The 54,735-nt window shown below is 67.0% G+C and carries 57 protein-coding genes and 1 tRNA gene (2 of these 58 running past the window's edge); 19 read left to right on the forward strand and 39 right to left on the reverse strand.

Features of this window, described 5'->3' with window-relative positions; genetic code table 11:
- From ACSFBM_RS12010 to argG, 3 genes are all read left to right on the forward strand, one after another.
- Positions 1-199 carry the end of a hypothetical protein gene (locus ACSFBM_RS12010; protein ID WP_435436321.1) on the forward strand. 389 nt of this gene lie to the left of the window's left edge, so the window shows 199 of its 588 coding nt (coding positions 390-588); the start codon falls outside the window, past its left edge; the stop codon is at positions 197-199.
- A gap of 125 nt (positions 200-324) precedes the next feature.
- Entirely contained in the window at positions 325-651 is a 327-nt protein-coding gene (gene ppnP, locus ACSFBM_RS12015) for a pyrimidine/purine nucleoside phosphorylase (protein WP_435436320.1), read from the forward strand.
- A 165-nt stretch (positions 652-816) separates the two neighbouring features.
- Positions 817-2,157 carry an argininosuccinate synthase gene (gene argG / locus ACSFBM_RS12020; protein ID WP_435436319.1) on the forward strand — a complete coding sequence of 447 codons (1,341 nt, stop codon included), beginning with the start codon at positions 817-819 and terminating at the stop codon, positions 2,155-2,157.
- A gap of 69 nt (positions 2,158-2,226) precedes the next feature.
- Here the strand turns inward: argG and ACSFBM_RS12025 are convergent, their stop codons facing one another.
- Positions 2,227-3,072 (reverse strand): glycine-rich domain-containing protein, encoded by an 846-nt coding sequence (locus tag ACSFBM_RS12025; RefSeq protein ID WP_435484542.1) that lies wholly within the window; start codon positions 3,070-3,072, stop codon positions 2,227-2,229.
- An 18-nt stretch (positions 3,073-3,090) separates the two neighbouring features.
- Entirely contained in the window at positions 3,091-4,143 is a 1,053-nt protein-coding gene (gene murB, locus ACSFBM_RS12030; RefSeq protein ID WP_435484543.1) for a UDP-N-acetylmuramate dehydrogenase, read from the reverse strand.
- Between the two features lie 45 nt (positions 4,144-4,188).
- Between murB and ACSFBM_RS12035 the strand changes: the two genes are divergently transcribed.
- Positions 4,189-4,674, forward strand: a complete 486-nt coding sequence (locus tag ACSFBM_RS12035; protein WP_435436316.1) for a YajQ family cyclic di-GMP-binding protein — start codon at positions 4,189-4,191, stop codon at positions 4,672-4,674.
- 10 nt (positions 4,675-4,684) lie between these two features.
- Positions 4,685-5,356, forward strand: coding sequence for a retropepsin-like aspartic protease family protein (locus tag ACSFBM_RS12040; protein ID WP_435484544.1), 672 nt, complete (start codon positions 4,685-4,687; stop codon positions 5,354-5,356).
- Between the two features lie 30 nt (positions 5,357-5,386).
- On the opposite strand, the gene ACSFBM_RS12045 is transcribed toward ACSFBM_RS12040, so the two are convergent.
- Genes ACSFBM_RS12045 through ACSFBM_RS12065 form a run of 5 tightly spaced genes read right to left on the reverse strand, consistent with a single transcriptional unit; the run spans position 5,387 to position 8,783 of the window.
- Positions 5,387-5,740: a RidA family protein gene (locus ACSFBM_RS12045; RefSeq protein WP_435436314.1), complete on the reverse strand. Its 354-nt coding sequence runs from the start codon at positions 5,738-5,740 to the stop codon at positions 5,387-5,389.
- An 11-nt stretch (positions 5,741-5,751) separates the two neighbouring features.
- A complete protein-coding gene (gene plsY, locus ACSFBM_RS12050) occupies positions 5,752-6,390 on the reverse strand; it encodes a glycerol-3-phosphate 1-O-acyltransferase PlsY (RefSeq protein ID WP_435484545.1) in 639 nt (212 codons plus the stop codon).
- A gap of 28 nt (positions 6,391-6,418) precedes the next feature.
- On the reverse strand, positions 6,419-7,225 hold the full coding sequence (locus ACSFBM_RS12055) for a DUF6348 family protein (protein ID WP_435484546.1): 807 nt from the start codon (positions 7,223-7,225) through the stop codon (positions 6,419-6,421).
- A gap of 8 nt (positions 7,226-7,233) precedes the next feature.
- A complete protein-coding gene (locus tag ACSFBM_RS12060) occupies positions 7,234-7,725 on the reverse strand; it encodes an aminoacyl-tRNA deacylase (RefSeq protein ID WP_435484547.1) in 492 nt (163 codons plus the stop codon).
- A complete protein-coding gene (locus tag ACSFBM_RS12065) occupies positions 7,722-8,783 on the reverse strand; it encodes an aldo/keto reductase (protein WP_435484548.1) in 1,062 nt (353 codons plus the stop codon). Before ACSFBM_RS12065 ends, ACSFBM_RS12060 begins: the two co-directional genes overlap by 4 nt.
- Positions 8,784-8,909: 126 nt before the next feature.
- On the opposite strand from ACSFBM_RS12065, the gene ACSFBM_RS12070 reads away from it, so the two are divergent.
- The 3 genes from ACSFBM_RS12070 (at position 8,910) to ACSFBM_RS12080 (ending at position 12,202) form a co-directional block, all read left to right on the forward strand.
- Positions 8,910-9,839, forward strand: coding sequence for an alpha/beta fold hydrolase (locus ACSFBM_RS12070; RefSeq protein ID WP_435484549.1), 930 nt, complete (start codon positions 8,910-8,912; stop codon positions 9,837-9,839).
- 165 nt (positions 9,840-10,004) lie between these two features.
- Positions 10,005-10,838: a MetQ/NlpA family ABC transporter substrate-binding protein gene (locus tag ACSFBM_RS12075; RefSeq protein ID WP_435484550.1), complete on the forward strand. Its 834-nt coding sequence runs from the start codon at positions 10,005-10,007 to the stop codon at positions 10,836-10,838.
- Positions 10,835-12,202 (forward strand): LLM class flavin-dependent oxidoreductase, encoded by a 1,368-nt coding sequence (locus tag ACSFBM_RS12080; RefSeq protein ID WP_435484551.1) that lies wholly within the window; start codon positions 10,835-10,837, stop codon positions 12,200-12,202. Before ACSFBM_RS12075 ends, ACSFBM_RS12080 begins: the two co-directional genes overlap by 4 nt.
- A 432-nt stretch (positions 12,203-12,634) precedes the next feature.
- On the opposite strand, the gene ACSFBM_RS12085 is transcribed toward ACSFBM_RS12080, so the two are convergent.
- Genes ACSFBM_RS12085 through ACSFBM_RS12100 form a run of 4 tightly spaced genes read right to left on the reverse strand, consistent with a single transcriptional unit; the run spans position 12,635 to position 15,409 of the window.
- Positions 12,635-12,985 carry a hypothetical protein gene (locus ACSFBM_RS12085; RefSeq protein WP_435484552.1) on the reverse strand — a complete coding sequence of 117 codons (351 nt, stop codon included), beginning with the start codon at positions 12,983-12,985 and terminating at the stop codon, positions 12,635-12,637.
- Positions 12,986-13,022: 37 nt separating this feature from the next.
- Complete coding sequence (locus ACSFBM_RS12090) at positions 13,023-13,850, reverse strand: MetQ/NlpA family ABC transporter substrate-binding protein (protein ID WP_435484553.1); 828 nt, start codon at positions 13,848-13,850, stop codon at positions 13,023-13,025.
- A 34-nt stretch (positions 13,851-13,884) separates the two neighbouring features.
- On the reverse strand, positions 13,885-14,547 hold the full coding sequence (locus tag ACSFBM_RS12095; RefSeq protein ID WP_124459837.1) for a methionine ABC transporter permease: 663 nt from the start codon (positions 14,545-14,547) through the stop codon (positions 13,885-13,887).
- Complete coding sequence (locus ACSFBM_RS12100) at positions 14,540-15,409, reverse strand: methionine ABC transporter ATP-binding protein (RefSeq protein WP_435484554.1); 870 nt, start codon at positions 15,407-15,409, stop codon at positions 14,540-14,542. Before ACSFBM_RS12100 ends, ACSFBM_RS12095 begins: the two co-directional genes overlap by 8 nt.
- A gap of 247 nt (positions 15,410-15,656) precedes the next feature.
- On the opposite strand from ACSFBM_RS12100, the gene ACSFBM_RS12105 reads away from it, so the two are divergent.
- From ACSFBM_RS12105 to ACSFBM_RS12130, 6 genes are all read left to right on the forward strand, one after another.
- Entirely contained in the window at positions 15,657-16,469 is an 813-nt protein-coding gene (locus tag ACSFBM_RS12105) for a MetQ/NlpA family ABC transporter substrate-binding protein (RefSeq protein ID WP_435484555.1), read from the forward strand.
- Positions 16,470-16,699: 230 nt separating this feature from the next.
- Positions 16,700-17,804 (forward strand): peptide chain release factor 2 gene (gene prfB / locus ACSFBM_RS12110; protein WP_187111328.1). Its coding sequence is split into 2 segments (ribosomal slippage): positions 16,700-16,780 and positions 16,782-17,804, totalling 1,104 coding nucleotides; the frame shifts between segments, so codons are not numbered across the junction.
- Positions 17,805-17,809: 5 nt separating this feature from the next.
- Entirely contained in the window at positions 17,810-18,505 is a 696-nt protein-coding gene (locus ACSFBM_RS12115) for an HAD family hydrolase (RefSeq protein WP_435484556.1), read from the forward strand.
- On the forward strand, positions 18,492-21,185 hold the full coding sequence (pepN, locus tag ACSFBM_RS12120; RefSeq protein WP_435484557.1) for an aminopeptidase N: 2,694 nt from the start codon (positions 18,492-18,494) through the stop codon (positions 21,183-21,185). Before ACSFBM_RS12115 ends, pepN begins: the two co-directional genes overlap by 14 nt.
- 26 nt (positions 21,186-21,211) lie before the next feature.
- Positions 21,212-22,225 carry a class 1 fructose-bisphosphatase gene (locus ACSFBM_RS12125; protein ID WP_435484558.1) on the forward strand — a complete coding sequence of 338 codons (1,014 nt, stop codon included), beginning with the start codon at positions 21,212-21,214 and terminating at the stop codon, positions 22,223-22,225.
- 25 nt (positions 22,226-22,250) lie between these two features.
- A tRNA-Thr gene (locus ACSFBM_RS12130) sits at positions 22,251-22,326 on the forward strand.
- Positions 22,327-22,400: 74 nt separating this feature from the next.
- Here ACSFBM_RS12130 and ACSFBM_RS12135 read toward each other — a convergent pair.
- A complete protein-coding gene (locus ACSFBM_RS12135) occupies positions 22,401-23,261 on the reverse strand; it encodes an HNH endonuclease (RefSeq protein ID WP_475544800.1) in 861 nt (286 codons plus the stop codon).
- Positions 23,262-23,516: 255 nt separating this feature from the next.
- Between ACSFBM_RS12135 and ACSFBM_RS12140 the strand changes: the two genes are divergently transcribed.
- Positions 23,517-23,735, forward strand: a complete 219-nt coding sequence (locus ACSFBM_RS12140) for a hypothetical protein (protein ID WP_435484560.1) — start codon at positions 23,517-23,519, stop codon at positions 23,733-23,735.
- A gap of 70 nt (positions 23,736-23,805) precedes the next feature.
- Here the strand turns inward: ACSFBM_RS12140 and ACSFBM_RS12145 are convergent, their stop codons facing one another.
- Genes ACSFBM_RS12145 through ACSFBM_RS12160 form a run of 4 tightly spaced genes read right to left on the reverse strand, consistent with a single transcriptional unit; the run spans position 23,806 to position 28,542 of the window.
- Entirely contained in the window at positions 23,806-25,338 is a 1,533-nt protein-coding gene (locus ACSFBM_RS12145) for an MFS transporter (protein WP_435484561.1), read from the reverse strand.
- 11 nt (positions 25,339-25,349) lie between these two features.
- Complete coding sequence (locus ACSFBM_RS12150; protein WP_435484562.1) at positions 25,350-26,573, reverse strand: efflux RND transporter periplasmic adaptor subunit; 1,224 nt, start codon at positions 26,571-26,573, stop codon at positions 25,350-25,352.
- A 28-nt stretch (positions 26,574-26,601) separates the two neighbouring features.
- Positions 26,602-28,059, reverse strand: coding sequence for an efflux transporter outer membrane subunit (locus ACSFBM_RS12155; RefSeq protein WP_435484563.1), 1,458 nt, complete (start codon positions 28,057-28,059; stop codon positions 26,602-26,604).
- 45 nt (positions 28,060-28,104) lie between these two features.
- The gene (locus ACSFBM_RS12160; protein WP_435484564.1) at positions 28,105-28,542 is read right to left on the reverse strand and encodes a carboxymuconolactone decarboxylase family protein; all 438 of its coding nucleotides are present in this window, start codon (positions 28,540-28,542) and stop codon (positions 28,105-28,107) included.
- A gap of 139 nt (positions 28,543-28,681) precedes the next feature.
- Here ACSFBM_RS12160 and ACSFBM_RS12165 point away from each other — a divergent pair, with 139 nt between their 5' ends.
- Entirely contained in the window at positions 28,682-29,581 is a 900-nt protein-coding gene (locus tag ACSFBM_RS12165) for a LysR substrate-binding domain-containing protein (RefSeq protein WP_435484565.1), read from the forward strand.
- 49 nt (positions 29,582-29,630) lie between these two features.
- Here the strand turns inward: ACSFBM_RS12165 and ACSFBM_RS12170 are convergent, their stop codons facing one another.
- From ACSFBM_RS12170 to ACSFBM_RS12270, 21 genes are all read right to left on the reverse strand, one after another.
- A complete protein-coding gene (locus ACSFBM_RS12170) occupies positions 29,631-29,903 on the reverse strand; it encodes a hypothetical protein (protein WP_435484566.1) in 273 nt (90 codons plus the stop codon).
- Between the two features lie 249 nt (positions 29,904-30,152).
- Positions 30,153-30,521 carry a hypothetical protein gene (locus tag ACSFBM_RS12175; RefSeq protein WP_435484567.1) on the reverse strand — a complete coding sequence of 123 codons (369 nt, stop codon included), beginning with the start codon at positions 30,519-30,521 and terminating at the stop codon, positions 30,153-30,155.
- A gap of 69 nt (positions 30,522-30,590) precedes the next feature.
- A complete protein-coding gene (locus ACSFBM_RS12180) occupies positions 30,591-31,037 on the reverse strand; it encodes a hypothetical protein (RefSeq protein WP_435484568.1) in 447 nt (148 codons plus the stop codon).
- 18 nt (positions 31,038-31,055) lie between these two features.
- Entirely contained in the window at positions 31,056-31,637 is a 582-nt protein-coding gene (locus ACSFBM_RS12185) for a hypothetical protein (RefSeq protein WP_435484569.1), read from the reverse strand.
- Positions 31,588-31,914, reverse strand: coding sequence for a hypothetical protein (locus ACSFBM_RS12190; RefSeq protein ID WP_435484570.1), 327 nt, complete (start codon positions 31,912-31,914; stop codon positions 31,588-31,590). Before ACSFBM_RS12190 ends, ACSFBM_RS12185 begins: the two co-directional genes overlap by 50 nt.
- Positions 31,915-31,923: 9 nt before the next feature.
- Positions 31,924-32,259, reverse strand: coding sequence for a hypothetical protein (locus tag ACSFBM_RS12195; RefSeq protein ID WP_435484571.1), 336 nt, complete (start codon positions 32,257-32,259; stop codon positions 31,924-31,926).
- Positions 32,260-32,282: 23 nt separating this feature from the next.
- Positions 32,283-32,750, reverse strand: a complete 468-nt coding sequence (locus ACSFBM_RS12200) for a hypothetical protein (protein WP_435484572.1) — start codon at positions 32,748-32,750, stop codon at positions 32,283-32,285.
- Between the two features lie 4 nt (positions 32,751-32,754).
- A complete protein-coding gene (locus ACSFBM_RS12205; protein WP_435484573.1) occupies positions 32,755-33,297 on the reverse strand; it encodes a hypothetical protein in 543 nt (180 codons plus the stop codon).
- Positions 33,298-33,331: 34 nt separating this feature from the next.
- On the reverse strand, positions 33,332-33,829 hold the full coding sequence (locus ACSFBM_RS12210; protein WP_435484574.1) for a hypothetical protein: 498 nt from the start codon (positions 33,827-33,829) through the stop codon (positions 33,332-33,334).
- Positions 33,830-33,886: 57 nt separating this feature from the next.
- A complete protein-coding gene (locus ACSFBM_RS12215; RefSeq protein WP_435484575.1) occupies positions 33,887-34,351 on the reverse strand; it encodes a hypothetical protein in 465 nt (154 codons plus the stop codon).
- Positions 34,352-34,358: 7 nt separating this feature from the next.
- On the reverse strand, positions 34,359-38,846 hold the full coding sequence (locus ACSFBM_RS12220) for an RHS repeat-associated core domain-containing protein (protein WP_435484576.1): 4,488 nt from the start codon (positions 38,844-38,846) through the stop codon (positions 34,359-34,361).
- A gap of 14 nt (positions 38,847-38,860) precedes the next feature.
- Entirely contained in the window at positions 38,861-39,304 is a 444-nt protein-coding gene (locus tag ACSFBM_RS12225; protein WP_435484577.1) for a DcrB-related protein, read from the reverse strand.
- Between the two features lie 23 nt (positions 39,305-39,327).
- Positions 39,328-39,765 carry a hypothetical protein gene (locus ACSFBM_RS12230; protein WP_435484578.1) on the reverse strand — a complete coding sequence of 146 codons (438 nt, stop codon included), beginning with the start codon at positions 39,763-39,765 and terminating at the stop codon, positions 39,328-39,330.
- A 27-nt stretch (positions 39,766-39,792) separates the two neighbouring features.
- The gene (locus ACSFBM_RS12235; RefSeq protein WP_435484579.1) at positions 39,793-42,966 is read right to left on the reverse strand and encodes a type VI secretion system Vgr family protein; all 3,174 of its coding nucleotides are present in this window, start codon (positions 42,964-42,966) and stop codon (positions 39,793-39,795) included.
- Positions 42,967-43,079: 113 nt separating this feature from the next.
- The gene (locus ACSFBM_RS12240; protein ID WP_435436280.1) at positions 43,080-43,562 is read right to left on the reverse strand and encodes an Hcp family type VI secretion system effector; all 483 of its coding nucleotides are present in this window, start codon (positions 43,560-43,562) and stop codon (positions 43,080-43,082) included.
- A 519-nt stretch (positions 43,563-44,081) separates the two neighbouring features.
- Entirely contained in the window at positions 44,082-45,110 is a 1,029-nt protein-coding gene (locus ACSFBM_RS12245; RefSeq protein WP_435484580.1) for a hypothetical protein, read from the reverse strand.
- A 25-nt stretch (positions 45,111-45,135) separates the two neighbouring features.
- Complete coding sequence (locus ACSFBM_RS12250) at positions 45,136-45,618, reverse strand: hypothetical protein (RefSeq protein WP_435484581.1); 483 nt, start codon at positions 45,616-45,618, stop codon at positions 45,136-45,138.
- Between the two features lie 25 nt (positions 45,619-45,643).
- The gene (locus ACSFBM_RS12255; RefSeq protein ID WP_435484582.1) at positions 45,644-46,906 is read right to left on the reverse strand and encodes a hypothetical protein; all 1,263 of its coding nucleotides are present in this window, start codon (positions 46,904-46,906) and stop codon (positions 45,644-45,646) included.
- Between the two features lie 36 nt (positions 46,907-46,942).
- Positions 46,943-47,299: a DUF4150 domain-containing protein gene (locus ACSFBM_RS12260; protein WP_435436276.1), complete on the reverse strand. Its 357-nt coding sequence runs from the start codon at positions 47,297-47,299 to the stop codon at positions 46,943-46,945.
- Positions 47,296-48,630 (reverse strand): DUF2169 family type VI secretion system accessory protein, encoded by a 1,335-nt coding sequence (locus ACSFBM_RS12265; RefSeq protein WP_435484583.1) that lies wholly within the window; start codon positions 48,628-48,630, stop codon positions 47,296-47,298. Before ACSFBM_RS12265 ends, ACSFBM_RS12260 begins: the two co-directional genes overlap by 4 nt.
- A gap of 19 nt (positions 48,631-48,649) precedes the next feature.
- Entirely contained in the window at positions 48,650-50,935 is a 2,286-nt protein-coding gene (locus ACSFBM_RS12270; RefSeq protein WP_435484584.1) for a type VI secretion system Vgr family protein, read from the reverse strand.
- A 242-nt stretch (positions 50,936-51,177) separates the two neighbouring features.
- Between ACSFBM_RS12270 and ACSFBM_RS12275 the strand changes: the two genes are divergently transcribed.
- Together ACSFBM_RS12275 and ACSFBM_RS12280 are read left to right on the forward strand one after the other, a co-directional pair.
- Complete coding sequence (locus tag ACSFBM_RS12275) at positions 51,178-52,620, forward strand: DUF2314 domain-containing protein (protein ID WP_435484585.1); 1,443 nt, start codon at positions 51,178-51,180, stop codon at positions 52,618-52,620.
- Positions 52,617-53,453, forward strand: coding sequence for a hypothetical protein (locus ACSFBM_RS12280; RefSeq protein ID WP_435484586.1), 837 nt, complete (start codon positions 52,617-52,619; stop codon positions 53,451-53,453). Before ACSFBM_RS12275 ends, ACSFBM_RS12280 begins: the two co-directional genes overlap by 4 nt.
- Positions 53,454-53,478: 25 nt before the next feature.
- Here the strand turns inward: ACSFBM_RS12280 and ACSFBM_RS12285 are convergent, their stop codons facing one another.
- Entirely contained in the window at positions 53,479-53,898 is a 420-nt protein-coding gene (locus ACSFBM_RS12285) for an SEL1-like repeat protein (protein WP_435484587.1), read from the reverse strand.
- Between the two features lie 102 nt (positions 53,899-54,000).
- On the opposite strand from ACSFBM_RS12285, the gene ACSFBM_RS12290 reads away from it, so the two are divergent.
- The gene (locus ACSFBM_RS12290) at positions 54,001-54,279 is read left to right on the forward strand and encodes a LysR substrate-binding domain-containing protein (protein ID WP_435484588.1); all 279 of its coding nucleotides are present in this window, start codon (positions 54,001-54,003) and stop codon (positions 54,277-54,279) included.
- A 48-nt stretch (positions 54,280-54,327) separates the two neighbouring features.
- Here ACSFBM_RS12290 and ACSFBM_RS12295 read toward each other — a convergent pair whose 3' ends face one another.
- Positions 54,328-54,735 carry the 3' portion of a class I SAM-dependent methyltransferase gene (locus ACSFBM_RS12295; RefSeq protein ID WP_435484589.1) on the reverse strand. It continues 396 nt past the right edge of the window, so only the last 408 of its 804 coding nucleotides appear in the window; its start codon lies off the right edge, out of view; it ends in the stop codon at positions 54,328-54,330.

Below are 54,735 nucleotides of genomic sequence, written 5' to 3' on the forward strand. Positions count from 1 at the left end.
CGCGGGCGGACCTCCTCCCGTCTACGTGCGGCCGGCGCCGGTGTACGCACCCGCCCCGGTCTACGTCGATCCGGGCTATGCCTACGGCTACCCTTACGTCTACCCGCCAGTCGGCATTTCGCTGAACCTGGGCTACTCGCGCGGCTGGGGTGGCGGCTATCGCGGGTACGGCGGCTACCGCGGCGGCTGGCACCGCTGAGCCGCCGGCCGGCCGCGCTGGCCGGCCCAGCCCCTAAAATCGAGGACTTTTCCAACCCTTGACGGGTGCGCCGCTGGTGCGGTGCGTCCTCGATTCGCCGACCGCCATGGCGCCGGCGCCACCCAATGACGACGACTACCGACACAATCAACAGCGCCACCGTGGCCACCAAGGCCAATGTGTACTTCGACGGCAAGTGCGTGAGCCACAACCTCACGCTGGCGGACGGCACCAAGAAATCGGTCGGCGTGATCCTGCCGTCCACCCTCACCTTCAACACCGGCGCCCCTGAAATCATGGAATGCGCCGGCGGCAGCTGCGAATACCAGCTTGCGGGCACCACCGAGTGGGTCGCCTCGGGCCCCGGCCAGAAATTCAGCATTCCCGGCAACTCGAGCTTCCAGATCCGCGTGAGCGGCGAGCCCTACAGCTACATCTGCCATTTTGGGTAAACCCCCAGGCTTCGCGCACTTCGTGTCGCTTCTCCACCCCCCTTGCAGGGGGCGATACCAGTGGCCCGGCGAAGCCGGTTCCACGGTATCCACGGCACGGAGCGAGAGTCGTGCCACGAATGTCATGAACCATTGAACCGCGCCACCACCAACGGAACTCCCATCATGTCGACCATCCTCCAAAACGTTCCCGCCGGCCAGAAGGTCGGCATCGCCTTCTCGGGCGGCCTGGACACCAGCGCGGCGCTCCACTGGATGCGCAACAAGGGCGCCATTCCCTACGCCTACACCGCCAACCTCGGCCAGCCCGACGAGCCCGACTACGACGAGATCCCGCGCAAGGCGATGCTCTATGGCGCCGAGAACGCCCGCCTGATCGACTGCCGCGTGCAGCTGGCCAACGAAGGCATCGCCGCACTGCAGGCCGGCGCCTTCCACGTGACCACCGCCGGCGTGACCTACTTCAACACCACGCCGCTGGGCCGCGCGGTGACGGGCACCATGCTGGTGTCGGCCATGAAGGAAGACGACGTCCACATCTGGGGCGACGGCAGCACCTACAAGGGCAACGACATCGAGCGCTTCTACCGCTACGGCCTGCTGACCAACCCCAACCTGAAGATCTACAAGCCCTGGCTCGACCAGGTCTTCATCGACGAGCTCGGCGGCCGCACCGAGATGTCCGAATTCATGCAGAAGGCCGGCTTCGCCTACAAGATGTCGTCCGAGAAGGCCTATTCGACCGACTCGAACATGCTCGGCGCCACCCACGAGGCCAAGGACCTCGAGCACCTGAACAGCGGCATCCAGATCGTGCAGCCCATCATGGGCGTGGCCTTCTGGAAGGACGAGGTCGAGGTCAAGCGCGAAACGGTGTCGGTGCGCTTCGAAGAAGGCGTGCCCGTTGCGCTGAACGGCGTGCGCTATTCGAACCTGGTCGAGCTGATCCTGGAAGCCAACCGCATCGGCGGCCGCCACGGCCTGGGCATGAGCGACCAGATCGAGAACCGCATCATCGAGGCCAAGAGCCGCGGCATCTACGAGGCCCCGGGCCTGGCGCTGCTGTTCATCGCCTACGAGCGACTGGTCACCGGCATCCACAACGAAGACACCATCGAGCAGTACCGCGACAACGGCCGCCGGCTGGGCCGCCTGCTGTACCAGGGCCGCTGGTTCGACCCGCAGGCCATCATGCTGCGCGAGACGGCGCAACGCTGGGTGGCGCGCGCCATCACCGGCGAAGTGACGGTCGAGCTGCGCCGCGGCAACGACTACTCGATCATGAACACCGAGTCGGCCAACCTCACGTACAAGCCCGAGCGCCTGAGCATGGAAAAGGTCGAAGGCGCGTTCACGCCGCTGGACCGCATCGGCCAGCTCACCATGCGCAACCTCGACATCGTCGACACGCGCGAAAAGCTGGCGATCTACACCCGCGTCGGCTTGCTGACGTCGAGCGAAGGCGCGTCGCTGCCGAAGCTGACCAACGACGGCCAGGACAGCTGATCGCGCGCTGATTTCAGCATCAAAGACAACGGGCCCCGCGGGGCCCGTTTTTCTTTGCGCCGGCGAAGATCAGTCTCCGCCACCGCCGCCGCCGCAACCACCGCCACAGCCGGAAGAATCGCCGCTCGCCCCCCCGCCGTCGCTCGAGCCGCCACCGCCGTCGCTGCTGCTGCCCGACTCGCTGCCGCCGAAGCCGCCCGCATCGCCCGAGCTTCCCCCGTCGGACGACGATTCGCCGAAGCTGGTGCCGCACTGGGCGTCCGAGCCGATGTGGCGCTCCACCGCACGGCAGTCGGGCACGTAGTGAAAGCCACCGGCTATCGCGAACTTGACGTCCAGCGCAAACAGCAGCGGCAGCCGCGCCGGGTTGCGCGGGTCGATGCTTTCCTCCTTGCAGGCCCAGTACCAGGTGCGGCGCAGGCCGTCGTTGCGCTTCGGGTCGCGCCCCAGCACCTCGGCCGGGCTGTGGTGCAGCATGCCCCCGAAGGCGGCCTTGCACCAGTTCTGGTAGCCCTGGGTATGCAGGATGAACTCATGCCACGCCGTGTCGACCACCTTCGAGGGCATGGCGACGAACTTTCGGTTGCTGCGCAGGTGCGACATGAAGAACTGCCGCAGGCCGCGCAGCACCAGTTCAGCGTCGCGGCGGCTCAGCTGCGGATGGGCCTGCTGAAGCTTGCCGATCAGGAACGGCGGCAGCCGCGCCTCGCGGATGAACTGCCGCCGCAGGCTGGTCTCGAGGAACTTGAGCACGGCCGCGAACAGCACCGCCACCACGATCACAGTCACCGTCACGCCAAAGCGGCGCGAACTCAGCAACACCGCCAGCAGCGCCGCCAAAAGCACCGCGCGCCGGGCCCATACCAGCGCGCCGATGCGCCGGCGGAAGTTCAGGTGCAGGAAGTCGAGGTCCATGCCGGCAGCGTCAGGGGGTCAGACGACCACCGGCTCCGGCTCCAGCCGGATGCCGAAGCGCTCGTAAACGCTGGTCTGGATGGCCTTGGCCAGGGTCATCACCTCGCCGCCCGTCACCGGGTTCTCGCGGCCGCCGCGGTTCACCAGCACCAGCGCCTGCCGCTCGTACACGCCGGCATTGCCCACCGACTTGCCCTTCCAGCCGCAGGCGTCGATGAGCCAGCCGGCCGCCAGCTTGATGCTGCCGTCGTCCATCGGGTAGTGCACGATCTTGGGGTCGCGCGCGATGATGTCGGCGCACTGCTCGGGCGTGACCGTCGGGTTCTTGAAGAAGCTGCCGGCGTTGCCCAGCACGCGCCAGTCGGGCAGCTTGGCGCGGCGAATGGCGCAGATCCAGTCGAACACGTCCTGGGCGCTCGGCGTGAAGTTGCCGGTTTCTTCCATCTTGCGTTCCAGGTCGAAGTAGCCGACCACCGCCTTCCACAGCTTGGGCAGACGAAAGCGCACCCGGGTGATGACCGCGCGGCCGGCAAGGCCGAAGTCGTTCGGCCCGCCGCGCACGTGCTTGAACACCGAATCGCGGTAGCCGAAGGCGCACTGCGCGGCGTCGAGCGTGAAGCTGCGGCCCGTTTCCAGGTCGTAGGCGTCGAGCGAATCGAAGCGGTCCTGGAGCTCGACGCCGTAGGCGCCGATGTTCTGCACCGGCGCACCGCCCACCGTGCCGGGAATGAGCGCAAGGTTTTCGAGGCCGGGGTAGCCGTTGCGCACCATCCATTCGACCGCGTCGTGCCAGACTTCGCCGGCACCGGCCTCCACGATCCAGGCACGCTCGCTCTCCTCGACCAGCCGCAGGCCCTTGATTTCGACCTTCAGCACCAGTTGCTTGACGTCCCCGGTGATGACGATGTTGCTGCCGCCGCCGAGCACGAAACGCGGCACTGCACGCCATTGCGCGTCAGTGCTCAGCGCGGCCAGGTCGGCCTCATGCGCAATGCGCGCAAGATGCTGTGCACGCGCGACGATGCCGAAGCTGTTGTAGGGCTGCAGCGGGACATTGGACTCCACGATCATGGGAGAATTGTCGCATCCAGCACAAGTGAATTCAGGAGAGAGTCCATGCCGTCTTTCGATACCGTCTGCGAGCCCAACCTGCCCGAAGTGAAGAACGCGGTCGAGAACACCGCCAAGGAAATCGGCACGCGCTTCGATTTCAAGGGCACCGCCGCCGCGGTCGATCTCAAGGACAAGGAGATCACCATGATCGGTGACGCCGAGTTCCAGCTCGTGCAGGTCGAAGACATCCTGCGCAGCAAGCTCACCAAGCGCAGCGTGGACGTGCGCTTTCTCGACAAGGGCGACGTCCAGAAGATGGGCGGCGACAAGGTCAAGCAGGTCATCAAGGTCAAGAGCGGCATCGAGAGCGAGCAGGCCAAGAAGATCACCCGCATCATCAAGGACAGCAAGCTCAAGGTGCAGGCCGCGATCCAGGGCGATGCGGTGCGCATCACCGGCGCCAAGCGCGACGACCTGCAGGCCGCCATGGCCCTCATCAAGAAGGACGTGCCCGACATGCCGCTGTCCTTCAACAACTTTCGCGACTGAACCCCGCTGCATGAAAGCGCACGCTGGTGCGAAGCGGCTGCTGCTTGCGGCAGTTGCAGCGCAGCTGATGGCTGCCGCTGCCGTGGCGCATGCCGCCAGCTCGGTCACGCTGACGGGCAGCATCGGCAGCCGCGCGATCCTGATCGTGAACGGCAATGCGCCCAAGACCGTGGCGGTCGGCGAGAGCTACCAGGGCGTGAAGCTCGTGTCGCTGCAGGCCGAGCAGGCGGTGGTCGAGCTCGAAGGCAAGCGCGTCAACCTGCGGATGGACACGCCGGTCAGCATCGGCGGCGGGGCTGCCACGGGCGGTGGCGGCAGCCGCGTGGTGCTGACGGCAGACAGCCGCGGGCACTTCATGACGCAGGGCGCCATCAACGGCCGGCCGGTGACCTTCATGCTCGACACGGGTGCGACCTCGATCGCACTGTCGATGGCCGATGCCCAGCGCATCGGGCTCGACTACACCAAGGGCCAGCGCGTGCAGATCGGCACCGCCAACGGCACGACGCAGGGCTACAGGCTGCGCGTGCAGTCTGTGCGCGTGGGCGACGTGGAGGTGTACGACATCGACGCCGTCGTCTCGCCGGAGTCCATGCCCTTCGTGCTGCTGGGCAACAGCTTCATCAACCGCTTCTCGATGCGCCGCGACGCGGACCAGATGGTCCTCGAAAAGCGGTACTGAAAAGCGGTACTGAGCGCGCCGGCGCTTCCTTCAGGCCTGCGCGGCCGTCACCACGATCTCGATCTTGTAGGCCGCGTTGGCCATCTTGGCCTGCACCGTCGCGCGCGGCGGCGTGTTGCCGGCCGGAATCCACGCGTCCCACACCTCGTTCATGGCCGTGATGTCGCCGATGTCGGCCAGGAAGATCTGCGTCGAGAGAATGCGCGACTTGTCGCTGCCGGCCTCGGCCAGCAGCCGGTCGACCATGGCGAGCACCTGCGCGGTCTGGCCGCGAATGTCTTCGGCGGTGTCGTCGGGCACCTGGCCGGCGAGGTAGACGGTGCCGTTGTGCACGGCCGTTTCCGAGAGGCGGGGACCGACGTGGTGGCGGGTGATGGTGGCCATGGTGTGTTCCTTCAGTTCGATTTTTTCTTGGCGCCGAGCTTCGACTCCGTGCCGGCCGCGAGCCGGCGGATGTTTTCGCGGTGCCGCCAGAACAGCAGCAAGCTCATGATGATGATCGCAATCAGCACCGTGCGGTCGAGTGGCCATGCAATGTTGCCGCCTATCAGGTAGTAGGCCGGCGCGAAGAAGGCCGCCGCCAGCGACGACAGCGACGAGTAGCGGAAGAACACCGCAACGATCAGCCAGGTCAGGCCCGTCGCCAGCCCCAGCCAGGGCGCGATGCCCACCAGCACACCCGCCGCGGTCGCCACGCCCTTGCCGCCCTGGAAGCCGAAGAACACCGGGTACAGGTGCCCGAGAAACGCCGCCAGGCCCGCGAGCGCGGCCACGCCGGCGCCCAGGCCCCACTGCGCGCCGAACTGGTGAATGAGGAACACCGGCACCCAGCCCTTGAGCGCATCGAGCAGCAGCGTGGCCAGCGCCGCGCCCTTGTTGCCCGAGCGCAGCACGTTGGTGGCGCCGGGGTTCTTGCTGCCGTAGCTGCGCGGGTCGGCCATGCCGAGCGCCTTGCTCACGATGACCGCGAAGGACAGCGAACCGATCAGGTAGGACGCCACGATGGCAATGAGGGAAGGCAAGGTGAAACTCAAGACGGCACTCCGCGGGGAAAAGTTGTTCTTATTCGGCGACGACCGCCTGGGGCGGCGATTGGATCACAACATACTGCTTGCGAAACTCCAGGCCGCGGTCGGGCCACTGTGTCACATAGGCGCGCAGCGCCTCGGCGCCGGCCGGCCAGTCTTCGCCGTCGACGCGGCAGTCGGCCTGCACCTCGCCCTGCGCGTCGCGCGCGGCATACAGGCGCACGCCGTGCACCGCGTCCGATTCGAGCAGCGGCGTGAAGGCGTCCCAGGTGTTGGTGAACAGGCAGCACGGGCAGAACGGGTGTTCTTCGTGCGCCTCGACTTCGGGGTGGGCCACACGGTGCGCCACGGGCCCGAAGAGCACGCGCCGCGCGCGGCCTTCCTGCCAGCTCATGTCCATCGACGTGCAGTGGCCCAGGTCCTTGCGCAGGGCGTCCTGGTACACCACCAGGTCGACCTGGGCCCACAGGTCGAAGCCGCGGGTGAGTGTGTCGGCGGCCGTATCGCCGGCGGAATGCTGGAACTCGAAGGTGCCGCCCGGCAGCAGTTGCGCATGCGCCACCTCGATGGTGGTGGAGCTGCTGGCCTTGCCGCCGCCTTCGACCGAAAGGCTCAGTATCTGCGGCAGCAGCCAGAGCCCGTCAGGCAGCACGACCCAGCCCTCGCGTTCGAGCCGACCCTCATGGCCCCGCGCCGCGAGCGCTTCGAGCAGCATGGCCGACAGGTCGACCGTCTCGCTCCAGCTGCGCTCGTCGTTGCGGTACGACATCTCGAACGATGCACCCTGGCCCGGGTTCGCGGCCCGTCGAGAGGGGAAGAAGTCGGAAGGCGGGTGCGTCATGGCGCCGGCTATTCTGCCAGCGCACATTGCACGGGCTTGGCGCCCAGCAGCTCCACGCACACCCGCGGATCGATGCCGATCAGGTAGCCGCGCCGCCCGCCGTTGAGCACGATCCGCGGCAACTCAAGCACTGTCGCTTCCACGTACACCGGCATCTCGCGCCGCGTGCCGAAAGGCGAGGTGCCGCCCACCATGTAGCCGCTGTGGCGCTGCGCCATCTCGGGCTTGCACGGCTCGACCGACTTGGCGCCGATCTGCCGCGCCAGGTTCTTGGTCGACACCGTGCGGTTGCCGTGCATCAGCACGATGAGCGGCTTGGCGTCCTGGTCCTGCATGACCAGCGTCTTGATGACGGTGAACGGGTCGAGCCCCAGCATCTCGGCGCCGCGTTGGGCGCCGCCGTGTTCCATGTACTCGTAGGGATGCTCGGTGAACGCGACCTTGTGCGCCCGCAACAGCTGCGTTGCGGGCGTCTCGGACACGTGCGTCTTTTTGCTCACGCTGCCGGGTCGCGGATTTCCAGCCGGATCTTGTCGATCTCGGCCAGGATCTCCGGCGACAGCGTGGTGCCGTACGCGTCCAGGTCTTCCTCCAGCTGCGCCACCGAGGTCACCCCGATGATGGTGCTCGCGACCTGCCACTTCGTGTAGCAGAAGGCCAGCGCCAGCTGCGTGGGCGTCAGGCCATTGTCGCGGGCGAGCTGGTTGTAGCGCCTGGCGGCGCGCAGCGAATCGGGCTTGCCCCAGCGCTGCTTGCGCACCGACTCGTAGCTCGAAATGCGCGCGCCCTTCGGTGCGTCGGGGCCGTCGATGCCGCTCTGGTCGTACTTGCCCGTGAGCAGGCCGAAGGCCAGCGGCGAGTAGGCCAGCAGCGACACTTTCAGGCGGTGCATGGTCTCGTCCAGCCCGTTTTCGTGGGCGCGGCTCACGAGGCTGTACACGTTCTGCACCGTGGCCACGCGCGGCAGGCCATGCTGCTCGGCCACGCGCACGAACTCGTGCACGCCATACGGGGTTTCGTTCGACAGGCCGATGGCGCGCACCTTGCCCGCCTTCACCAGCTTGCCCAGCGCCTCGAGCTGGTCGTGAATCGGCGTCTTGGAGCTTTCCTTCGCCGGGTCGTAGTACATGGCGCCGAACACCGGCACATGGCGCTCGGGCCAGTGGATCTGGTACAGGTCGATGACGTCGGTCTTCAGGCGCTTCAGGCTCGCGTTGCACGAGGCCTCGATGTCGGCGGGCGTCATGCCGGTGCCTTCGCGCACCCAGGGCATGTTGCGCGAGGGGCCGGCCACCTTGGTGGCCAGCACCAGCTTCTCGCGCGCGCCGGGGTTGGCGGCGAACCAGTTGCCGATGATGGTTTCCGTGACGCTGTAGGTTTCCTTGCGGGTGGGCACCGAATACATCTCGGCGGTGTCGATGAAGTCGACGCCGCGCTCGAGCGAGCGGCTCAGGATGGCATGGGAGGTGGGCTCGTCCACCTGTTCGCCGAAGGTCATCGTGCCGAGGCAGATCGGGGTGACGTGCAGGTCGCTTTGACCGAGTTGGATCTTTTTCATGCGCGGGATGCTACCGCCCTCGCCGGCAAGCTGCTGGCCGCCGGCGCAAAACCCGAGCACCTCGCGCCCCGCAGCTGTCGTGTGGCGGACTGCGCCGGCACAAAGGCCTCCTTATCATCGGTCGCCATGTACCAAGCCCTCCGCCCCTCCCGCAGTGAATTCGTGCCCGTGCGCAACCTCAGCTACCACGTGCGCCTGTGGGGCCAGCCCTGCGACGCGCGCCCGCCGCTCGTGCTCGTGCACGGCTGGATGGACGTCGCGGCTTCGTGGCAGTTCGTGGTCGACGCCATGGAAGAAGACCGCTTCATCATCGCCCCCGACTGGCGCGGCTTCGGCCTGACCGAAGGCGGCGGCGTCGACAACTACTGGCTCGCCGACTACCTGGCCGACCTCGAATGGCTGCTCGATCACTACGCGGGCGAAGGCGAGAGCGCCAGGCCCGTCGACCTCGTCGGCCACAGCATGGGCGGCAACGTCGTCATGCACTACGCCGGCGTGCGCCCCGAGCGCATCCGCCGCCTCGTCAACCTCGAAGGCTTCGGCATGCCCGCGCGCAAGCCCGAGGAAGCGCCCGCGCGCTACGGCCAGTGGATCGACGAGCTCAAGCGCCTGCACCGCGGCGAAATGGCGCTGGCCGGCTACCCGGCCGTGGACGGCGTGGCACGCCGCCTCATGAAGACCAACCCCCGCCTCACGCCCGACAAGGCCAACTGGCTCGCCAGCCACTGGTCGGTGAACCACGGGCAGCCCGACGGCGGCGAGCGCTGGCAGATCCTGGGCGACCCGGCGCACAAGATCGTCAACGCCCACATCTTCCGCGTCGACGAGACGCTGGCGCTCTATGCGCGCATCACCGCGCCGCTGCTGATGGTCGAGGCCTCGGACGACAGCCTGCAGGGCTGGTGGAAGAACCGCTACACGCTCGACGAATTCCACGAGCGGCTGAAGTCCGTGCCCACCGCGCGCATCGAGCGGCTGGAGGACGCGGGCCACATGCTGCACCACGACCAGCCGCAGCGCGTGGCGCGGATGATCGAGGAATTCACCGCAGGCTGAAGCCGGCTCGGCCGCGGGCCGCTTCGCCGACTTCCCAAAGAAAGCGCGAGGGCCAGCGCCGCCGATATTCGGCGAGCGGATATCCAAGCGCGCGAATCTTCGTTCGCGGCGCAGTCACCGCGCCCTAGAGTGCGCAGCTCTCTTGCCTCCCCGGAGTTGCCTGCTATGCGTATTTCTTCGCGCGCGCCCTTGCTGGCGCGCTGGTCCGTGCCTTTGCTGGGCGGCCTCGCCCTGAGCCTGCTGCTGCACGTGTCCGCCCAGGCCGCCGACCTGCGCGTGGGCTTCATGCCCGGCCCCTATCGCGACGCCTTCACAAACGGCATCGAGCCCCAGCTGAAGAAGCTGGGCTACAGCGTCAAGTACGTCGAGTTCAGCCAGGGCGTGCAGCCCAATGACGCCGTGGAGCGCGGGCAGATCGACGCCAACATCTTCCAGCACACGCTGTACCTCAACGCCACCAACAAGCAGCAGAACTTCGACCTGGTGCCGATCGTGCATGTGCCGACGCCGCCCATGGGCCTGTACTCGCAGCGCCACAAGTCGCTCGACGCGGTGCCCGACGGCGCCACCGTCACGCTGCCCGCCGACCCGGTGAACGCGGCGCGCGCGCTCAACATCCTTGCGGCCGTCGGCTGGGTCACGCTGAAGCAGGGCGTGAGCCCGCTCGCCGTGTCGGAGCGCGACGTGGTCGACAACCCCAAGCGGCTGAAGCTGGTGCCGCTGGACGCCGCGCAGGCACCGCGTTCGCTGGCCGACAGCGACATCGCTGCCGTGCAAGGCAACTTTGCCGTGGCTTCGGGGCTGAAGCTCACCGAAGCGCTGAAGCTCGAAGACATGACCCTGCCCTACGTGAACGTGGTGGCCGTCAAGCGCAGCAACGAGAACGCGAAGTTCGCAAAAGACATTGCCGCCGCCTACCAGTCGCCCGAGTTCCAGCGCTTCTTCAAGGCCAACCCGACCTGGGCCGGCTACCGGCTGCCCGACTACTTCGCCCAATGAGCGCTTCGAACCCCCACAGCCCCACGTCCCCTCGGCCGCGCCAGCTGCACCTGAACGTCAACATCCTGCATTCGGGCTTCGTGCCCTCGGCCTGGCGCCTGCCCGAGAGCGACCCCTGGGCCTTTGCCGACATCCAGCACTACATCCGCACGGCGCAGATTGCGGAAGCGGGCAAGCTCGACGCGGTGTTCCTCGCGGACAACGCGGCCATCGTCGACCAGATTCACTTTCGCCCGATCACCGCGCTGGAGCCGACCATTCTGCTGGCCTGCGTGGCCGCGGCCACGACGCACATCGGCCTGATCGCGACCGCCTCGACCAGCTACAACGAGCCCTACAACATCGCCCGCCGCTTCGCCACGCTCGACCATGTGAGCGGCGGGCGCGCGGGCTGGAACGTGGTGACCACGGCCGACCTGCCCTCGGCGCGCAACTTCGGCCTGGACGCCACGCCTGACCATGCCAAGCGCTACGCGCGCGCCTCGGAATTCACCGACATCGTGAAGGCGCTGTGGGACAGCTGGGAAGACGACGCCTTCATCGGCGACAAGGCCACCGGCCGCTTCATCGACCCGACCAAGGTGCACGCCATTGCGCACCGCGGCGAGCACTTCGCGGTGCAGGGCCCGCTGAACCTGCCGCGCGCACCGCAGGGCCACCCGGTGCTGGTGCAGGCGGGCGCTTCGGCCGACGGGCGCGAGCTGGCGTCGCGCCATGCGGAGGCGGTGTTCTCGGCCTCGCAGTCGTTCGAGGAATCGCTGGCGTATGCCCGCGCGCTGAAGACACGCGCGGCAGAACTGGGCCGCGGGCCCGACGCGGTGAAGGTGCTCGCGGGCCTGACCACCATCGTCGGCAGCACCGAGGCCGAGGCGCGCCGCCGCCGCGACGAGCTGGTCGACCTGATTCCGTGGGACTACAGCCTCACGCGCATCGCCGGCACGCTGGGCATCACGCCCGACCGGTTGAAGCTCGACGAGCGCCTGCCCGAAGACCTGCCCTTGCCCGGCAATGGCAACGGCAACCACACCTTCTTCAACGCGGTGGCGGCAGCGGGCCGCACGCACGGCTACACGGTGCGCCAGCTGATTCGCGAACTCGCGGGCGGCGGCGGGCACCGCGTGATCGTCGGCACGCCGGAGCAGATTGCGGACGACATCGAACACTGGTTCAAGGGCGGTGCGGCGGACGGGTTCAACCTGATGCCCGATGCGCTGCCGCATGGGCTGCAGGACTTTGTCGACGGCGTGGTGCCGATCCTGCAGAAGCGTGGGATCTTCCGCACCGAGTACGAGGGGCGCACGTTGCGTGATCACCTCGGGCTGGCACGGCCCGCGGGGCGGGCGGCGCAGCGGCTGGCGGCCTGATGTGCATTTCTCCCTCCCCCGCTGGGGGAGGGCCGGGGTGGGGGCACGCGGCCTACGCATATGCACCAGCTTCTGCAAGCGCCGTCGTGCCCCCATCCCAGCCTTCCCCCAAAGGGGGAAGGAGCAACACGGGGCCCGGAGCGCTGGTTTTTTCTTTCTCCCTCCCCCGCTGGGGGAGGGCCGGGGTGGGGGCACGCGGCCTACGCAAATGCACCAGCTCTTGCAAGCGCAGTCGTGCCCCCATCCCAGCCTTCCCCCAGAGGGGGAAGGAGCAATACGGGGCCCGGAACGCTGTTTTTTTCTTTCTCCCTCCCCCGCTGGGGGAGGGCTGGGGTGGGGGCATGCGGCCTACGCATAGGCACCAGCTTTTGCAAGCGCCGTCGTGCCCCCATCCCAGCCTTCCCCCAGAGGGGGAAGGAGCAACGCGACGCTTTACTCCTCGTCGGCGTCGTTGCCCGTCAAAGAGAGTACTTCCTCGACAAAGGCCTCGAACAGCGGCAACGAAGCCGGCAAGGCGTCGAAAGACTCTGCCTCGCCCGCATCGAAGAAATGCGGCTTGTCCGCAGGCACCGACACCCACTCGCCGGCCTCGACCAGCAAACCCAGATAGCCGTCGGTGACAGGCAAATAGAACAGGCCGGCGCTGTCGAGCACCTGCTGCCCCTTCTTCTTGCCTCGCCCCCAGCTCACGCCCTGCCCCGCCAGGTGATCGGTGATCCAGCCGTCGCACACGTGCGTGTCGCGCCAGCTTCCTTGGGCATCGAATACGGCCAGAACGGGCATGGGAGCGTCCTTTGTCGGGAAAGAGAGAAAGAAAGCGTTATTGCAGGAAGCTGGGCTTGGCGTAGCCCTGGAACTTGCTGTCGACCACCGCCTTGAATTCCTTCGAACGGTAGGCCTCGGCAATGTCCTTGGCCCACTGCGTGTTCTTGTCGGCCGTCTTCACGGCGACCACATTCAGGTAGTAGTCGGGCGTCTTCTCGAGCACCACCGCCTCGGTGAGCTTCAGGCCCGACGAGATCGCGAAGTTGCCGTTGACGATGGCGTACTCGGTGTCGCCCAGCGAGCGCGGCAGCTGCGCGGCTTCCAGCGGAATGAACTTCAGCTTCTTCGGGTTCTCGGCCACGTCCTTTTCAGACGCGCGGATCGGGTCCACGCCGGCCTTGATGGTGACCAGCTTGTTCTGCTCCAGCAGCACCAGCGCGCGCGCCAGGTTGCTCGGGTCGTTCGGCAGCGTCACGCGGTCGCCTTCCTTGGCTTCGGCCAGCGTCTTGCGCTTGGTCGAGTACACGCCCATGGGCGCGATCGGGCCCTGCACCAGCTCGGTGATGTCCAGCTTCTGGTCGGCGGCGAACTTCTTCAGGTAGACCTGATGCTGGAAGAAATTGGCGTCGAGCGAGCCCTGGGCCAGTGCCAGGTTGGGCTGCACGTAGTCGTTGAACTCCACCAGCTTGACCTTGTAGCCCTTCTTTTCGAGGATCGGCACGATGCCGGCCTTGAGTTGGTCGGCGTTGGAACCGGCGGTGCCGCCGATCACCAGGTTCTTCTTGGCGGGGTCTTGCGCATGGGCCTGCAGCGAGAGGCCGCCAAGCGACAGCGCAGCCAGCGAGAGGGCAAGAACGGAACGGCGCAGGAAAACGGTCTTCATGAGATAGGGAGAGAAAGCTAGAGAGAGAAAAAGATCAACGCTTGTCCAGCCTGCGTGCCGTGGTGTTGCCCACGAACTGCAGGATCTGTACCAGCACCACGAGCAGCGCCACGGTGAGCACCATCACGTCGGTCTGGAAACGGTAGTAGCCGTAGCGGATGGCCAGGTCGCCGATGCCGCCGCCGCCCACCACGCCGGCCACCGCCGAGTAGGAGAGAAAGCTCACGGCCAGCACCGTCAGCGCCAGCACCAGGCCCGAACGGGCCTCCACCAGCAGCACGCGCCAGACGATCTGCAGCTCCGAGGCGCCCATGGCATGCGCCGCCTCGATCACGCCGCGCGGCACTTCGCGCAGGCACTGGTCGACCAAGCGCGCCAGGTACGGAATGGCCGCGAACGACAGCGGCACCGCCGCGGCCAGCGGCCCGATCGACGTGCCCGCGATCACCCGCGTGAACGGCACCAGCGCCACCAGCAGGATGATGAAAGGAAAGGACCGCACCGTGTTCACGATCCAGTTCAGCACCAGGAACGCGGGCTTGTTCTCCAGCGACTGGCCCGGGCCCAGCAGGAACAGCAGGATGCCCAGCGGCCCGCCGATGAGCACCGCGGCCGAGAGGCCGATGGCCAGCATCATGAAAGTCTGGCCCGTGGCGATCCACAGCTCGGGGAGGATGGGGGCGATGTTCTCAAACATAAGCGGGCTCCTGGGCGTTGAGGCCCGGCGCGGTGCGCAGGGCTGCGGCTTCGCGCGAATCGCGTTCGCGGCGGCGCACCAGCTCGTCGATTTCGCGGCCCAGCGCCGTCTTGCGCTCGGCCTTGGGCGCGTCTTCCACGGCGAACTGCTCCACCAGCCGGCCCTTCTCCAGGATGGCCACGTTGCGGCACAGCACCTCGACCACCGACAGCTCGTGCGTGACGATGACGATGGTCACGCCGATCTTCTGGTTGATGTCGCGCAGCGTTTCCAGCAGCGAGCGCGTGGTTTCGGAGTCGAGCGCCGAGGTCGGCTCGTCGCACAGCAGCACCTGCGGGCGCGGCGCCAGCGCGCGGGCAATGGCCACGCGCTGCTTCTGCCCGCCCGAGAGTTGGGCCGGGTAGGTGTCGATCTTCTCGGCCAGGCCGACCAGTTCGAGGCACTCGCGAACCCGCGTGTCGATCTCGGCCTTGGAATGATGGCCGTGGATCTTCAGCGGAAAAGCCACGTTGTCGAACACCGTGGCGTTCTGCAGCAGGTTGAACTGCTGAAAGATCATGCCGATGTTCTGGCGCGTGTCGCGCAGCTCGCGGCGCGAGAGCGTGGTCAGGTCGCGCCCGCCCACCAGCACCTGGCCCGAATCGGGCCGCTCCAGCAGGTTGATGAGGCGCAGCAGCGTCGACTTGCCAGCGCCGCTCTTGCCGATCAGGCCGAACACGTCGCCCTGCTGGATCTCGAGCGACAGCGACTGCACGGCGTCGAACACCTCGCCGCTGGGCAGTGCGAATGACTTCTGCACGGATTGAAGACGGATGACGGGCGTCGCGGCGTCGCGGCCCGCATCGGGCGAAGGATGGCTCATGGGGAAGAAGTGCGTCCGGCGACAAGGCCGAACACGAAGGTTCGCGAAAAAGGTGCCGAGTATGAAAACAAAAGCGGCAAAAGAGAACGAAGAAAAAGGAGGGTGTTTATATCGCAATGTGCATATGGAAATCGGGGTGCGAACCAAACACGCCATATCGATATGCCTATTCGTTCGTTCTCAAACGCGTCACGCCCTGTCACATTCGCGCCTTCATTTTTTGCTTTTCGTTTTTTTCAGCGCCACCATGCACACCACTTTTCGCCGCCGCACCGCCCTTGTCGCCACCCTGGCGGCCGCCCTTTTCTCCGGCAGCGCCGCCTTTGCGCAAGACAAGAACACCCTGAAGGTGGGCGTTTCCGTCGGCAGCGCCGAGCAGATCTTCGAAGTGGTCAAGAAGGTTGCCGCCAAGGACGGCCTGAACATCCAGCTCGTGGTGTTCAACGACTACCAGCTGCCCAACGCCGCCCTGGCTTCGGGCGACCTGGACGCCAACGCCTTCCAGCACCAGCCCTTCCTGGACAACCAGAACAAGGCGCGCGGCTTCGACATCGTGCCCGTGGGCCTGACCATCACCGCGCCGCTGGGCTTCTACTCGCGCAAGCTCAAGTCGATCGACCAGTTGCCCGACGGCGCGGCTGTCGGCATCCAGAACGACCCGTCGAACGGCAACCGCGCCTTGCTGCTGCTGCAGCAGGCCGGCCTGATCACGCTGAAGCCCGACGCGGTGAAGAACAACACCGCCACCCCGCTGGACGTGGTGACCAACCCCAAGAAGCTGAAGCTGGTGGCGCTGGACGCCGCCCAGCTGCCGCGCTCGCTGGACGACCTGACCATTGCCGCCATCAACAACGACTACGCCGGCAAGGCCGGCCTCACGCTCGAGAAGGACGCCGTGATCAAGGAAGCCCCCAAGGGCCCCTACGCCAACATCATTGCCGTGCGCCACGCCGACAAGGACAAGCCCTGGGCCAAGCGCCTGGTGGCGGCTTACCAGTCGCCGGAGGTGAAGAGCTTCATCGAGACGCAGTTCAAGGGGTCGCTCGTTCCGGCGTTCTGAGTTCGGCCTTTTTGGACTTTCTCCCTCCCCCGCTGGGGGAGGGCCGGGGTGGGGGCACGACGGCGCTCGCATTGGGCGCAATGCCCGAAACAAGCGCCCTGCCCGCCCCCATCCCAACCTTCCCCCAAAGGGGGAAGGAGCAATACAGGGGCGCTCCCAAGCAGGTTCGCGGACCGTGAGAAAATGTCGGGTTCCCCCCGAACACCAACCCTCCACAGTCAGGACACCCCATGGACGCAGAACAAATCAACCAAATCGGCGCAATGCTCGCGGACCTGAGCGTCCGTACGGTCGATTTACGGAGGTATCTTTGACTACGATGCCAAAGCTGAACGACTGAGGACAGTCAACGCATCGCTCGAAGACCCGAACGTCTGGAACGACCCCAAGAAGGCCCAGGAACTCGGCAAGGAGAAGAAGTCGCTCGACGACGTGGTCGTCACGCTCGACAAGCTCACCAACGGGCTCTCCGACAACACCGAACTCTTCGAGATGTCGAAGGCCGACGGCGACATGGACGGCCTGCAGGCCATTGCCGATGACGCCGCCACGCTCGAAGCCGACATCAAGCAGCTCGAATTCCGCCGGATGTTCAACAACCCGGCCGATCCGCTGAACGCCTTCGTCGACATCCAGGCCGGCGCCGGCGGCACCGAGGCCTGCGACTGGGCCAGCATGCTGCTGCGCCAGTACCTGAAGTACGCCGAGCGCAAGGGCTTCAAGACGCAGATCGAAGACGAAACACCGGGCGACACCGCCGGCATCAAGGGCGCGACCATCAAGGTCGAGGGCGACTACGCCTTCGGCCTGCTGCGCACCGAAACCGGCGTGCACCGCCTGGTGCGCAAGTCGCCGTTCGACTCGTCGGGCGGGCGCCACACCAGCTTTGCCAGCATCTTCGTGTACCCGGAAATCGACGATTCGATCGAGATCGACATCAACCCTTCCGACGTGCGCACCGACACCTTCCGTGCCAGCGGCGCGGGTGGCCAGCACATCAACAAGACCGACTCGGCCGTGCGCCTCACGCACATTCCGACCGGCATCGTGGTGCAGTGCCAGGACGGCCGAAGCCAGCACAGCAACCGCGACGTGGCGTGGAAGCGCCTGCGCTCGCGGCTGTACGACTTCGAGATGCGCAAGCGCCAGGAAGAGCAGCAGAAGCTCGAGGACAGCAAGACCGACGTGGGCTGGGGCCACCAGATCCGCAGCTACGTGCTGGACAACAGCCGCATCAAGGACCTGCGCACCAACGTCGAAGTCTCGGCCACCCAGAAGGTGCTGGACGGCGACCTGGACGTGTTCATCGAAGCCTCTTTGAAGCAAGGCGTGTGAACCGAATGAGCCTCACGAGCCCGAAACACGGCAAGGTCGAAGCCTTCATCTTCGACATGGACGGCACCATGATCGACTCCATGCCCTGGCATGCGCGCTCGTGGGTCGAATTCGTGGAACGCCACGGCCTGAAACTCGACGTGAGCGACATCCTCGCGCGCACCACGGGCCGCACCGGCACCGAGTGCATGCGCGAGCTGTTCGACCGGGAACTCTCCGACGACGAGTGCCAGGCCCTGGTGCACGAGAAGGAAGAAATCTACCGCGCCATGTTCAGCGACAACTTCACCGAGGTGGCGGGCTTCACGGCCTTTGCCAAGGCGGCCGTTGCGCGCGGGCTCAAGGTGGCCGTGGGCACGGCCGGCGACAAGGGCAACATCGAGTTCGCCATGTCGCGCCTGAAGATGGACCCGCTGCCGCTGGCAATAGTCGGTGGCGACGAAGGCTTCAGCGGCAAGCCCACGCCCGCCATCTTCCTGGAAGCCGCGCGGCGCATCGGCGTTGCGCCCGAGCGCTGCATCGTCTTCGAGGACGCCCCCTTCGGCATCGAGGCCGCGCGCCGCGGCGGCATGCGTGCCGTGGCCGTGTGCAGCACCCATACCGCCGCCGAGCTTGCCGGCCCCCATGTGATTGCCGCGGTTCGCGACTACGACGAACTCGCCCACTCGAATTTTCTGGAGACACTCGATGATGCTGCGTGACGCTCAAGGGCAACCGATTGCCATTCGCCGCGAAGACTATGCCGCCCCGGCGTACTGGATCGACACCGTCGACCTTACCTTCGACCTCGACCCCGCCAAGACCCGCGTGCTCAACCGCATGCAGATGCGCCGCAACCCCGAGGTGCCGGTGCAGCCGCTGCGCCTGGACGGCGATGAGCTGAACCTGGCGCGCGTGCTGGTCAACGGCCAGGGCGCGTCGTTCCGCATGGAAGGCGACCAGCTCGTCATCGACGGCCTGCCCGACGCCTTCGAGCTCGAGATCTTCACCACCTGCTGCCCCATCAAGAACACCAAGTTGATGGGCCTGTTCGTGAGCGAAGACACCTTCTTCACGCAGTGCGAGGCCGAGGGCTTCCGCCGCATCACCTACTTCCTGGACCGCCCGGACGTGATGGCGATGTACACCGTGACGCTGCGCGCCGCCAAGGCCGCCTACCCGGTGCTGCTGTCCAACGGCAACCTGGTCGACCAGGGCGAGCTGCCCGAGGGCCGCCACTTCGCCAAGTGGGTCGACCCCTTCAAGAAACCCGCCTACCTGTTCGCCCTGGTGGCGGGCAAGCTGGTGGCGCGCGAGCAGCGCATCAAGGCGCGCAACGGCCGCGACCACCTGCTGCAGGTGTACGTGCGCGCCGGCGACCTCGACAAGACCGAGCACGCGATGAACTCGCTCATCAACTCCGTGCTGTGGGACGAGGCCCGCTTCGGCCTGCCGCTGGACCTGGACCGCTTCATGATCGTCGCCACCAGCGACTTCAACATGGGCGCCATGGAGAACAAGGGCCTGAACATCTTCAACACGAAGTACGTTCTGGCCAACCAGGCCACCGCCACCGACGCCGACTACAGCAACATCGAAAGCGTGGTCGGCCACGAGTACTTTCACAACTGGAGCGGCGACCGCGTGACCTGCCGCGACTGGTTCCAGCTGTCGCTGAAAGAAGGCCTCACCGTCTTCCGCGACCAGGAATTCAGCCAGGATTTGTGCGCCGACGCCTCGGCGCGCGCCGTGAAGCGCATCGAAGACGTGCGCGTGCTGCGCACCGCCCAGTTCCCCGAAGACGCGGGCCCCATGGCCCACCCGGTGCGGCCCGACAGCTACATCGAGATCAGCAACTTCTACACCGTCACCATCTATGAAAAGGGCGCAGAAGTCGTCCGCATGATGCAGACGCTGGTCGGGCGCAAGGGCTTCGAGAAGGGCATCACGCTCTACTTCGAACGCTTCGACGGCCAGGCCGTGACCTGCGACGACTTTGCGCAGGCCATTGCAGACGCCAACCCCGAATCGGAACTGGCCCGCCTGCTGCCCCAGTTCAAGCGCTGGTACAGCCAGGCCGGCACGCCCCGCCTGGCCGCGCACGGCGTGTACGACGCGCAGAACCGCAGCTACACCCTGAGCGTGGTGCAAAGCTGCCCGCCCACCCCCGGCCAGCCGACCAAGGAACCCTTCGTCATTCCGCTGAACGTGGGCCTGCTCGACGCCAACGGCCGCGAGCTGCCGCTGCAGCTCGAAGGCGAAAGCGAGGTCACCCGCGGCACGCGCACCCTGGTGCTGTCGCGCGCCGGCGAGCAGATCACCTTCGTGGGGCTGGACGCCGAGCCCGTGCCTTCCATCCTGCGTGGCTTCAGCGCGCCGGTGGTGCTCGACTTTGCGTACACCGACGCCCAGCTGCTGACCCTGCTGGCCAACGACACCGACCCGTTCAACCGCTGGGAGGCCGGCCAGCGCCTGGGCCTGCGCGCCGCGCTGCAGGGCATTGCCGCCCTGGCCACCGACACCACCCCGGTGCTGAACGACGCCTACATCGACGCCATGCGCAGCGTGCTGCGCAACCCGCAGCTCGACGCCGCCTTCAAGGAGCTGGTGCTCACGCTGCCGTCGGAAACCTACATTGCCGAGCAGCTCGACGTGGTCGACCCGCAGCGCGTGCACCTGGTGCGCGAAGCCATGCGCGCCCAGCTGGCCACCGCCCTCTTCGCCGACTGGCAGCAGGTGTACGAAGACAACAAGGACACCGGCGCCTACAGCCCCGACCCCACGTCGTCGGGCCGCCGCGCGCTGGCCGGCATGGCGTTGAACTTCTTGTGCCTGGCGGCGCGCGCCTCGGGCGACGCGGTGTGGCCGGGCAAGACGCTGCAGCGCTTCAAGGACGCGGGCAACATGACCGACCGCTTCAACGCGCTCAACGCGCTGGTGTCGTCGGGCCACACCCTGGCGGCGCAGGCGCTCGCGCGCTTTCACGCCATCTTCAAAAACGAGGCGCTGGTCATCGACAAGTGGTTCTCGCTGCAGGCCGGCGCCAGCGACCGCGGCGGCGACATCCTGCCGCTGGTGAAGCAGCTCATGAAGCACCCCGACTTCTCGCTGAAGAACCCCAACCGCGCGCGCAGCGTGATCTTTGCGTTCTGCAGTGCCAACCCCGGTGCGTTCCACCGCCCTGATGCGGCCGGCTACGTGTTCTGGAGCGAGCGCGTGATCGAGCTCGACGCCATCAACCCCCAGGTGGCCGCCCGCCTTGCGCGCGCGCTCGACCGCTGGAGCAAGCTGGCCGAGCCCTACCGCAGCGCCGCGCGCGAAGCCATCGCCCGCATTGCTGCCAAGCCCGACCTGAGCAAGGACACCCACGAGGTTGTCACGCGCGCCCTGGCCGGCAACTAAATAAAAAGAGACTCAACAGAAAGCATATGGCTCAACAAAAGATTTCCCTCACCCGCTACCTCGTCGAACAACAGCGCGCCGACGGCCTCATTCCCGGCCAGCTGCGCCTGCTGCTCGAAGTGGTGGCCCGTGCCTGCAAGAGCATCAGCCAGGCCGTGAACAAGGGCGCGCTGGGCGGCGTGCTGGGCACGGCCGAGAGCGAGAACGTGCAGGGCGAGATCCAGAAGAAGCTGGACATCATTGCCAACGAAGTGCTCATCGAGGCCAACGAATGGGGCGGTCACCTGGCGGCCATGGCCAGCGAGGAGATGGAGACCATCCACGTGGTGCCCAACCGCTACCCGCAGGGCGAATACCTGTTGATGTTCGACCCGCTGGACGGCAGCAGCAACATCGACGTGAACGTGAGCATCGGCACCATCTTCAGCGTGCTGAAGAAGCCCGACGACCACCCCGGCGTGCAGGAAAGCGACTTCCTGCAGCCCGGCACCCAGCAGGTGGCGGCAGGCTACTGCATCTACGGCCCGCAGACCACCCTGGTGCTGACCGTGGGCAACGGCGTGGCCATGTTCACGCTCGACCGCGAGCAAGGCAGCTTCGTGCTGACGCAGGAAGACATCCAGATTCCGGCCGACACCAAGGAATTTGCCATCAACATGAGCAACATGCGCCACTGGGACGAGCCCGTGAAGCACTACATCGACGAGTGCCTGGCCGGCAAGGAAGGCCCGCGCGGCAAGGACTTCAACATGCGCTGGATTGCCAGCATGGTGGCCGACGTGCACCGCATCCTGATGCGCGGCGGCGTGTTCATGTACCCGTGGGACAAGCGCGAGCCCGAGAAGGCCGGCAAGCTGCGCCTGATGTACGAGGCCAACCCCATGAGCTGGCTGGTCGAGCAGGCCGGCGGCGCCGCCACCAACGGCAAGCAGCGCATTCTTGACGTGCAGCCCACGAAACTGCACGAGCGCGTGAGCGTGCTGTTGGGTTCGCGTAACGAAGTTGAGCGTTTGACGCAGTACCACGCCGAGAAGGCGTGATTTGTTGGCTATAATCTGAGGCTTCGCCGGTGTAGCTCAGTCGGTAGAGCAGCTCATTCGTAATGAGAAGGTCGGGTGTTCGATTCATCTCTCCGGCACCAAATAGAAAGCCCCTGATTCGCAAGAGTCAGGGGCTTTTTGCATGTTGGACCGATAAGACATGCGGCTTCAAAGATCAGGTTCTCCGAGGCGCCTCGAGCACCTTCAGACGCTCCACCAACTTCAAGTTCCTTGCCTGAGCATGCTCGCCATAGTGCACTTCTCGGTGACAAGCCGGACAAAGCGCACCAACGAACTGCGGATGATCGGGCCCTCCGTCAGACAAACGCGTAGTGTGGTGCGGCTCGAGATAAGGCATTCCTCCATTTCGCTGAAATGGTGCCGGCCGCTCACAAAGTTCGCATTTCCCATTCGCTCGCTGCAATACATAGTCGCGCACCGCGCGGCTTCGTTCATAGATCGTGCGGCTTCCCTTTTTACTGTCCTGCAAGCCGTCGACCTTTGATGCGGCGATAGCTCGATGCCGAGCATCATCAAGCGTGAGCCCCTGTGCAGTTGTTTGCACAGATTCAAGTTCCAATTGCTCAAGGCGGGCGACTGGTACGAGCCGAAAAATAATTGCTCTTCGGAATTCCCCGTCTACATCAGGTGCAACAACCCATTCGTGATCCTGATAAACGAACTCCCCCAGGTATTTTTGCCCTTTGCCTTTTCCAATTGCACGAAACAAATGCAGCGCCTTGCCATTATTTGAGTGATTGAGAATCGCCAGGTTGCCACGAACAAACTTCATGTCACCCTTTTGCCCTTCCCCGAAATAAAAGAAGGTGCCCTCATCATCGAATCGATCCGCGTAACCATAGCGCTCACCACTGCCCGTGAACAGAAACGTCACTGGAGCCTTAGCAGAGTTAGAGATCCCACTCTGGCCTCCTCCGCCAAACAAGGAGTGAAGGTCTCCTGAACGACGGTACACGCGCCCTAATGCAAAGGACGGAAGTTCCGAATCTCCCGAAAAAACTCGACGGCCTTCCACGTCAAGTCCAATTCAACGAAGCAAGGAATTTCGATTGCAGAGCTGAATTTCGCTCCCCGTCAAAAGAGAAGTCAAATTTATGAGCAAATCCACAGGCGGCAAAAACACCGTTCATCACTGATCAAAAGTTAACGATTAGTGACGTACTTTAACGTTAACCGTGCCGCAACGGCTAACGATTGTTTCTTCGGCGTTGGCTTTTTAGCCACCCGGCCTGTCGTGCCTCTTTGAGGCTATCGGCTCCGATGCGCAGCCGTGCCCCGCAACTTTGGGGATGGCCCCAACCAGCCAGGTCAGCGAGTTGAACGAAGTTTTTCGGTGGTTGCCGATGTGCAAGCGACCGCCAGCAAAACGCTTACATCGGGAGAGCTCAACTTTCAGGTATTCAGCACACCTGACGAGTTGCGTGCCTCGATTGCCGCGAAGAACATGGCCGGCACACCACGCGTGGTCGTCGGCTATTGCTGGGCGTGAACCAAGAAAGACCCGAACGCCTTCGACATCGTCATTGGTGGCTCCAACGCGTTCAGCCCGTGGGGAGCCTTCAGCGGAACACCCGCTGCAATCCCACCACAACCACGCCGAGCACCCCCAACACCGCAACCGCCCTGAAGTGATCGATGTTCGCAAGCATCGACGACTGCTGCGCCACCAATTGCGCCACCCGCGCGAGTGCCACCTTGGCCGCCTCGGCGGCCGGCAGGCTCGCCGCCAGCGCCTGTTGCAGGCTCTGCAGCGTCGCTTCATAGACCGGGTTGAAGGCGTTGACCTCGGCGCCCAACACGGCCCAGTGCGTGGCGCCGCGCCATTGCTGCCCGAGCGTCGCGAGCGTGATGCCGAGCGCGGTGGCTGCCTGCGCCATCATGTTCTTGAGCTGTTGGGCGTTCGAGAACACCGGCTCGTCGCGCTCCATGTCGCGGAAGGTCTGCATCGCGGTCACCGGCAGCACGGTCAGCAGAAAGATGCTGTTGAAGGCGAGCGCGGGGAGCACGTGCAGCCACACGTTGGCCCCCGTTTCAATGCGCGTCAGCAGCCACCCGAACAGCGCGAGCGACGCGAAGCCGACCACCAGGAACTTGCGCGGCTCCGGGTAGCGCGGCAGCAGGCGCGACATGACGATCCAGGTGAACAGGGCAAGGCCGAAGCCGAGCGCCTCGACGTGCCCGACCGTCTCCCACGCAAAACCCAGCGTGCCCTGCAACATCATCGGCACGACGTAGTTGTTCGCGCCGAGCATCAGGTAGGCGAAGAAGAACAGCCCAAGGCCGACGAAGTAGCGCAGGCGCAGCATCTGCCGAACGCGCAGCAGCGGCCGTTCGCTGCGGTGCTGGTGCCACAGCCAGGCAAGCAGGCCGGCAATGGCGGCGAACAAAATGAGCGCGACCGATGACGCGTTGCCATAGAAGTCGTAGTACGAACGCTGAAGCGCATAGAACAGCAAGAAGCTTGAGCCGATCAGCAGCAGCTGCGCAAACGGGCCAGCCTGCGAGCGCGTGTGCGCCGGGCCGATCGGTGCTGCGGGAAGCGCGACACCGGCCAGCACGAACACCACAACGCCCAGTGCGGCCAGCAGCCCGTAGATTGCAACCCAGGTCTCATGCGCGACGCTGATCGACGCGAGCCATGGCGCCGCGGCAATGCCGATGGCCAGGCCGCTGGCCAGGCAGCGGATGCCGACGAAACGCTTCGGGCCGGCCAGCGTGTGGTGAATGATCAAGCGGCAAGCAGTGAAGAAGACACCCCCGCCGAGCGCCATCAAGGCCCGGCCCGCCAGAAAGCTTGGCAGGTCCACGCTCGTGGCGCACAGCAGCGAGCCCAGCACCGAAATCGCGGCGCTGATCTGCATGAAGCGCCGGGCGCCGATGCGCTCGACGAACCAGCGCTGCATCGAGATCGCGAAGATCGCGACGCTCGCATACACCGCCGCGACCAGGCTGAATTCCTCGGGGCTGATGCCCAGCTCGCCCATGATGGGCGCGGCGGCAAAGGCCGTCATGCCGGCCTGCAAGAACTCGGTCAGCGACAGCAGGAAGATGGTCGCGTAGAGCAGGCGGTTGGAAGTTGTCTTGTTGTTCATGGCCTCGGCTTTCAGCGGTTGGCATCGATCACGGCGCGCACTTCGGCGTCGGCCATCGCGAGCGGCGTACCGAGCACGTCGCTGCGGTCGGGGTGGTCGGCCCCGCCGGCGCCGACAAACCGCAGCCCGTTGCGCTGGCTCGTGTCGACCGTGACCTTCATCGACAGCCCCAGCTGCAGCGGATGCGCCGCCATCTGCGCCCGGTCCAGCGCAATGCGCACCGGCACGCGCTGGGTTACCTTGATCCAGTTGCCGGTCGCGTTCTGCGCGGGCAGCAGCGCAAAGGCGCCGCCGGTGCCGGCGTCCTGGCCGATCACCGTGCCGCGGAACACAACGCCGCGGCCGTAGACGTCGGCCGTCAGGGTCACCGGCTGGCCGATGCGAATGTCGCGCAGCTGCGACTCCTTGAAGTTCGCGTCGACCCATACACGGTCCAGCGGCACGACCGACATCAGCGCCACGCCGGGATTGATCTTCTGCCCGAGCTGCACGGTGCGCTTGGTGACCAGGCCGCTCACCGGCGCCGGCACTTCGGTGCGGGCCGCGGCAATGACCGCATCGCGCACCTGCGCGGCGGCGGCCATCACGTCGGGGTAGGTGTCGATCGACGTGCGATCGACCAGCGCGGTGCTGCCGGTGTGCTGCTGGCGCGCGACGTCGAGCCCGGCCTGCGCTGCGCGCATCGCCTCCTCGGCGTGCTGCACGTCCTCGCCCGAAATCGCGCCGCTGGCCAACACCTCGCGGCGCCGCGCAAGGTCGGCCGACGCGCGCGACAGCTCGACCCGCCGCAGTTCGACGGTGGCGCCCGCCTGCCCCGCGGCCGCGACCTGCGCACGCGCCTGGCGAACCGCCCGGGCCAGCCCTGCCTTGGCCCGGTCGAGCGCGAGTCGTGCGTCCACATCGTCCAGCCGGACGAGCGGCTGGCCGGCGATGACGTGGTCGGTGGTGTCGGCTTCGATCGCCGTCACCACACCGCCGACCTGCGCCGTGACCGTGACCACGTTGCCGTTGACGAAGGCGTCTTCGGTGGTCTCGCCGTGAAGGCCGAGGGAGGCCGCGTAGACCGCCACGACGGCACCCAACGCGACGGCCGCGGCACCTGCCGCGAGGGCGGGCGAGAAGCGGCGCTTGGCGACCGCGTCGGGCACTGGCGATGGTGCGGGTGCAGGTGTGGGGATGGGCGCAGGTGATGTCACGGGCGAGGCCGCGACCGGTTCATTCAGGTTGGCATTCATGGCGGTGTTCCTTCAGGAAAGGGTGGCTTCAGGACGCGGCGTGCGGTTCAGGCGAAGCGGCCGGCACGTAGCCGCCGCCGAGCGCGCGGATCAGGTTCAGCCGCAACTCGCGTTGGCGGCCGGCGGAATCGATGACCTGGCGCTGCTGCGCGAGCACCTGGGTTTCGGCAGCCAGCACCTGCAGGTAGCTCGCAAGGCCGCTGCGATAGCGGTCTTGCGCGAGTTCGTAGGCATGCCGCGCGAGGGTGAGCGCCTGGTCCTGCTCGGCGCTTTCGTCGGCGGACCATTTCAGCGACACCAGCTGCGCGACCACGTCGTGCAGCGCGGCGATCACCGTGGCGTTGTAGGTCTGGATGGACGCGTCGTGGTCGGCCTGGTGCAGGGCGAGATTGGCGCGCAGCCGGCCGCCGTCGAACACCGGCAACGAGATGGCCGGCCCGATGCCCAGCATGCGGCTTCCGGCAGCAAGAAAGTCCGCCAGCCCGATGCTCTGGAACCCGACGAAGGCATTCAGCGTGACGTTGGGGTAGAAGCCCGCGCGCGCCACTGCAATGTCTTGCGTCGTCGCCTCGACGCGCCAGCGCTCGGCCACGATGTCCGGGCGGCGCCCCAGCAGCTCGGCGGGCAGGTCGGTCGGCAGCGCCACCGGCCCGACGCTGGCCAGATGCGGCCGCTCGATGGCCAGGCCGGCGTCCGGGCCCTTGCCCTGCAGGGCGGCGATCTGGTTGTTGGCCAGCGCAATCGCTTCTTCGAGCGCGGCGATCTGGGCGCGTGCCGCGGGCAGCGCCGCTTCGGCCTGGGTCTGCTCCAGGGCGGAGTCGATCTGCATCGCCACGCGGCGCTTCACCAGCGCCAGGATCTCCTGGCGATGGCGCAGCGTGTCGCGGGCCAGGTCGCGTTTCGCGTAAGCCGTGTCAAGGCGCAGGTAGAGACGGGCGATGCCCGTCGTCAGCACCAGGCGCGCCGCCTGCGCGTCGACCTGCGCGGCGTGTGCGCGGTCGAGCGCCGCATCGAGCGCCGCGCGGTTCTTGCCCCAGAAGTCGAGCTCGTAGCTGGCGCCGATCTGCCCGTCATTGATCGAGCGCTCCTTTCCGGCCAGGGCCGGCGGGTAGATGCTGTTCTCGCTGAAGCGCTGCTGCGTGCCCTTGAGCGTGGCGTTCACCTGCGGCAGCAGCGCGGCGCCGGCAACGCCGGCCACCGCCTGCGCCTGGCGCACACGGGCATCGGCGATGCGCAGGCTCGGCTGGCCGTCGAGCGCGTCGCGCATCAGCTGGTCGAGTTGCGGGTCGCCCCATGGTGCCCACCAGTCGTCTTGCGGCCAGGCCGCGGGGGACAGCGGCGCGGCGGCCAGGCTGCGCTGCGCGGCCAGGTCATTCACCGCCAGCGGCTTGCCGTGCGTCTCCAGGTTGCCGGTGCTGGCGCAGGCCGTCAGCAGGCTTGCCGCAAGGGCAAGGCTGAGGGCAGAGGCGAGTGCGGTGGCTTTCATGGCGGTCTTTCGTGGCGGTTGTCGAGCGGTTTCGTCGATGACGCTTCAGGCGGGCAGCTTGCGAAAGGCGATCGCGAAGCGGTTCCAGGCATTGATGGTTGCGACCAGCAAGGTCAGGTCGACGATTTCTTCGGGGGTGAACTGCGGGCGCAGCTGGTCCCACACGGCATCGGGCACATGGGTCTCGGCGACCAGCGTCACCGCTTCGGTCCACGCCAGCGCCGCGCGCTCGCGGTCGCTGAAGAACGGCGACTCGTGCCAGACGGCCAGCGTTGCAAGCCGGCGCGGGTCTTCGTGCGCCTTCAGGGCGTCGCTGCTGTGCAGGTCCATGCAATAGGCGCAACCGTTGATCTGCGAGGCCCGCAGGCGCACGAGCTCGACCAGTGGCTTGTCGAGGCCGGACTTGGCGATGCGCTGCTCCAGCGCGCTCATCGCCTTCATGGCTTCGGGGCCGGCTTTGTAGAAATTCAGGCGGGGGTCCATGGCGTAGCTCCTTTGAAAGTGCCCTGGTTGGCAGGGCCGGTTGCTGATGGGGCTACGATACGGATGGCGGCAATCCTTGATAAGACGGCCATTTCATGAAGGATTGTTCTATTTCTAGGACGAAAAACAGGACAGCCCCGTGGACCTGAACGACTTGCGGTACTTCGCCCTCATCGTGGAGCACGGTGGCTTCAGCGCCGCCGAGCGCGTGACGCACATCACCAAGTCCAAGCTCAGCCGGCGCGTTTCGCTGCTCGAAGAGCACATGGGCGTGCGGCTGATACAGCGCAGCACGCGGCGCCTGTCCCTCACCGAGGCGGGGCAGGCCTTCTACCAACACTGCGCGGCGATGATGGTCGAGGCCGACGCGGCGCGCCTGGCGGTCGAGCAGTTGCGCGCGGCGCCGTCGGGCACGGTGCGCATGACCTGCCCCGTCTCCATCGCTCAGTTCTACCTGGCCCGCATCGTGGCGGACTACATGCGCCAGCAGCCCCATGTGCGCGTCGAGATCGACCCCACGGACCGGCTGGTCAACCTGATCGAGGAACGGGTCGACGTGGCGCTGCGCGTGCGCGATGCGGGCCTGGAAGACCCCAGCCTGATCTCCCGGCGCATCGCGTCCGGGCGCATGGTGCTGGTGGCGAGCCCGGCCTACCTGGCGGAACGCGAGCCGATCGTCGAACCCGCGCAGGTGCCGGCGCAGCACACCATCAGCGGGCTGCACGATGGCGCCGAGCAAAGCTGGAACCTGGTCGCCACCGACGGCAGGACCGCGAAGCTGCAGCACCGGCCCCGGCTGCTCTGCTCCGACTACACGGTGCAGTTCGAGGCCGCGGCCGGCGGCGTGGGCATCGCGTTGCTACCGCTGCGCATTGCGTGGCGCGGGCTCGAGAGCGGCGCGCTGGTGCGGGTGGCAAAGGACTGGGGCACGGCAGAGCAGTCGATTCACCTGGTCTACGTGAGCCGCCGCGGCATGCTGCCCTCGGTGCGGTCGCTGGTGGACCACCTCGTGCAGCACATTCCGACCGCAATGGCCTGATGCGGAGGCGAACCTCAGCATCGAGGACGCCTGCCGCACGCCGATGGCCTCAGGCCCTCGGCTGGTCCACCGCGTTGAGGCGCTTCAAGACCTCTTGGGCAAGCCGGGCGATGTCGTCCGCCAGATCGGACGCGATCCACATGATGTTGTCCCGGTGCCGCTCCCCTATGCCCTCGAACCACTCGCTCCAGTCGCCGTAGCAGCAACTCAGCAGAGATTGCAGTTGGGTCAACTTGTTCTCAAGAATGTCCGACGCGTCAGGCCCGTGGGGGGTGTCGTCGGATGAGGGCGTGTTTTGCCCGGCGATAATTCGATCAGCCATTTGATGTGCTTGCTTTCCAAAGTTGGTGCACGTTGAGTGGTCAGACGGTCAGGGTGTTCGCGCACCTTGGCCGTCGCCTTTTGTGCCTCACATCGACATCGCCGCGGGGTGCTTCGATGTCCCGCCGTGAGGCGCGGCGGTCATCCAATGTATGAAGAGAAGGGGCGCAATGGAAGCCTCGGCGCAGCGAAGAAATGCGCAATCGCGCAACTTTGCCCGTATCCGGAAACCAAAACATTGGCCCGTGGGCTAGCGGGTCATCAGAACGCGCAAGCGCTCGAAATGGTGGTCGCACCATCGCGCGTAAAGCGCCTCGTCGAAGTTCTTGATCTTGTAGAGATCGTTGGCATCGAAGTGCGAGAAGAAGCACTTCGACGTGCTGAGCACCACCCAGCTGATGACCCTGCCATGCGCGGGCCTCACCTCGTCCTGACCCAGCACAAGTTCCATGTCGTCGATGAGTGCGCCGAGCAGCGCATCGTCGAAGAAGCCCTCTTCGAACAGCGCATGGCAGAAGGTGCCTTCGATCTCGTCGTTCTTGTTGTCCAGAATGCGCTGGATGGCGGCACTGACATGCTGGTTCAGGTCGCTTGGCGGCCTTGGTGCTTTGGGGTTCATTGTTGCTTCCGTCCAGATTGGAGATGTCTCTCGCTCGAAACCTCGTTCTCTTGGGATATGGGCCGCGCCTCAAAGGCTCTCGAAGAAATAGGCCATCAAGGTGTTGTCGACGAAACCTTTGAGCAGCATGGTGCCCGACAGCGGCCGCATCGCAGCCTCGAACGCCACTTGCTCGAACTGCCGCGCTTCGAGCACCTTCACAAGCGGCGCGCAGAGCGCGTGCAGTTCGGCATGGCCCGCGCTGAGCTGCCACGCGCCGCCTGACAGCGCATAGGGCAGCACCACGAAGACCCGAAGGTCGAAGCGAATGAAGAACCGCGCCTGCAAGGCACGGCCGAAAGTGCATTCGACAAGGTGCGCGTAGAGATCGTTGGCGGGGCCGTGGCCTGTCGCGTGCACATGGGCCGCGCCGAACGCGTCGAGCACATCACCGAGCTCGCGTGTGGGTGCGTCGGCCAGCGGCTCGAAGCCGCTTGCTGCGGCGAAGGCTTCGAGTTTCTGGATGGTCGGCGTCATGGCAAGTGCAGGGGCCGGTCAAACGATCTCGGCGAACAGGCTTTCGAACACGGTCGCCGGCAAGCCGTCGAGCTGCGTGGTGCAGCCCGGTGCAGGCAAAAAGAAATACGCGTGCGCCACTTCCTGCAGACCCTGCGCCGCAAGCACGGCCCGGCCCTTGTCTATCGAAGCCCTCGCCGCTTCGGGCAACCTCGCGGGATCGATCGGGTGATTGACATTGCCCCGGTCGACCATGCCCCACTTCCTGTCGAAGCAGTAGACGGCAAACAGCGGCGCCTTCGACGAGATGTAGAAGCGAACATCGAATTCGAAGCGCTTCTTCAACACTGCGTCCCTCCCCGACAGCTTGCACGTCAGCGACTGCGCGGCGTTGTAGTTCATGTCGTCGTCCAGAACGAACGCCACGCCCGAAGCGCTCGACAGCGCAGTGCCCAGGCTGGCGACCAACCCGGCGTGGTCATGCACGCAGCCGATGGGCTGCGCTGTCGCATTCAGGATGAACGGTGGAAGCATCGCAACTGCGTGCGCGTCAAGGTGCTCGCCTCCGGCCTCAGTCGCAGAACGCCGCAAGCCCCATGCCCTGTTCTGCGGCGCGGTCAAGAATCCCGCGGATCGCCTTGAACGCCGCGATCTGCCCGCGATTTGCGCCAAGCGCGCCGGTGTTCGCGTCGAACACACGCTGCATCGTCACGACCTGCTCGGGGCGCAGCAGCGAGTCGTCGAAGTACGTGAGGTTGGCGCCCGCTTGCCTGCATTGGTCGAGCACAGCGGCCAGGGAGCGATGCGCATCGAAATCGATGGAACCCGCAAGCGCCAGCCCGCGAGGATCCTTGGGCATGGTCCTGCATGAAGGTGGGACGAAGTAGATGTCGAGCATGGGTCGCCGCTATTGTCGTCGGGGCATGGTCCTGGCCAGTTCGGCACAGCTCAGGCCCAGCCCGTCGGCGTAGCTGGTCAGCGGAACACCCAGCTTGATCTCAAGCGTCTTGAGCCAGTTGAAAAAGCCGATGGTCTGCGCTTCTTCAGCTTCACGCATCTCGAAAATTCCGTTGTCCGCATGCGACCTCTGAACGGCTTCGACGAGTGCGATGAAAGACGGCAGGTCTTTCTCGATGTCGGCCAGGTCCAGTGCCCGCAGGCCACGTATAAGGCGCAACTCTTCGTGCAGCGAAAAGATGGTGGGCAGCTTTGCCACAGCCTCGCGCAGTTCTTCGAGCGTCATGGGCGCTTGCATGGTGGCCGCACTCAACGCCGCTGCATCGAGCGGTAGTAGTCAGCGAGCGCGCCGTGCGGAAGCAGAGCGCCGGCAATCTTCGTCAGCACCTGCACGTCGCCCTCCTCTTTGCGGAAATGGACCGTGACACTGGAGGGAAGCAGCACCACCTGCTCGTCGCCCAGGTCGAAGCGTGTCGCGCCCTCGAAGGCGCTGGCAGCCTGCGAGGGCCCGGCAATGTCCGAGAAACCGGGCAGATCGCAATGGCCGAAGAAGTCGATGGTGTCGTGCGAGAAATTCTTTTCGGGGTCGAAGTGGAGGTTGAGGCTCCAGCCGTCGTAATCGAAGGTGTAGACGACCCCTGCCCCCGTGCGCCATTGCTCGTCGGACTCTTGCGCGCATGCTGTCTCTTCTGACGTGCTCATGCCAGCGGCCAGATGCACAGCGCCTCGCTCGAGGTAGTGCAGCAGGTCGAGATGCGCGGCGATGGTTTGCTTCAACGCTTTACGCCTTTCTTTGGGTTTGGCGTGGCCGGTGCGCAATGGACTTCAGGAGATCGTCGTGTATCTCGGCAATGTCCGGGTTGCTGCTGTCCTTGCAGACCGACATCAGCTTAGCCAGAGCATCCGGGAAATCGGCAGCCACCAAAAGCTCTGCCAGCCTCCGATACAGAAAACCGTCTTCGCTCGCAAGATAGCCGTCGAGTCGGCGATCCAAGGTCATCTCTACAATTTTTCGGCTGTCTAGAAAATGAGACGCGTACTGCTGCAGCACGGCCCTTGCCGTGACGAGGTTGTCGATGTTTCCGTCCACGGCAATGTCCATGACTACCGGGGCAATGTCGATCAGTTGCGCATCGCTCAGCCCGAGGGCATCGTCCCTCAGAAACCTCAGCGCGGCATCCTGCTCGGACAACGTGCTCAAGGCCAGAAGGATGATTTCCTTGAAGTCGCTCCGTGCCTTGAGGTCGTGTCTGCGCGCGAGCGACAGGCTTTCCGCCTCACGCGCAGAGCGCCATTCTTCAGGGAAAGCATTCGGACCGTTCATTTCTTTCCTGTATTGGTTCGCGCGCCGAACGTGTTCATTCCATGGCTCGCCGCCACTCGACGATCCATGGATGGGCGGCCAGGGAGGGTGCCAGTTGCCCGAGCGCATTCAGGAACTCGGTGCACACGGCAAGCAGCATGTCTTCGAGCGCCTTGATGTCCAGTTCCTCGACTTCCGGGTACGGGGTCCAATCGGTTCGGCTGACACAGCGAACTGCACATCTGTCGCGTTGCGGGAGAAATTCGAGTGTCCGCTCGATGCCCTGCTCGTACAAATCGATCACTGCGCGCTCTCGCGCCCGAAGCGCTTGCACCGCATCGGGCAGCTGCTCTAAAAATACGGCGAGATCTGTACGCACATCCACAGGCCATCGGGCCTGACCGAACCCGGCGATCAGGAACTCCGCGGACCCATCGAGCACGTCGCAGACATCCATCACGATGGATCGCACATCGTCCTCGTCGGGGTCATAGGCACGAGGCGATAGCTCCCGAGCCAGCCGCAGGGGACAGGCTCTCAATTCGATATGCATGAGCCGCGGCGTCGGGTACGCATGGGGTGTTCGCGAAGGCCTGAAGCGGCATCAACGTCATGGGGCCACTGCGTACTTGACATCCTTGTGCTTGATCTTGATTACCGAGTTCGTGAAGACGATTTCGTGGCCCAGAAAGCCGTCCTCAAGCAGCAGCACTTCGTCGATCAGCCAATCGCCGTGCGAACAGTCGGCCGCAGGCCATTCGCTCTTGGTTTTTTCGACTGCGTAAGACTGCACGTCGCTGTAGTGCAGCGTGATGCGTTTCCCATAAGCCCCGGCCAAGTGAATCTCGATATCGTTCGCCCGGAAGTCACCGTCTTCGAACTCCCGGACTAGCAGTTGCTCCAGCCTGGCATCGTGTGGGCACCGCTCGTCGCGGTGGTCGTAATGCCACGCCGCGCTCATGAACTCAAGGGCGTCCCGTGGCACCACGCTGCGTACCTGCTGCACGTAAGCCGGGTAGGCGGAACTGTCCATCGAGTAGCCATCGGTGGTTTCACTGAACTTGATAATTTTCATAGCTTGATCAACATCCTGCGAGCCCGCTCTTGCGCACGCGTGCCGAATATTCTCTGGCCGCAATGCGGCTGTTGGGCGTTCCCCTGGCGGGAAGCTTTCCCATCTTTCTCAACTCATCGACCGCGATGCCGTTCAAAGCGTTGGAGACCTTCGGGGTGACTTTCACGTCGGTCCCGACGGTCCCGTGCTTGTTGAAGAAGCCGTCCGGTCCGTAGATGCCAGCCTCCTGACCGTTGGGTTTGTACACATGCACTTCAAAAGACGAGCCGGCACCCGTATTGAATCGGTCGATTCTCCCTCTGTATCCGTCGGGCAGCGACAACGGCGCCTTGGGTGCCCAGCCCCAGGGGTCGATCCATGAGACGGGGTTGGGCGCATAGCCGTGCAGGTTGTTCCCGCCCAAAAGACCAATAGGGTCCGGACTGATGAACCGCCCGATGTCCGGATCGTAGAACCGAAAGGTGTTGTAGTGCAGCCCGGTGTCCCGATCGAGATATTGGCCCTGGAAGCGCAGGTTCTGCGCGACGGCTTGCGTTGTTTCCTCGGCAGCGCTGACAGGTCGGCCATTCAGCGACGTGAACTCCAAGTGCTCGGTAACTGTCGCCCCCCAGGTTCGATAGCTCGCGCGCCAGCATAGGTTGCCGTCGCTGTTGCTCAGTTCCTCCGGCAGGCCGGCGAGGTTATTGTGGAAGTGGAAGACCTGTGCGACCGAGGCGCTCTGGACGTGCTCGGCCTCTGCATCGAGCCGCGCCAGCGGCTCATAGCTGTCCGCCTCGTACACATAGCTCACCACCTGCGCGCCTCGGCGCTCCTCGATGAGCCGCATCCCCTCCCAGACAAACCGCGTGCTGCCGAACGCATCGTGCTTGGCCACCCGCCGCCCCATCGCGTCGTAGTCGAAGCGCGTGACCTGCGTGGTGGCCTCGGGCGTGTTCGGGCGCCGCGTGGTGTGCACGGCCACCAGCCGGCTCTCGTCGTCCCACTCGAAGCGCTGCGCGGTGTGCCTGCCCGACAGCTTGCGCACCAGCCGGCCGTGGCCGTCGTAGCTGTAGCGCTTGTCTTCGAACACGCGCACGAGGTTGTCGCGCACATAACCGGGCATATGAGCGGGCACGGCACCGCGCGGCGCCAGGCCGGCGAGCGAGGCGTCGAGCAGATTCCCGGCCGGGTCGTAGGCAAAGCGTTCGCTGTTGGCCGCGCCGCGCACGCTCTCTTCGATGCGCCCCGTGGCGTCGTAGCGGTGCGCCGTGGTGCCCTGCAGCGAATGGCGGCTCTGGCGCAGCTCGCCCACGGGGTCGTAGCTGTATTCCTTCATCAGCCCGTCGAGCAGGCGGGCCTCGGGCGTGCCGGCGTTGTCGATGGCCTGGCGCCAGGCGTTGTCGCGGGGGGTGAAGGCGGTGTTCAGCGCGCCGGGCCGGCACCATGCCGCGGCGCGGCGGCCCAGCGGGTCGAGCGCGAAGCGGGTGTGCAGCGCGCCCTGGCTGCGCCCCACCTCGCGGTGCAGGTCGTCGCGCTCGATGTCGCTGATCAGCTGGTGCACCGCAGGCGCATCGCCGCGCTGCTGCGACAGGTTGACCTGGTGCAGGTGGCCGGAGCCGTAGTACAGGTAGTTCAGCGCGCGCTGCACGCCTTGCTGGCCCGCATGCCCACCGAGCGCGGGCAGCACCGTCTGCGTGCGGTTGCCCAGCTCGTCGTGCGTGTGGCTCAGGCTGTGCGTTTCGCCGGTGAGCTCGTCGACAGCGGTCTCGCCGACCAGGCGGCCGAGCTTGTCGTAGGCGAACTCGGTGCGATGCAGCGCGCGCAGTTCGTCGGGTGCACCGGCGTGCACCACCTCCAGCTTGACGGCCTGGGTCAACCGGTCGAGCGCGTCGTAGCGGTACCTGTAGTGGTGGCTCGCGGTGCGCTTCTCGACGAGTCGGCCCACGGCGTCGCGCAGCAGCTCGGTGCGCAAGGGGCCGGCTGCGCGCTGCGGTTCGGCACCATCGCCATCGCCGTCCCCATTGCCCAGTGCGAGGTCGTCATCGCCGATGCCCGGCACGTGGGTGATGCGCACCGGCCAGCCCTGGGCGTCGTAGTCGACCAGCACGCGGGTGCCGCCCACGCGGCGTTCTTCCACCACCCGGTCGGCGGCGTCGCGCACAAATTCGAAGTGCAGCCCGTTCTCGTTGACCAGCGACTGCAGCCGCTGGGCGCTGTCGTAGTGCCACGCAATGCGGCGGCCTTCGGCGTCCTGCCGCGCCAGCGGCTGGCCGCGGCGGCCGAGCGCGAACTGCGTGCTGCGGCTCAGCGCATCGGTGGCGGCCACGATGCGGCCGGCCGCGTCATGGCGAAACGACTGGTGGCTGTTGTCGGGCTGCGAAACGGACAGCAGCCGCCCCATGGCGTCGTGGGTCAGCCGTGTGCGCTGGCCCGCGGCGTCGGTCACGGTCTGCAGGTGGCCCCAGCCGTCGTAGGCGTAGCGCGTGGTCTTGCCGGAGCAGTCGGTCAGCGAGACGAGCTGCGCGCACTCGTTCCAGGCCATGCGGTTGGTGCCGCCCTTGCCGTCGGTGATGACGATGGGCAGGCCGCGCCGGTCGTAGCTGTATTCGGAGGTGTGGCCCAGCGGATCGGTCTCGCGCACCAGGTTGCCCTGGTCGCTGTAGGCATAGGTCCACGCGCTGCCGTCGGCCAGGGTTTCTCGCCAGGGCTCGCCGAACTCGGTCCAGCCGGTGCTCTGGGTGCGGCCGAGCGCGTCGGTGCGGCTGCTCACGAAGCCCATGGGGTCGTACGCGCAGCGCGTGGTGGCGCCGCCGGGCTCGGTGACGGCGACGAGCTGGCGAAGTTCGTTGTACTGCGCCTGCCAGTGCCGGCCCAGCGCGTCGATGTAGTCGGTGACCTGCTGGTCGGCGTTCCAGTGCCAGGTGAACTCGCGGCCGAGCTGGTCGACGACCAGGGTCTGGCCATGGGACAGCGCATCGTCCGCAGCGGGCGGCACGCGGTGCACGGTGTAGCTCTCGCCGTCGTTGGTCCAGTGGCGGGCCACGTGCGCATCCTTGGCGGCACCGCGCCACTCGTAGTGGCACTCCAGCCCCGCCGCATCGGCATGGAAGCTCATCAGGCCCTGGGCGTCGTAGCCGAAGCGGCGCACCACCTCGCCGTTGCGGTTGGTCACGTCGAGCAGGCGGCCTTCGGCATCGTGCCGGTAGGCGACCAGCAGGCCGGGCAGCTCGCCGGGCGCGCCCGCCGCGAGTCGCACGCCGCTCAACCGGCGGCTGTCGCCCGCGTAGTCGAGCGCCAGCAGGCGCCCGGTGCGGTCGGCGAGCTGGCTCAGGCGGCCTTGCGCGTCGTGGCGCAGGTCGATGAAGTTGCCGTTGCGGTCTTCGAGCCGCGCGAGTTTCAGCGTCTGCGCGCGCGGCTGGTCTTCGGCCTGCGCCTCGAACAGAAAGAACAGCCCGCCGGGCACGTGAATGAAATAGTGGCCGCCCTCTGTGCGGCACAGGTCCAGCCCGTCGCGCAGGCTGTACTGCCGCTCGCCGGGCTCGATGTCGGGCAGCACCAGCGGCCTGCCCTGCTCGTCGATGAGCGTGACAGTGGGCTGGCCGGTGGCGTCGTGGCCCAGCCGCAGCTCCATCGCATAAGGCAGGCTCCAGCCCTGCCCCAGCGCGCCGTCGCGGCGCAGGTCGTGGCTGCTGTAGAAGCGCTGCCACGCAATGGGCAGCGGCCCGGGCAAGGTGAAGTCGAGCTCGCTCTCGCCGCCCAGAAACTTGCCGCCCGTGGCCGCGTGCACCGGGTTGCCGAAGGAGCTGACCATGCCGTGGATGCCCATGCCCAGCCCCACCGCGCCTTCGATCAGGCAGGGCAGCGCGTTCTTGCCCTGGCGCGCGAGCTTGGGCAGGCAGCGCAGGCCGCGGTAGATCATGACCAGGTTGAACACGGTCACCAGCACCTTGGAGATGAGCGGCACCTCATCGGCCACCTCGCGCACGCGCGCGGTCGGCCCGCCGATGAAGACGGTGGGCGAGCCTTCGCTCACCTTGGCGCCGCATTCGGTCTGGTCGTCCTTGCGCGAGGCGACGCCCCTGTTGACGAACACGGTCTCCGCGCCCTCGGCCAGCAGGACTTGCGGCGAGTCCTTGGCACAGCTCACCGTGTCCATGGGCATGTCGGGCGATGCGCGTGCCGCCCCGATGGCCTTGCTGTCGATGAACACGTCCAGCGAGGCGCTGGTGACCATGCCGGTGACGGTGAGCGTCTCGGGCACCAGCGCATCGGCAATCGATTCGCCCAGGCTCGCGCCGACGTAGCCGCCGGCCATGCGCGCGCCCACCACGATCGCACCCGCGACCAAGGGCCCCGCCAGGCCGCCGGTGCCGACCACCGCGGCGGCGGCCACGCCCACCGCGAAGCCCACGGCAATGCCGCCGATCAGCCCGCCCGCGAACTTGGCCCAGAACCGCGCGTGGGCGTTGGTGTGGGCAATGGGGTCGTGCAGCCGCGCCGCGGGTTTACCGGCCATGGGTCATGCGCGCTTCACGCCCTCGGTTCAAAGCTCGCGAGCGTGCGCTGCCACAGCGCGAGCGCCTCGGCGTCGAAGGGCACGGGGCTGCTGGCCGTGAGGATGAGCACCGCCTTGCCGTCGCGCTCGTTCGGCAGCAGGAACACGGCCTGGCGCTGGTACAGCGCCTGGCCGTTCTGCTTGAACTGGGTCGCCAGTTCGATGGCGCGCAGGTTCAACACGGCGGGGCCGACGGCGATCTCGTCGCGCGACAGCTCCTTCAGCTGGCTCACCTGCCGCGTGAGGTCGTTCATCTGCCGAGAGACGAACTGCGCCAGGTTCTCCTGCGCCCGCAGCGCGTCGCGGCTCACGATGAGCGTGGTGCCCGCGCCGTCGGGCATGGCCAGCACGTTCATCGAGCGGTCGATGCGGCCGTCGTCGGGCACGTCGAACCGGCCTTCCTGGATGTGGTACTTCATTCGAGCTGCTTTCTGGGTGGGCGCTAGGCCGGGTCGAAGGCCACGTGGGCCAGGCAGTCGGGGTTGCGCTCGGTGAAGCCGAACGACAGCCGGCCCCAGCCGAGCGTGGCGGTGTAGCTGGTGGACTCGTCGAGCGAGCGGCCGCGCGGCACGTCGGTGATCTCCAGCGCGGCATGGTGCTGCCGCACTTCGGCCAGCGGCACGCAGCGCCCCTGCAGGTCCAGCACCAGAAAGCCCGGGTGCGGCCCTTCGCGCTTGATGCGCAGGTCAATGCGCGACAGTTCCGTGCCGTCCGCCAGGCGCACCGGCGTGCCCTCGAAGAACTGGAACACGTCGCCGCCCGCGGCATGGGTGTCGTCGAGGGTGGTCGACAGCGCGTTTCCGACCTTCTGCGTGGAAAAGGGTATCTGCGCGGCCAGCGCGTCGATCGCTTGCCACAGGGTCATTGCCGTCGGGTTCACGGGGGGCGTCTCCTGGAATGTCATGGCCTAGTGCCTGCCGGCAACGCGCCTGTCGTAGGCGTCGCCGTAGTACTGCGTGTATTGCTGGCCGGTGGTCGATGTGCTCAGCGTGCCGTAGTACCGGCCGGCGGCGGCGCGCGCGGCCGCCCGGGTGCCGCCCTTGTTCAAGATGTTGTAGGCCTCGTTGAAGGCGGCCACGTTCTGCGGGTCGGCGCTTTGCAGAATGTCGACCTTGGCGGCGCGCCACACCTCGCGCCGCACCTGGATCTGGTTGAGCGCGGCCTCGCCCTCGGAGCCCAGCATGCTGTTGACGAAGGCGGTCTTGGACGAGGTGTCGGGCTTGAAGCCGTAGGAGTACATCGCGTGCCCGACCTCGTGCGACAGCGAGGCGGCGGCCGTGTAGGGCTTGTCGGCGCTGTTGCTGTCGATCACGATCTTCTTGCCGCGCGAATTGGTGTCGGCGTAGGTGCCGCCGCCCGCAGGGCCGTAGCCGATGCTCCAGCCGTGGTTCTTCAAGTACCTGAGCTGCCGCTGCAGCGTGGGCGAGCGGGCCGCGATGGCGTCCACGCCCCTGCCCAGCCCGGTGGTCACGTAGCCCGGCGGTGCGGCTGCAGGCGCGGACTTCTCGGCGGCCTCGGCCGATGTGGCGGCGGCCGCGGGCGCCACGGGCACGCCGTCTTCCATCACGGCCTCTTCGGCCTGGCTGCCGATGGGCGCCTCGCAGTTCAGGAAGATCTTGCTGCCGCGCTGGTCCAGCTCGCCGGTGAAGTTGACGAGCCCCTTCACCCCGTTGATCTGCACCGTGCCGTCGGCCAGCAGCACGATGGAGGCCTTGCCGCAGATCAGCGAGATGCTGGTCTTGCCGGTGACGAACACGTCCTGGTCGGCCGCCTGGATCACCACCGACTTGCGCCCGGTGACGTTGGCGTTGCTCTCGGTGGACGTGACCGAGGCATCGGCCTTCGACACCAGGTTGATGGCGCCTGCGCTCGCATGCGAGACGATGTCGCCGCCCGTCACCACGTTCACCTGACCGCCTTCGCTCACCTGCGTGAGCATGCCGCCGGCCACCAGTTGCGTGAGCTGCGCGCCGGTGGTCAGCGTCATGGCCGAGCTGGCGCGCACCGACACGCTCTGCCCCGAGCTCAGCACGATGGGCTTGGGGCTGATCATGGTCTGCCCCTCGGGGCTGACGATGGAGACCACGGGCTTGTCGATCTTGCGCGACAGGTCGAGCATCTGCTGTGCGTCGGCCATGGCGGGGTCGGCGTTGTCCGACACGCCCGCCTCGCCCAGGCCGCCGGCGGCCAGCGCCGCCACGGCCTGCGACGCGCCCCCTGCGGACTGCACGCCCTGCACCAGCCCCATGAGCGTCTGGTTCTTGCCCTGCGCCATGGCGCCGACCAGCGCCTTGGTGGCCGCCACGGCCTGGCCCGAGGCCTGCATCAGCGCGTTGCTCTGTGCCAGCGTGGCGCCCATGTGCGCATGGCCGTCGGGGTTGTCGCGCGAGGTGCGCTGCGCGTAGTCCTGCGTGTAGGTGGTCAGCAGCAGGCCCTTGTCGGCGCGGATGGAACCCCACTCGTTGGTGCGCAGCTCGAAGCCGTAGCTGCGCTGCACGCCCGAGCCCTGGTTCATGAGGTAGCCCATGTGCAGGTGGGTGTTGCCGTGGTCGGTCGACAGCTCGATGTGCTCGGTGCCCGCGCTGTCCTCGAAGCGCAGCATGTGCTTGCCGCCGCCGCCCTTGCTCCAGTTCGTCTGGAAGCCGGTCTGGGTCTTGTGGCGCGGCAGCTCCCACGGCGGCATTTGCGCGGCGTTGTAGACGCAGCCCGTCACGATGGGGTGGTCGGGGTCGCCGTTCAGAAAGTCGACGATCACCTCCTGCCCGATGCGCGGGATGTGCATGGCGCCGTAGTTGCTGCCGGCCCAGGTCTGCGACACGCGGATCCAGCACGATGCGTTCTCGTCGCGCTGGCCGTACCGGTCCCAGTGGAACTGCACCTTGATGCGGCCGTACTCGTCGGTGTGGATCTCTTCGCCCGCGGGCCCCACCACCACGGCGGTCTGCGGGCCGGTGGTGCGCGGCCGGGGCGTGACGCGCGCGGGCCGGTAGGGCGCGCTGTCGGGCAGCACCTCGAAGGTCTGGCGGTAGCTGGTGCTGCTGGTCGACTCGCTGTAGGCCGCGTCCACCGCGCCGACCACGCGCAGCGCGTTCTCCTGGAAGTCGTAGCGCACGGCCTCGATGAGGTAGCGCCGGTTGTCTTCGGCGTTGGGGTGGCGCGCCAGCTCGAACAGGTAGCCCGGCGCCATGTGGCGCAGGTTGCCTTCGGCGCTGACGAGTTCGCGCCGCCCTGCGATCTGCTCCAGCCGCAGGCGCGCGTAGTTCTCGCCGTCGCCCAGTTCGGTGTAGCCGCCGGGCCAGTCGTAGATTTCGAAGCTGTCGCGGCTGTGGCCGGCCGGCTGCTGGCGCACGGTGTCGATCTCGGCGTTGGGCTTCTTGAAGTCGTAGTCGTCGGCCGCGAAGTTGCCCGAGGCAATGTCCTCGGAGTGGGCCCAGGTGTCGATGAAGTCCTGCTCGAGGATCTGCGCGGCCAGCACGCCCGCGTGGTACGGCACCTTCACCGGGCCGGCGGGCAGGCTGGTGTGCGAATCGGCACCGTCGCACAGCACCAGCTGGTGGCTGCCCTGCGTGTGCGAGAAGAAGTAGTAGATGCCCTCCTGCTCCATGAGCCGGCTGACGAAGTTGAAGTCGCTTTCCGAGTACTGCACGCAGTACTCCCAGGTGCGGTAGTTGCCGCTCAGGCGCGCGTCGATGGCGAAGCCGTAGGGCGCGAGCACTTCCTGCAGGATCTGCGGCGCTGTCTTGAACTGGAAGATCTTGAAGTCGGAGCGCCGCGTGGCGTACCACAGCCAGGGCCGCAGCGTGGCCTCGTAGACGCACATGTCGCCGTCGTCCTTGCCCACGTAGGCAAAGCGCGTGACCTGCCCGCTCAGGAAGCGCTTGCCGGGGCCGCCGAGCTCGGTGGCCAGGTTCACCTCGATGCTCATGTCCTCGCCCAGCATGCTCTTTGCGGGGATGTTGGGCACGTCGCCAACGAGCCGCACGCGGTGCTCGAACAGTGCGGAGATGCGCTCCTGCCCCGTCATCGAACGGAACTTGAGGCGCTCGCCCCACGCACTGTGGGCGATGAAGCTTCGATTCATTCTTGTACTGCTCCCTGGACAACACGAGCGCGGCGTGCAAAGGCAACTGCAATGCCACCGCCCCCGCGCCCGGTCATGCCGCGGCGCGAGGCATCAACGCAACGAAGGCAGCCTCAGGCTTCCTTGTTTTCCTTGATGTTCCAGCCCAGCACCGTCTCGGCGCCCTTGCCGCCCTTGTCGGTCTGTTCCCAGTACTGCTGCTTGACCTTGGCGGCCTGGAAGGCGTACTGCACGAGCACCACGTCAGAGCCCTGCTCCGCCGTGTACTGCACCGAGGTGACGAGCACCTCCTCGAGCGTGACGCGGGTGTATTCGATCTGCGAGCCGCCGGCCTTGCACACCGACACCTCGACCTTGGACAGGTGCTTGCCGCTGGCGCAGTTCTTCAGCACGGAGGGTGCGGCCTTGTCGATGCGCGCGAGCACCTGCAGGTCGTTGAAGCTGGCCTTGCCCACGCCGCCGCCGCCGCCGCTGACCATGTTGCCGGGTTGGGTTGCGCCCCAGGCGAAGGACTTGATGTCGCTCCACTCCTTGTGGTTCGCGTCCTTGGATTCGCCGCCTGCGCCTTCGACGCGCATGAACATGTCTACTGCCATGAGATCAACTCCCTCAGTTGTTGCGTGCCCGGCCGGGCACTGTGGAACCAGCCGCCTTCCCTTGCAGGAGGGCGACAGCTAAACAAAACCTGACGGCACCCGGGTGCTGGTGACACAGCGGCACGGGGCCCTTTGCGAGGCGCAACGCTTTAGCGTTACATCGCGCCTTCGAATTCATTCTTGCCCACTGTCCGTTCGCTCGAATCGCAACGCATGCGTGACAGGGCGTTCGGTTTTTAACAAACTTTTCCTGTTTTATCGACGCGTGGCGCTGATCTTTTTGTCGATTTTTTCAGCGCGTGCGCGAAACAAAACAATAAGTTTTAAGTTGCCGCGTCTTGCGAAGACGCAATGAGCCAAAGGGCGCGCGGGTGGTGGTGGTCGGCGCGCACTCGGGCTCGCAAGGCCCGAACGGTAGGCGATGCGCAGGGGCGCTGCCAGTGCCGAAAGTAATGCGCAAAAAGCACTACAGGCTGTGCAAGCACTGCAGACTTCACTGCGGACGTGACTGCAGACGAGTCAAGCGGCCTGTTCGTAGCACCCGTGCGCCAGCAGCGTGACGCGGTAGATGCGGTCTTCCAGAAAGCTGTGCAGCACATGCACGTCGCACAGGTCGGTGCGCCACAGCTGGTAGCCGTCGTCGGGGTCCAGCACCTGCCTGAACGGGCGCGCCGCGGCCTTCGCCGTTGCCACGTCGAGCGTGTCGCTCATCAGCAGACCCCACGGCAACGGGCCTGTGTAGCCGCTGCTCTGAAAGTCGAGGTCGGCCCGGTAGCGCACGCCGCTCAGGCAAGGCTCGGCGCTGCGAGGGGCTGCGGGCACGGTGCCGGCCATGTCGGCACCGGGCTTGAAGTAGAGCTCGACGCCGAGTTCGCGCGCGCAATCGGCCTCGCCGTACGTGGCGATCTCGCGGGCCTTGCCGCCCAGCGCGAACGGCGCAAAGCGCGCGTCATGCTGCAGTTCGGCCAGCGGGCGGCCGAACTGCTGCGCGAACTGTTCGGGCGAGGGCACCGCACGCGCGAGCGCGGGTGCCACGCGCGGCCGCGTCATCGTCACCAGCCTGAGCCGGCCGGTACCGCGCTCGAAGCTCACGTCCACATCGGCGAGCGGCGACGACCACCGCGCCTTCGACACGTTCAGCCCCACGCGCCACAGTTCGGCGGGCGGACCCAGGCGCTGCAGCACGTCGCCGGCAATGTCCCCGGCGTGGAGCGCGAGCGGCAAGCGCCCCGCATACGGGGTCCATGGCGCGTTGAAGTGCAGCAGCAGCGAGACCCGGCTCAGCACCAGGCTGCCCTTGCTGCAAGGCGCGCCGTAGCGCGCCTCGTGGCGGTCCGCATCGGTGAAGAACAGGTAGATGCCGCGCCCCCGGTCCATCAGGCACAGGCGGTGGTCGGCACGGGCCTGGTTCAGGTCTTCGTCGTTCATCCACGCGAGCTGCTCCCAGCCCTGGACCAGCGCCTGCACGCCCGCGCTTTCCCAGGCGTGGCCCAGCAGGTCGCCGGGCGTGTCGAAGGCCATGTTGAAGTCGTGAGGCGGGCGGGTCATCGGCAGCACCGTAGCGCGCGAGGTGCTACTTGAAGGGCACCGAGAACGACAGGTTCCACAGCGAGGTGTCGTCCTGGTAGGTCGCGCGAAGCTGCAGGCCTTGCCGGGTCCACTGGTCCCACTCGACCACGTCGTCGTCTTCCTCGGTGAGCTCGGGCGTGCCGAACTCGCGCAGCGCGTCTTCGCGCGTGGCAATGGGGCCGCTGCTGAACGGCACCGGGCCCGCATAGGGCTTGAAGCTCTTGCTGGCGCGGCCGTAGGCAAAGGCTGCCACCAATATCGCCTGCCCCGCGTCCTTGGGGGCGCCCACTTTGCGCTCGTAGCCCTCGCGCTCCCAGAAGGCCAGCTCCAGCCCCAGTGCCTTGAGCTCGATGGCGTCGGAGCCTTCGGTGCGCAGCGTCTTGGCGGAGAGCGATTGAACGCTCGCGCCGGCGGATTTCAGAAGCCGCTCGAGGTTCGCGTCGAGTTCGGAGTGCCCGAGCAGGGGCAGTAGGTCGTTCAGTGTCATGCGTTGCGCTCCTGTGCGTTGGCGGTCATTTTCTAGCCGATTTCATGGCCTTCTTCAGCCACTTCGTCCATTCGTCGTGCGTCATGCGGGTGATCTCCTCGGCGGCCTCGCGGTACTTGCCCTTGCAGCCGGGGTCGTACTTGTCGATCTGCGCGAGGATCTTCTCGGTGTTCTCCTTGGCGGCCCGCTGCAGGTCTTGCGCGTCCCGCATGGGGCGCTTGAGGCCGTCGACCGTCTGGTGCTGCCGGCCGCCGTAGGTCTCGCTGTGGTCGCGGTGCAGCGCGGCGGGCGTGGCGATGGTCGGCGCGCTGTCGACGATGGCGGTCTTCTCGGCCTTGGTGAGCGGCGCGCCCTTGATGTCGGCGGCACGCTCCAGCAGCGCCTTCTGCGAGGGCACGTGGTCCCAGTTGACGCCTTCGTTGTCGTGCTTGGCGCGGTCGCTGTAGGGGCCCTTCTGCCCGCACTTCGGCTTGGGCTTGGGCTTCTTCTTGACCTGGGTGTCCTTCTTCTTCGACCCGCCGGCCTCGGCCTCGGCTTTCTTGCCTGTCTTCCTGGCGCCGGCCTTTGCCGTGGCCTCGGCGGCCTCTTCGGCCTCCCGCTTCAGCACGCGCTCGGCCACCAGCTTCTCGGCCTCCTTGACAGCCGCGCGCTCGCCGCCCTTCACCGCCCCCTTGAGCGCGAGCTTGCCCGCCTTCGCCGCGATGCCGCCACCCGGCACCAGGTTGGCCGCCGCCGATGCGCCGGAGATGGCTGCGTTCACATAGTCGCCCTCGGCCGCGTAGATGGCCGCGTTGGCGCCGTCCGAGAAGATGCCCACCACGGGAATCACGCCGCCCACGTCCAGCACCGTGTGCGTGATGGAACTGCCCCAGCTGCCCCACCAGCTTTGTTCCTTCGGCGTTTCGGGCTCCACCGGCGGGTTGGCCTGGCGCGCCGGCACCTGCGTGGACGGCGTTTCGCCGACGACGGGGCCCACGGTGTTGCCGTTGGCATTGGTGCCGCCGGCCCTGGTCGCGAGTGCGGCGCCCGGCGAGGGCACGGGCTTGGGCTCGTCCTTGGTCTCGGGGTTGTCCCACCAGTCGTTCGGTGTGGTCGTCTTGTCGAGCGCTTGCAGCTCGGGTGTCCAGTGGCCGGGCTGGCCCTGCGGAAACTGTTCGCTGCCCCACTGCAGGACCTGGTCGTTGCCCGAGAAGTAGCCCTGCGCCGTGACGAGCTCGGGCGTCTTGAAATACTGGAACGACTGCGGCCCCTGGGACGGCGTGGCGTACCAGCCTTCACGAAAGCCCATGGCGCCTCCTGCGAGCGCGTTCGCGCAACCGCGCCTTCATTGGCCGTTCATCCAGAACAGGTCGTCGTGCCGCACGAACAGCTTGCCCTCGGCGCGCACGGTGCCGCTGTGCTCCAGGGGGTAGCACTTGCCCTGCACCGTGCCGCTCTTCACGCCCTTGGCCGCGCCCGCCGCGTCGCCGAGGGTGGTGGGCACCACGCTCATGTCGTAAACCACCACGGGGTGCCCATTGGCGCGCACGCTGCGGGCCACGGCGGTGGTGCTGTCGAGCTGCGCCGTCACGGGGTAGGGCACGGGCGGAATGGCGCTGCCCATGGGCGTCTTGCAGACGTCGGGCGCCAGGCTCACGACCTTCCAGCCGCCCTGCTTGCGTGCAGCGACGTTGGCGCTCATGGCGCGGGCTCCAGGGCCTTGGCGGGCGATGCCGCGCGAACCAGCGGCGCGGCGGGGTCGGTCTCGAAGCGCGCCTCGATCACCCGCACCGGCGCATCGGACGGCAGCCACACGCGGTGCACCAGCGAAAGCGCAAGGCCTTCGGCATCGACGAGCAGCGTGTCGGTCACCATGGGCAGCGGCAGCAGCACGCCGTTGTCCAGCCGCAGCAGCACCAGCGCGCGATGGCCGGGCAGCGTCACGCGCAGCTGGCCGTCGGGCGTGGCGGCCGGGTCGGTCAGGTTCCACAGCGCGATGCATGCGTCCGGCGGCAGGTATGCCGTCTGCTGGTCCGCGGGCGCCGCGTTCCAGTAGCCGAAGTCGAAGTCGTGCGGCGGCCACGGATGGCGCTGCGCGAGCCAGGTGTCGTCGTAGGTGCCGGCCAGCGCCAGCCGCGGCGCCCAGGCGCGGCCCACCACGCCCAGGCCGGCGGGTTCGCGGCCGTAGCCGCGCGCCGCTTCGGCCATGGCGCGCGCATCGAGGTCGATGCCGGTGTGCCTTGCGAGCACGGGCTGCTGCATGGGCTCGTGCAAGGGCTCGATCTGCGGCGCCGGCAGGCGCTCGGTGTCAGCCAACCCGAGGTGGCGTGCCTGCTCGATGGCACGGCGCTCCAGCCAGCCCTGGCCCAGCGGGTTGGCGAAGCACACCTCGTTCAGCACCGGCGGTTCGTCGTCCGGCGCGCCGGGCCGCCGCAGCAGGCTGCGCCCGCCGAAGGCGTGCTCCCAACGCATGGGCAGCCGGGCGATGGACTCGCTGGCCGTGCGCGCCCATTCGCGCTTGTTGCGCAGGTAGAGCAGCGAGGGGCCGCTCACGCGCAGCCGCTTGTCGAGCACCGCGCGCGGGGCCGCCTCGGCCTGCGCGCGCTGCCGCTCGTCGTGCCATGCGGCCTGCTGCTGCGGCGTGAGCCGCGCGCCCGGGTGCAGGGGCTTGGGCGGCTGCGGCGTTTGCGCCCACTGGCGGCCGGCCGTGACCTGCAGGCGCACCTCCCACTCGGGTGCTGGAACGCCGCGCGGCGCATGGGCCGTGGCGTTCACGATCACGTCGCAGCGCGGCTTGAAGGGCGCCAGGTCGCTCTCTTCGCGCGGGCTCGACGCGCCCTCCTCGCCCCAGTAGGCATCGGCCAGGCACAGCGGCACCGGGTCGTCGTCGTTGACCTCGGCACGCCAGCCACCGTGCGGCCCGCGCACGAGCCGGTAGCCGACCTTCATGGCGACCACCCGGTACTCGCGGTCGCTCGGCGTGGCCGCGCGAAAGCACAGGGCGTCGAAGGGCGTGAGATTGCGGAACTCCACGGTGCGTGCTTGCGCGGCCTCAGTTGAGGTCGATGTCCTTGCCGCTCACCTGCACCGGCCCGCTGGCGGAGAAGTCGAAGGACGAGCCGTTGATGGTCACCACGCCCTCCGAGGTCATGACCAGCGAGCTCTTGCCGCACAGCAGCTCGATGCGGTCGCCGGCCTGCAGCGTGAGCGTCTTGCCCACGTCCACGCGCTTGGACTGGCCCACCTGCTCGGTCTGCATCAACGCCACCGTGGTGTTCATGGCCGCGCCCACCGTGACCTGGTAGCCCAGCCCGATGGTCAGCGCCTTGGCCAGCCCGATGGTCAGCGCCTTGGCCAGGCCGATGGTCTCGGCCTTGGCCAGCGCCACCGTCTCCACCTTGGCGCCGCCGATGGTCACGCTGCGGTGCTCGCCGATATGAATGGTCTCGTTCAGGCCCACGCGCTCGCTGCGGTTCATCCCGATGCCGATGGTCTCGTTCAGGTCGACGGTTTCGGTGCAGTTCCTGTGCACGGTGATGGTTTCGTCCAGGTCCACCGTCTCGGTGCGGTTCTTGTGGATGGCGATGGTCTCGTTGCCGTCCACCGTCTCGGTGCGGTCGTTGTGCACGGTGATGGTCTCGTCGTGGCCCACCGTCTCCGTGCGGTCGTGCTTCACGTGCACGGTCTCGTCGCGGTCGACGGTCTTGCTGCGGTCGCGGCCCACCCAGTGGGTCTCGTCGTTCTCGACCTCGATGTCCTGGTTGCGCTCCGCATGCAGCCACAGCTGCTCGGCGCCCTTCTTGTCCTCGAAGCGCAGGGCGTTGGCGTTGGCGTCGCTCGCGCCTTCGGAGCTGCGCGTGAGCAGGCCGCTTTGCGTGGCGTTGTCCGGCAGCGGCCACGGCGGCATGTTGTCGGCGTTGTAGACGCGGCCGGTGACGATGGGGCGGTCGGGGTCGCCGTGCTCGAAGTCAACGATCACCTCCTGCCCGATGCGCGGTATCTGGATGCCGCCGAAGTTGGTGCCGGCCCAGGGCGAGGACACGCGCACCCAGCACGAGCTGTTCTCGTCCTTGCTGCAATAGCGGTTCCAGTGAAAGCTCAGCTTCACGCGGCCGTAGGCGTCGGTCCAGATCTCGCGCCCCGCGGGGCCGGTGACGATGGCCGTCTGCGGCCCCGTGGTGCGCGGCCGCGGCACGGCGGGCGCATTCGCGCGAAAGACCTTGCTTGCGGGAATGGCCTCGAACTCGACCCGGCACTCGAAGGGCTGCTGTGCGCTGGCGTCGCCGATGTCCTGCAGCCGCAGGTGCGCGGCCGTCACCAGGTACTGCCGGTTGGCCTCGTTCTGCGGATGCCGCTCCAGCGTGAGCAGGCAGCCCGGCACCACCGCGCGCAGGTTGCCCGCGCCGCTGGCGCGCTCGCCCTGGCTGCCGCTTTCTTCCATGCGCGTGCGAGCGAGCTGCTCGCCCTCGGACTCCACTGCGTAGTCGCCCGGCCAGCCGTAGCGCTCCATGCCGCTGTGCGCCGTCTTGCGCGGCATGGCGCTCACTTGTTGCAGGCGGGCCCTGGGGCGCGTGAAGTCGAAGTCGTCGGTCACCCAGCGGCCGCTTTGCAGCGCTTCGCAGGCGTTGAAGCGGTCGCAGTGCTCTTCGCGCACGGTGTCTTCGGCGCCGTGGAAGGGCACCTTCTGGTAGGCCGCATTGGCAAAGGGCTGGTGCGAGGCCATGTCGTCGACGATCACCAGCTTGTGGCTGCCGTCCGCGTGCGCGAAGAAGTAGTACAGGCCCCACTCGTGCAGCAGCCGCGCGACGAAGTCGAAGTCGCTCTCGCCGTACTGCACCTGGAACTCGCGCGCGGGGTAGCTGCGCGTGGCCTTGATCTCGTGCGCGAAGTCGTATTCGCCGAGCACCTCGCCCACGATGTCGGTCACGCGCTTGTGCTGAAAGATCCGGTAGTCGCTGGTGCGCGTGGCCAGCGTGAGCCAGGGCTCGATGACGGCCTCGTACAGCGCGCGGCGGTTCTCCAGCCGCACGAAGCGCACGCGCGTGACCAGTCCGCTGACGTGGCGCCGGTCGCCGTCCGCGCCCGGGCGGCCGTCGAGCACGATGTGCACCGTCAGCACCTCGCCCACCAGCCTCTTGATGTCGACGTTGGCGGCCTGCCGGGGGTTGTAGCCCGCCTGCTCGGGCGTGGCCAGGGTCACGGTGTAGCGGAACAGGCTGCTGAGCGCCTCGTCGCCGTCGATGCGCACCGGCTCCAGCGCCGGCTCGCCGCCCAGCGTCGGCATGGCGGCGCAGGACGCGCTCAGTACGCGGACGGACCGCGCCGGGCCTGTTGGCATGAGACTCTCCCTACGTTCGAATAAACGGGTGCGGTGTGCGCCGCCATGTTCCGTGTCAACCGTGACAGATCGATTGCATTCGAGCGTTCAAGGGTCGCTATCGCGTGTTCAGCCGCAATTTCGCGCCGTTCGCCGACACGCGGGCCGGGCGAACAAAGCCATAAGTTTTAAATCGAGTGGCGATGCGATGGCCGCACCGAGAATGCGAGCTTCCGCAGCATCGACACCGTTCACACATGCCCATGCCAAAGACCTCCTTTCATCGCATCGCCATCGGCGCACTCGTTCTCTCTGCAAGCACCCTGTCCATGGCAGCGACGCCCGCGGCACCCGCCTCGCAACAACAGCAACAGGCAACGCAAGCCGCAAACAAGGCCGTGCCCGGCGCCCCCGTGCCCGCAGGCTCGCCGCAGGCAGGCCCCATTCACTTCCAGTTCGCCATCTACTACGCCAAGCCCCCGGCCACCGACCCCATGGCCGCGCTGCGCAGCCGGCTCGCCAAGCTCGGCGGCGGACCGAAGCTGCTCGCGGCCATGCCCACGCCGGCACAGGCGACCGAGCCCGTGGTGTTCGCCAACTGGAACACCGCCACCGTGCTGCAGGACTACCGCGCGCCCAGCCTGGACATGCTGCAGCGCTTCGGCCGGGGCCTGTCGCGCGAGCAGGCCGAAGCGCTGCAGAAGGCCGACCGCGCGCTCATCATCGACTTCGCGCACCCGGCGCAGCAGTCGTCCGCCGCCATGCTGAAGGCGCTGCAGCTCGCGCAGCAGGTGGCGCGCGACACCAACGGCCTGCTGTGGGACGAGGAAACACGCGAAGTCTTCACGCCCGATGCATGGCAGACGCGCCGCATCGACTCATGGTCGGGCGGCGTGCCCGACATGTCGCAGCAGACCGTCATCCACGCCTACCGCAGCGACACGCTGGTGCGCGCGATCACGCTGGGCATGGCGAAGTTCGGCCTGCCCGACGTGGTGGTGAGCGACTTCTCGTGGTCGAGCAACCGGCCGATCGGCAGCCTGGTGAACATGTTTGCGCAGGCGCTGGGCGAAGGCGCCACGCTGCCGCGCCCCGGCCAGTACGACCTGAACCTGCGCGCGCTGCGGCATGCCGCGGCACGCGACCCGATGCTCGCGAACCTGAAGCCCAACGCAGCCGCCGTGGCCAGGCTCTCGCTGGTCAACGGCAAGTGGGAAGACGGCGACCCGCGCAACCGGCTGTACGAGATTCGCTTCGACCGCTACGCCGGCCCCGACCGCTACGCGCAGCAGACGGCCATGCTCACCGCGGCCTTCGGCGCCGACGAAGACTCCGTCACGCGGCTCAAGCACAACGACGAGCTGCTCGCCGCCAGCAAGGCCGCCAACGCACAACTGCCCAGGCTGCGCGACGCCTTCGCCAAGGGCCTGCAGCCCGGCGAATACATCCTGGTGAAGGCGCCCTTCGCCACGCGCGACGGCGGCAACGAATGGATGTGGGTGGAGGTGGCGAAGTGGAACGGCGACACCATCGAAGGCCTGCTGAAGAACGAGCCGGTCGACGTGCCCAGCCTGCACGCCGGCCAGATGGTGAAGGTCTCGCAGGCCAAGGTGTTCGACTACGCGCGCCGCCACCCCGACGGCCGCGAAGAGGGCAACGAGACGAGCAAGATCATCGCGCGCATGCAGGGAGGGGCCAGGAAATGAGCACCGTGAAGAACCCGATGCTGCAACGCATCTACCTGCTGCTGGTCGCCGCGGTGGTGCTCGTCGGGTGCTGGGTTGCGCCCATCGACACACCGGCGCGCGAGCAGGTCAACGACGGGCTCAAGCGCGCCTTGACCACCTTTGCCGCGGCGCGCGCGCTGGGCGCCGTGGTGTCGGTGGCACAGGGCACGCAGGTCGATGCCACGCCGGGGGGCGTCGGCGTGAGCTTTGCGCCGGGGCAGGCGCTGAAGCCGCTGAACGAGCTCATCGAGCAGTTCGCGGCCATCATGCTGGCGGCCAGCGTGTCGTTCGGCATTCAGCTGATGCTGCTGAACATCGGCGCGCACCATCTCATGTCGTGGCTGGTGAGCGGCGTGGCGCTGGCGTGGGTGGTGTGGCGCTGGCAGCGCGGACGTTCGCCGCGCTGGCTGCAGTCGCTGCTGATCGGCCTGCTGCTGGTGCGCTTCGCGGTGCCGCTGAGCGCGGTGGCGAACGAAGGGCTCTATCGCGCGTTCATGGCCAGCGACTACCAGACGGCGCTGTCGGGCATCGAGAAGTCGCCCACCGCCGTGGTCGATGCCGCGCAGGAAGCGCCCGTGGCACAGGAGGGCTGGCGCGACCGCGTCGAACGCTGGCTGCCGAAGCTGCCCAACCTGAAAGCCACCTACGACCAGATCCTGAAGTCGGCCTCCGACTGGGCCGAGCGCATCGTGAAGCTGATCGCGCTGTTCGTGCTGCAGACCATCGTGCTGCCGCTGGTGTTCCTGTTCATGGCGTGGCGCCTTGCGCGGGCGGCGATACGCGAGCCGGCCGTTCGGCCTGCGGCAGCGTAGCGGCGCGCGCCGGGCGCCCGGTGCTTCACTCGCAGGCGTTTCGTCCTTCCGGCGAGGCGCGCAGCCGGTTCAGGAAACCCAGCTGCACCTTGGCGGTTTCGCTGCCCTGCGCGGCCGCGCGGCGCATCCACTCGCCGGCCTCGCAGCGGTCGGCCTGCACGGCCATGCCGTAGAGCGTGGGCCCGGTCAGCAGCACCATGCCGAGCATTTCCTGCGCCTCGGCGCTGCCCTCCTGCGCGGCTTGCCTGAGCAGCGCGAGCATGCCGCGGTAGTCGCGCTCGGCCTGTGCCTCGAGCGCCATCTGGTAGCGCTGCTGCGCATGCATCTGCGCGCTTGCATCCGGCGGGCTTGCCGCGCACAGCGCGGCGACCAGGCACAGCAGGCCCGACAGAAAGATGCGCCAGCGCAGCGACCAGCTGGCGATCTGGTTGAGTTCGGATGGCATCGGCGTTCTCCACGAACAAGGTGGGGAGCATCGTCTCGCGACAGCGCCGAAGACAGAAGCTGGAATTCGCACAGGCCGCCTCAGTGGCCGCCTGAGGCCGAGGTGCTCAGCCGGCAGAACTGGATATTGCGCGAAGCAGGCTCGGGCACCCGGCAGGCCACCGAGGTGCTGTGCGCGGCCCACGGCATCGCCGCCCTGCCCTGGCTGGAAATGGCCAGCAACGAGGCCATTGCGCACACGGTGGCCAGCGGCGTCGGCATCTCGATGCTGCCACGCGTGGTGGTGGCCGACATGCCGGCGCTGGGCACGCTGCGCGAGCTGAAGCTCAAGCAAGGGTGGCGCGGTGCTGTCGCGCCCGTTGTACCGGCTGGCGCCGAATAGCCGGCCGCTGGCGCCCGCGGCGCTCAAGATGGTCGAGCTGCTGGAGCCTCAGCGCACCCGGGCGCGCGTGAACAGGTAGTTCTGGTGCATGACGTTGTCGACGAAATACGGCGCGGCCATGGCGTCGAATTCGTCGCGCAGCGCGGCCAGCTTCTGGGGGTCGGCGGCAAGGCTTTCGACGAGCTTCTGCATCGGGCCGATCGAGCGCTCCATGAACATGCGGAAGTGGTCGATGCTCAGCGCCGGGTAGTTCATGGTGCCGCGCTCGAAGAAGGGCGCCTCGAAATGCGGGGCCAGGCGCTCGGCGATCACGGCCGGGTTGCCCCACAGCGGCGGCGGTGAGGCGCCCGCGGGCGGTGGCGGCGAGTTGCGCCCGACAAAGGCGAACATGCGGCCCACGAAATGCTCGGGTGGCCAGGTGGCGAAGGCCACGCGCCCGCCGGGTTTGAGCACGCG

It is taken from the genome of Variovorax pasteuri, assembly GCF_051216435.1.
In the GTDB taxonomy this organism is placed as follows: Bacteria; Pseudomonadota; Gammaproteobacteria; order Burkholderiales; family Burkholderiaceae_C; genus Variovorax.

Coding starts and splice junctions, on each gene's coding strand:
- ppnP (WP_435436320.1), top strand. CDS start 325: ATGACGACGACTACCGACACAATCAACAGCGCCACCGTGGCCACCAAG.
- argG (WP_435436319.1), top strand. CDS start 817: ATGTCGACCATCCTCCAAAACGTTCCCGCCGGCCAGAAGGTCGGCATC.
- ACSFBM_RS12025 (WP_435484542.1), bottom strand. CDS start 3,072: ATGGACCTCGACTTCCTGCACCTGAACTTCCGCCGGCGCATCGGCGCG.
- murB (WP_435484543.1), bottom strand. CDS start 4,143: ATGATCGTGGAGTCCAATGTCCCGCTGCAGCCCTACAACAGCTTCGGC.
- ACSFBM_RS12035 (WP_435436316.1), top strand. CDS start 4,189: ATGCCGTCTTTCGATACCGTCTGCGAGCCCAACCTGCCCGAAGTGAAG.
- ACSFBM_RS12040 (WP_435484544.1), top strand. CDS start 4,685: ATGAAAGCGCACGCTGGTGCGAAGCGGCTGCTGCTTGCGGCAGTTGCA.
- ACSFBM_RS12045 (WP_435436314.1), bottom strand. CDS start 5,740: ATGGCCACCATCACCCGCCACCACGTCGGTCCCCGCCTCTCGGAAACG.
- ACSFBM_RS12055 (WP_435484546.1), bottom strand. CDS start 7,225: ATGACGCACCCGCCTTCCGACTTCTTCCCCTCTCGACGGGCCGCGAAC.
- ACSFBM_RS12065 (WP_435484548.1), bottom strand. CDS start 8,783: ATGAAAAAGATCCAACTCGGTCAAAGCGACCTGCACGTCACCCCGATC.
- ACSFBM_RS12070 (WP_435484549.1), top strand. CDS start 8,910: ATGTACCAAGCCCTCCGCCCCTCCCGCAGTGAATTCGTGCCCGTGCGC.
- ACSFBM_RS12075 (WP_435484550.1), top strand. CDS start 10,005: ATGCGTATTTCTTCGCGCGCGCCCTTGCTGGCGCGCTGGTCCGTGCCT.
- ACSFBM_RS12080 (WP_435484551.1), top strand. CDS start 10,835: ATGAGCGCTTCGAACCCCCACAGCCCCACGTCCCCTCGGCCGCGCCAG.
- ACSFBM_RS12085 (WP_435484552.1), bottom strand. CDS start 12,985: ATGCCCGTTCTGGCCGTATTCGATGCCCAAGGAAGCTGGCGCGACACG.
- ACSFBM_RS12090 (WP_435484553.1), bottom strand. CDS start 13,850: ATGAAGACCGTTTTCCTGCGCCGTTCCGTTCTTGCCCTCTCGCTGGCT.
- ACSFBM_RS12095 (WP_124459837.1), bottom strand. CDS start 14,547: ATGTTTGAGAACATCGCCCCCATCCTCCCCGAGCTGTGGATCGCCACG.
- ACSFBM_RS12100 (WP_435484554.1), bottom strand. CDS start 15,409: ATGAGCCATCCTTCGCCCGATGCGGGCCGCGACGCCGCGACGCCCGTC.
- ACSFBM_RS12105 (WP_435484555.1), top strand. CDS start 15,657: ATGCACACCACTTTTCGCCGCCGCACCGCCCTTGTCGCCACCCTGGCG.
- ACSFBM_RS12115 (WP_435484556.1), top strand. CDS start 17,810: ATGAGCCTCACGAGCCCGAAACACGGCAAGGTCGAAGCCTTCATCTTC.
- pepN (WP_435484557.1), top strand. CDS start 18,492: ATGATGCTGCGTGACGCTCAAGGGCAACCGATTGCCATTCGCCGCGAA.
- ACSFBM_RS12125 (WP_435484558.1), top strand. CDS start 21,212: ATGGCTCAACAAAAGATTTCCCTCACCCGCTACCTCGTCGAACAACAG.
- ACSFBM_RS12145 (WP_435484561.1), bottom strand. CDS start 25,338: ATGAACAACAAGACAACTTCCAACCGCCTGCTCTACGCGACCATCTTC.
- ACSFBM_RS12150 (WP_435484562.1), bottom strand. CDS start 26,573: ATGAATGCCAACCTGAATGAACCGGTCGCGGCCTCGCCCGTGACATCA.
- ACSFBM_RS12155 (WP_435484563.1), bottom strand. CDS start 28,059: ATGAAAGCCACCGCACTCGCCTCTGCCCTCAGCCTTGCCCTTGCGGCA.
- ACSFBM_RS12160 (WP_435484564.1), bottom strand. CDS start 28,542: ATGGACCCCCGCCTGAATTTCTACAAAGCCGGCCCCGAAGCCATGAAG.
- ACSFBM_RS12170 (WP_435484566.1), bottom strand. CDS start 29,903: ATGGCTGATCGAATTATCGCCGGGCAAAACACGCCCTCATCCGACGAC.
- ACSFBM_RS12175 (WP_435484567.1), bottom strand. CDS start 30,521: ATGAACCCCAAAGCACCAAGGCCGCCAAGCGACCTGAACCAGCATGTC.
- ACSFBM_RS12180 (WP_435484568.1), bottom strand. CDS start 31,037: ATGACGCCGACCATCCAGAAACTCGAAGCCTTCGCCGCAGCAAGCGGC.
- ACSFBM_RS12190 (WP_435484570.1), bottom strand. CDS start 31,914: ATGCTCGACATCTACTTCGTCCCACCTTCATGCAGGACCATGCCCAAG.
- ACSFBM_RS12195 (WP_435484571.1), bottom strand. CDS start 32,259: ATGACGCTCGAAGAACTGCGCGAGGCTGTGGCAAAGCTGCCCACCATC.
- ACSFBM_RS12205 (WP_435484573.1), bottom strand. CDS start 33,297: ATGAACGGTCCGAATGCTTTCCCTGAAGAATGGCGCTCTGCGCGTGAG.
- ACSFBM_RS12210 (WP_435484574.1), bottom strand. CDS start 33,829: ATGCATATCGAATTGAGAGCCTGTCCCCTGCGGCTGGCTCGGGAGCTA.
- ACSFBM_RS12215 (WP_435484575.1), bottom strand. CDS start 34,351: ATGAAAATTATCAAGTTCAGTGAAACCACCGATGGCTACTCGATGGAC.
- ACSFBM_RS12220 (WP_435484576.1), bottom strand. CDS start 38,846: ATGGCCGGTAAACCCGCGGCGCGGCTGCACGACCCCATTGCCCACACC.
- ACSFBM_RS12225 (WP_435484577.1), bottom strand. CDS start 39,304: ATGAAGTACCACATCCAGGAAGGCCGGTTCGACGTGCCCGACGACGGC.
- ACSFBM_RS12235 (WP_435484579.1), bottom strand. CDS start 42,966: ATGAATCGAAGCTTCATCGCCCACAGTGCGTGGGGCGAGCGCCTCAAG.
- ACSFBM_RS12240 (WP_435436280.1), bottom strand. CDS start 43,562: ATGGCAGTAGACATGTTCATGCGCGTCGAAGGCGCAGGCGGCGAATCC.
- ACSFBM_RS12245 (WP_435484580.1), bottom strand. CDS start 45,110: ATGACCCGCCCGCCTCACGACTTCAACATGGCCTTCGACACGCCCGGC.
- ACSFBM_RS12250 (WP_435484581.1), bottom strand. CDS start 45,618: ATGACACTGAACGACCTACTGCCCCTGCTCGGGCACTCCGAACTCGAC.
- ACSFBM_RS12255 (WP_435484582.1), bottom strand. CDS start 46,906: ATGGGCTTTCGTGAAGGCTGGTACGCCACGCCGTCCCAGGGGCCGCAG.
- ACSFBM_RS12260 (WP_435436276.1), bottom strand. CDS start 47,299: ATGAGCGCCAACGTCGCTGCACGCAAGCAGGGCGGCTGGAAGGTCGTG.
- ACSFBM_RS12270 (WP_435484584.1), bottom strand. CDS start 50,935: ATGCCAACAGGCCCGGCGCGGTCCGTCCGCGTACTGAGCGCGTCCTGC.
- ACSFBM_RS12275 (WP_435484585.1), top strand. CDS start 51,178: ATGCCAAAGACCTCCTTTCATCGCATCGCCATCGGCGCACTCGTTCTC.
- ACSFBM_RS12280 (WP_435484586.1), top strand. CDS start 52,617: ATGAGCACCGTGAAGAACCCGATGCTGCAACGCATCTACCTGCTGCTG.
- ACSFBM_RS12285 (WP_435484587.1), bottom strand. CDS start 53,898: ATGCCATCCGAACTCAACCAGATCGCCAGCTGGTCGCTGCGCTGGCGC.